The organism is Roseateles sp. GW821-FHT09H10, assembly GCF_059415865.1.
This window is the reverse complement of the sequence record NZ_JBWKOB010000007.1, coordinates 115,344-170,788: the sequence shown is the minus strand read 5'-3', so window position 1 is coordinate 170,788 and position 55,445 is coordinate 115,344. Positions and strand designations below refer to the sequence as shown.

Below are 55,445 nucleotides of genomic sequence, written 5' to 3'. Positions count from 1 at the left end.
CTGGAAGCTGCTGTCCCAGGTCACGGCCAAGGCCGAGAAGAAGAAGATCGTGCCGACCTTCCCGGCCGCCGTGCAGGCCCTGGACCGCAAGACGGTCAAGGTGCAGGGCTTCATGATGCCGCTGGAGGCGGGCGACAAGCAGCAGCACTTCCTGCTGTCGTCGGTGCCGACGACCTGCTCCTTCTGCGTGCCGGCCGGCCCGGAAGGCCTGGTCGAGGTGCGCACCAAGAAGCCCGTGCGCTACACGCTGGAGCCTGTCGTCGTCGAAGGCGTGCTGGCCGTGCTGAACGACGATCCCTACGGCCTGTACTACCGGGTGGAAGACGGCAACGCCGTCAACTGATCAAGGGATCAAGGCGCGAGGCGCTCGCGCACCCAGCGGTCGGCATCGCGCATGAACACCAGCCGGTCATGCAGGCGCGAACGGCGCCCCTGCCAGAACTCATAGCGGTCCGGCACCAGTCGGTAGCCGCCCCAATGCGGCGGCCTGTCCGGGTTCAGCCCATGCTGCACCGCCGCCTTGGCCGCATTGGCTACCAGCACGGCGCGCGAGCTGATGACCTGGCTCTGCGGCGAGGCCCAGGCGCCCAGGCGCGAATCCAGCGGCCGGGTCTTGTAGTAGTCATCCGATTCCTCGGCCGAGGTCTTCTCCACGCACCCTTCGACGCGCACCACGCGCTCCATCTCCACCCAGTGAAACTGCAGGGCCGCCCAAGGGTTGCCTGCTAACTCCTCACCTTTGCGGCTTTCGTAGTTGGTGAACCAGACCATGCCGCGGGCGTCGCAGCCCTTGAGCAGCACGACGCGGGTCGACGGCCGGTGGTTGGCGGCCACGGTGGCCACCGTCATCGCCGTCGGCTCGGACACGTCATGGGCGATGGCCTCGTCCATCCAGCGGTTGAAGAGGGCCAGCGGCCCATCGGCGGCCTGGGCCTCGTCCAGCTCTCCCAGTTCGTAACTCTTGCGGAACTCACTCAGCTTGCTCATGGGGCCGAAGTATGCAGACCTTCCCTTAAGTGAACCTCCCAGTTTCAAGAGCAAGGTCACTCGGCATGCTTGTGGCACCGCAGCAAAAGGCTTTGCACCCCGTTGCGGCAGCAGTTTTCCAAGGACGCCAACCGAATGATCAAACGACGCCCCGCCGTCGTCGTGCTGGCCGCAGGACGCGGCTCACGCTTTCGCGGCTCGGGCCACAAGCTTGAGCAGCACCTGGGCAGCACGCCCGGCGGAGACACCTTGCTGGCGCGCAGCCTGCGCGCCGCGATCGCCACGCAGTTGCCCGTCGTCGTCGTGACGACCCCCGCCCTGGCGCCGGCCGTGCACAGGCTGATCGCCGCGCGCGATGTCGTGACCCTGCCCGAGCGCGATGCCCAGGGCCGGCCCCAGCCCATCGGCATGGGGCATTCCATCGTGGCCGGCGTCAGCGCGACGGGCGACGCCGACGGCTGGCTCATCCTGCCGGCCGACATGCCCCTGGTGCAGCCCACCACCATCATGGCGGTGGCCGAAGGCCTGGAGCGCTATCCGGTCTGCTATGCCCAGTACCGCGGCATCCAGGGCCATCCGGTGGGCTTCGGTACCGAGCTCTATTCCGAGCTGATGGCCCTGCAGGGCGACGAGGGCGCACGGCGCATCGTGGCCCGCTATGCGGCCCAGCCCATCGCCGTCGACGACCCCGGCGTGCATGTGGACGTCGACACCGAGGAAGACCTCGCGCGTCTGCGCGGCTAGGTCAAAGTGGGGCGCAGAGCCCGTGCTGGGCGGCCAGATGGGCCTGGCGCTCCAGTTCCATGTCCCGGATGCCGTGCTCGCGCAAACCCTGAACGGTGCGCAGCAGATAGTCCAGCGTCGTGCCATAGCGGCCGCTGGCGTGCTGGAAGATGTGCAGCAATTCGGGCTCGTGCAGATGGCCGGTCCAGTTGGGGCTCTGGCGCGACAGCGTGAAGGCCAGCGCCCGCAGCCGGCCTTTCGGCGTGTCGCAGTTCAGCCAGCGCGGCTCGTAGACGCCATTGGGCATCTCACGCTCCCACAGCGGCAGCAGCACGGACTCGCCGATGGCGCGGGGAATGCGGTAGACCAGGCCGCGGCAGCTGCCGCCCGAGATCAGCGCCAGCACCAGGCCCGGCTCCTGCGGCGACCCGCGGTTCACCCGCGAGCGCATGCGCAGCACGCGGTGAAAGCCCAGCACCTTGGCCTGCAAGGCCTCGGCATACTCGAAGTCCGGGCGCCAGATCAGCGAGCCGTAGGCAAACAGCAGCAGGTCGTCGCCGCTGGCCCGCCATTCGGCGGTGGTTCTCTGCAGCAGATGGGCGCTGCGCGCCGGGCCGTGGGGAATGTTGATTGCCGGTGACACCATCACCCTCCATCTTGTCACGTCGGTACCCAGGTCGTAACCCGCAGCCCGCTGCGGAGAAGTAATATGGTTACCTAAATTCCCAACGGCCGGTTACGAGAGCCGCAGGAGACCCAAATGCACGCCACACTCGATCAAGTTACAGACCGCATCCGCGAACGCAGCGCCAAGCTGCGGGGCGACTACCTCGCCCGCATCGCCAGGCTCAGCGGCCGCCAGCGCGGCTTCGAGCGCATGGGCTGCGCCAACGTCGCCCATGCCGTCGCGGCCCTTCCATCCAGCGACAAGCTGCGCATCGTGGCCGAGAAGGCGCCCCATCTGGGCGTCGTCACGGCCTACAACGACATGCTGTCGGCCCACCAGCCCTACGAGGGCTACCCCGAGCAGATCCGCGCCGAGGCGCACCGCCTGGGCGCCACCGTGCAGGTGGCCGGCGGTGTGCCCGCGATGTGCGACGGCGTGACGCAGGGCTTGCCGGGCATGGAGCTCAGCCTGTTCTCGCGCGACACCATCGCGATGGGCACGGCCGTGGCCCTCACCCACGATGTCTTCGACGCGGCCCTGCTGCTGGGCATCTGCGACAAGATCGTGCCGGGCCTGCTGATCGGCGCCCTGCATTTCGGCCATCTGCCCTGCGTCTTCGTGCCGGCGGGGCCGATGAGCTCGGGCATCTCCAACAGCGACAAGGCCAAGGTCCGCGAGCTCTATGCCCAGGGCAAGGTCGGCCGCGATGAGCTGCTGAAGAGCGAGTCCGCCGCCTATCACGGCGCCGGCACCTGCACCTTCTACGGCACGGCCAACAGCAACCAGATGCTGCTCGAGGCCATGGGCCTGCACACCCCCGGCAGCGCCTTCGTGCACCCGCATGACGACCTGCGCGCGGCGCTGACCCGCGAGGCCGTCGCCACGGCCCTCAACATCAGCGGTCGCATCGAAGGCAAGGCCGCCAAGCCCATCGGCCATGTGGTCGACGAGCGCTGCATCGTCAACGCCATGGTGGCCCTGCTGGCCACCGGCGGCTCGACCAACCACCTCATCCACTGGGTCGCCGTCGCGCGCTCCGCCGGCATCCTGATCGACTGGACGGACTTCTCCGACCTGTCCGGCGTCGTGCCGCTGCTGGCCCGCGTCTATCCCAACGGCAGCGCCGATGTGAACCAGTTCCAGGCCGCCGGCGGCCCGGGCTTCGTCATCCGCGAGCTGCTGGATGCCGGCCTCATGCATGAGGACGTCATCAGCGTGGGTGGCGAGGGCCTGCGCCCCTACGGTTTCGTGCCGCGCGCGGTGGGGCAGGGCGGCGAGGTCGTCCGCGAGGCGCTGCCGGCCGCCAGCGGCGACGACGGCGTCGTGCGCACTGCCGCCGAGCCTTTCAGCGCCACCGGCGGCCTCAAGCTGCTGGACGGCAACATCGGCCGCGCCGTCATCAAGTCCTCGGCCGTGCCCGAGGACCGCCACACTATCGAAGCTCCCTGCCGCATCTTCACGACGCAGGAAGCCATGCTCACCGCCTTCAAGAACGGCGAGCTGGAGAAGGATGTCGTCGTCGTCGTGCGCTTCCAGGGCCCTCATGCCAACGGCATGCCCGAGCTGCACAAGCTGACGCCGCCGCTGGCCGTGCTGCAGGGCAAGGGCTTCCGCGTCGCCCTGGTCACCGATGGCCGCATGAGCGGTGCCTCGGGCAAGGTGCCCGCCGCCATCCACGTCAGCCCCGAGGCCCTGGCCGGCGGCCCGCTGGCCAGGCTGCGTGACGGCGACGTGGTGCGCGTCTGTGCCGTCAACGGCGTGCTCGCCGCCCTGGTCAGCGATGCCGAATGGGCGGCCCGCGAGGTCGCGACCCTGGACCCCGCCGAAGCCGACGTCAACGGCCATGGCCTGGGCCGCGAGCTGTTCGCCGGCATGCGCCGCAATGTCCTGAGCGCCGAGCAAGGCGCAGTTACTTGGTTGTGAGAGTGAGGCCCCTCGCCCAGCCTTGCGGCGCTGAACGCGCGCCAATCTGGTCGGTCTTGCAGACCGCGCTGCGGCATGAGCCGCAGCCCTTCGGCAGGCACATGCCGCCCACTGGGCGCCATGTGTCCGGCCTCAGCCCCCGAGGGGACGCCGAAGCTTCCGGCATGGAGCCGCAAGCTTCGCCAAGTGGGCCGGCTTGGGAGCGGCCCAGCGCTCGGCCCGAATACCCCGGTCTTATGGAGAACTGAAATGCTCGACACCCTGAGCCTGGCCAGCCATGGCCCCGTCATCCCCGTCATCGTCATCCAGCGCCTGGAAGACGCCGTACCCCTCGCCGAGGCCCTGGTGGCCGGCGGCGTTCGCGTGCTGGAAGTGACGCTGCGCACTCCCGTCGCCCTGCAGGCCATGGAAGCCATGGCCAAGGTGCCCGGTGCCATCGTCGGCGCCGGCACGCTGCGTACGCCGCAGGACGTGGTGAATGCGAAGAACGCCGGCTGCCAGTTCGGCGTCAGCCCCGGCTACACCGACGCGCTGGCCGCCGCCTGCAAGGCCGAGGGCCTGCCGCTGCTGCCGGGCGTGTCGACGGCCTCCGAGGTCATGCAGACCAACGCGGCCGGCTTCGGCTTCCTGAAGCTCTTCCCGGCCGTCGCCGTCGGCGGCGTCGCCCTGCTGAAGTCGCTGGCCGGCCCCTTCCCGGACGTCGCCTTCTGCCCGACCGGCGGCATCTCGCTGGAGACGGCGCCGCAGTTCCTGAAGCTGCCCAACGTCAAGGTCTGCGGCGGCTCCTGGCTGACGCCCCAGGACGCGGTCGACGCCAAGGACTGGGCCCGCATCACCAAGCTGGCCTCCGAAGCCGCGGCCCTGCGCGCATGACGGCCGCTGTCGTCGCTCAGGTCTGGTCCAGCGCGACGCACAGCTTCTCCAAGTTCGCTCAAGCTGAACTGCGCCTCATCGAAGGGCAGGGCGTCGAAGGCGACGCCCACTGCGGCGTGACGGTCAAGCACCGCTCGCGCGTGGCCGTCGACCCGACCCAGCCGAATCTGCGCCAGGTGCACCTGATCCCGGGCGAGCTCTTCGACGAACTCGCGGCTCAGGGCTTCGGCGTGCAGCCGGGCCAGATGGGTGAGAACCTCACGACGCGCGGCGTCGACCTGCTGGCCCTGCCGCGCGACACCGAACTGCGCATCGGCGCCGATGTCGTGCTGCGCGTGACCGGCCTGCGCAACCCCTGCCCGCAGATCGAGAACTTCGAGGCGGGCCTCTTGAAGGCCGTCGTCGGCCGCGATGCCGATGGCGAGCTTGTGCGCAAGGCCGGCGTCATGAGCATCGTGCTGGCCGGCGGCGCCGTGAAGCCGGGCGATGCCATCGCGGTGCGGCTGCCTGCGCCGCCCTTCATCAAGCTCGAACGCGTCTAGCCCGGGATATCGAACAGCAGGCAGGTCGTGCTCGCGTGAGCGTAGAGCTTGCCGTCATGGCCGACGAGTTCGGCCTCGGCCGTCGTCACCTGGCGGCCCCGGTGCACCACATGGCCGATGGCGCGCACCAGCGGCACCTTGTCGCTCAGGGCCCGCACGAGGTTGACCTTGAACTCCAGCGTCGTGTAGCCGCGCCCGATCGGCAGCGTGGTGTGCACGGAGCAGCCCAGGGCCGAGTCCAGCAGCGTCGCGAACCAGCCGCCGTGCACGCTGCCCAGCGGGTTGTAGTGCTTGAACTGCGGCCGGCCCTGGAAGGTGGCGCGGCCGTCCTCGACCGAGACCAGCAGGAAGTCCAGCGTCTCGCTGATCGGCGGCCGCGGGGCTTGGCCCTCGATCATGGCCTGCATCTGCTGCAGGCCCGTCTTGCCGGCCAGCATGACCCGTGAGGCCAGGCCGGCTTCGTGCTGCTGGCGCGCCCGGGCGGCGGCTTCTTCGGCCTGCCATTGGGCAAGGACGTCGTCGGGGAGGGAGCTCATGGTGGCGGTTTCAAGCGATGAAACCGCCGATTTTGCGCAAGCGCCCTGCCAGGCGCTGTCACCAGGGTTCAGGCGGCCAGCCGTGCCCCCGGGGTGGCGATGTGACGCGGGAGTTCGCAGGTCCTGAGCTTGTCCAGCACCGGCCCCTGCCAGGGCAGCAGATAGACCAGGGTCGCCAGCGTGGCGCGCCGGCGCGACGACAGCAGCGGCCGGCCGCGCTCGTCCAGCAGCAGCACGTTGGAGCGCACGTTCAGCGGATCGGCCTGCACGACGGCGGCTTCATTCATCTCGACCCAATCCCATTCCACCCAGGCGCAGCTGTCGGCATAGCGGCGCTCCCACCGCGTGGACCCGCTGACGCGGCTCTCGCCGCTGCGCGTTTTGTGCAGCTGGGTGTGGGCGTGGCGCACGTCCTGGGCTGCGCTGGACAGGGCCGCGACGGGCCAGCAGACGCTCCCTTCGGGCAGCCGGATCAGGGTTGACATGAAGCACCTCTCGGTCGTGCGTTTAGAACGAGCGCTCAGTCTCTGGTCACGGTTGAGGCGCAACAAGCTGGCAGACTTGGCAGGTATGGGCGTGCCCGAAATGAACTACCAGCAACTGATCGACGTCGGCTTGAGCGATGACCTCGCCAGCTTCGAGCGTCGCCTGATTGCGACCGCCGACGCCATGGGCTTCCCGATCATTTCGGGCATGCTGATGCGGGGTGTCCTGAAGGACTCCGACGTTCGCATCACCACTTTCGGCAACACGCCCGAAGGCCATGCGGAAGCCGCCAAGGATCACGGCGATGCATTGCGCGATCCGGTGATCGAGAGGCTGATGGATCAGCCCGTTCCCGTGGTCTACGACCAGCAGACCTATGTCTCCGCGGGCGTCGGCGAGCTGTGGGAGATGCAGGCGCCCTATGGCTACAAGACCGGCATCGCGGTCAAGCTGCATCTGCCGGGGGACAAGCACTTCCTGCTCGGCGTCGATCGCGAGGAGGCGCTGCCGCAAGCTGGTATCCAGTTGATGCAGATGGTTGCAGGGTTGCAACTGCTGGCCGCCCATGCGCTGACCGCGGCAGACCGCCTGCTGAGCGCCAAGCTCGTCAACACCGACCTGCCCAAGCTGACCAAGCGCGAACTGGACGTGCTGAGCTGGACGGCCCAGGGCAAGACGGCCTGGGAAGTCAGCGTCATCCTGGGCATGAGCGAGAAGACGGTGAACTTCCATCTCGGCAATGCCATGCGCAAGCTGGAGGTCACGTCCAAGCACCAGGCCGTCCTCAAATGCGTAACGGCGGGCGTGCTCTGACGTCGCACAACCTAGCAGACTTGCTAGGTTTCTAGGGGGGTGAAAACGGAGACAGTCCGGTCAAGCAATTTTTGACCGTATCCCTTCGGAGTCTCCATGGAAAGAATCATCGACCTGATCTGCGAAATCCTGGGGCTGCCCCGCTTCGGCGGCTGACAGCACAGGGCCGCTGGATGACCGAGGCGCATGCGGCGATGAAGTACCCGGGTGACCAGCTCCAGTCGACGAGCTCCGCATCCATGGTCCTCCTGAAGCCGCTGCGCCCGGCCCCATCCTCGATGCCCGCCAACCGCAACGGCCGCCTGTCCATCTCCGCTGAAACCTATGCCCGGCTGCTGAGCCTCGCCGACCAGGCGCCCCTCGACTGCCTGCCCCTGAGTTCCCGCACCCTGGGCTACGCCAAGACGCTGGGCTACAACCGGATCGGCCAGATCCGCGGCACCCCGCAGAGCCGTCTGCTGGCCGACCTGGGCGAGGAGCGTGCCGAGGAACTCCAGCGCGCCCTGCATGACTTCGGCATGCGTCCCACACCGCTCGGTTCTGCGAGCGACTGACGCGCATCAAGCCCCCCGTTCAACTCCTTCGAGCCCGGCAACCCCGGGCTTCTTTTTTGCACGGCACCCGCCGCGTGCGAGCATGCAGGTCTTGACCCGAGCCTGACATGCAAGACCGTGACATCCCCCTTGAGGCCTGGCCGCGCCGCGCCGCCCTCGAACATTTCCGCCGCATGGCCCAGCCGGCCTTCAGCGTCACCGTGCCGGTGGACGTGACCGGCCTGCGCGAGCGCGCCGCCGCCCAGGGCGCCACGCCCTGGCTGGCGTATCACCACGCCGCGCTGGAAGCAGCGAACGGCATCGATGCCATGCGCCAGACCATGAAGGCCGACGGCAGCGGCGTGCGCGAGTTCGCCGTCATCCATGCCAGCACGACGGTGCTGCGCGAGGACGGCAGCTTCGGCTTCGTCACCCTGCCGCGCGAGGCCGCGCTGGCGGCTTTCGCGGCGCGGGCCAAGCCCAATGTCGAACGCGTGCGCCAGGCCAGCGGCGACCTGTTCGCCGCCGATGAGCCGGGCGAGGTGCGCGAGGAGACCCTGGTGCACATGACGGCCTTGCCCTGGCTGGCCTTCACGGCCTTCACGCATGCCCGTGGCGTGGGTGACGACAGGCCCAAGGTCGCCTTCGGCCGTTTCAGGGAAGAGGGCGGGCGGCTGCTGATGCCGGTGGCCATCGACGTGCACCACGCCCTGTGCGACGGCGTGCATGTCGGCCGCTTCTTCGAGAGCTTCCAGGCCAGGCTGGACGCGATCTAGCCCCGTTCTAGCGATAGTCGGCCACGTCGACCTCGCCCTTTTCGCTGTCCAGCATGTGGCGCCAGGCGTCGGGCTGGCTGCCGTCGAGATCGGTGAAGCCATAGACGCGGGCCAGTTGGCCGCTGGACAGGGACTGGCCGCTCCAGCGGGCCACATCGGGATCGCCGGCCAGTGCGACGACGGCGCGGCCGACGTAGGCCGGACTCTCGGCGATCGCAAAGCCCGGCACGCGCTCGACGGCCTCGCGCCAGTTGTCCTCGCGCACGCCAAAGGCTTCCAGCATGGCCTCCGAGCGCAGCCAGCCCGGCGTCAGTGACAGCCCTGTCGCCCCGCGCGACTTCAGCTCATGGCCCAGCGCGAAGCCCATGCGCATCACCGCGGCCTTGCTGAGGTCGTAGAAGAAGGAGTTGCGGTAACGGCTGCCGTTGTAGGCCTCGGTGCCGTCATTGATCTCGATGACCAGGCCGCCGGGCGTCTTCAGCAGCAGCGGAATGGCGCAGTGGCTGGTGATGGCGTGGGTGTCGATGGCCAGGCGCAGGCTGTGCAGGCCGAATTCGAGGTCCGACTCCCAGACTGTCTTGCCCCACTCGATGCGGGTGGCGCCGAAGATGTCGTTGACGAGGAGGTGCAAGGCGCCCTGGTCGCTTTCGATGCGGGCCACCAGAGCACGCACCTCCTCCGGCACGAGGTGGTCGACGCGCACCGCGATGCCACGGCCGCCGGCGGCGTCGACCAGGGCTGCCGTCTCCTCGATGGTCTCGGGCCGGTCCATCTCGGAGCGCCGGCCTTCGGCGCTGCGCCCCGTGCAATAGACCGTCGCGCCGGCCTCGCCCAGGGCCACCGCGATGCCGCGGCCGGCGCCGCGCGTCGCACCGGCCACCAGGGCAACCTTGCCAGTCAATGTCTTGTTCATGGGAGTCTCCTGCTCAGCGGCGGACAAGGCGGCATGATTGTCGAAAACGGGCCGGCTCGTTCGTCGTCCCCATATCCATCACTTTGCAAGGATTCGACATGGCAAGCAGCACCGAGAAGGTCAAGGGCCCGGCCTCCTACTTCCCGTCCATCGAGAAGAACTACGGCCAGCCCATCGCGCACTGGGAGAAGGTCATCAACCAGGCCGGGCCGCTCAAGCACATGGAGCTGGTCAATCTGCTGAAGACCGAGCACGCGATGGGCCATGGCCACGCCAATGCGCTGGTGGCCTGGTGCCTGGCGAAGAAGAAATAGCGCGGCCTCCGCGTTTGTTGGGATGAAGGGGAGGCAGGACGGGGGGAGACTGCCGGTCATCTGGCTCAGTGCTCGAGGCTCCCCATGAACTCCCCGCGCCAACTGGTGCTGCTGTGCGATGGCACCAACAACAACCTCAGCGGCCGCCATGCCGACACCCATGTGGTGCTGCTGGCGGAGCTGCTGAGGCTTTTCCCCGACCCCTCCCGCCTCGTCTATTACGACCCTGGCGTCGGCAACCCCGGCCAGCTGCCGGGCACGACCTTCGCCGACAAGGTCGGCCGGGCGCGCGATCGCATCAACGGCCTGGCCTTTGGCCGCGGCCTGTATGACAACGTCGCCGAGGGCTACCGCTTCCTGATGGCCAACTGGCGGCCGGGCGACCAGATCTTCGTCTTCGGCTTCTCGCGCGGCGCCTTCACGGCGCGCTCCATCGCCGGCATGGTGAATGCCTTCGGCATCATCGACAGCCACCAGGACACCCTGGTCTCCAGCCTCGTCGCCACCTATTTTTCCAAACCCTCGCCGGCCCATGCCGCCATCCGCGAGCAGGCGGCGCGGCTGTTCGGCCAGGGCGGCGCGGGCCAGCCCTGGCCCGAGGTGCATTTCGTCGGCGTCTGGGACACCGTCGCCAGCGTCGGCCTGCCGCCCTTCGGCCTGAAGATCACCGCCCGGCCCACCTTGGACGGCAAGCATTTCCGCCATGTGCGCCAGGCCATGGCCCTGGACGAGCAGCGCGCCCAGTTCATGCCGCGCGCCTATGCGCAGAACAACGGCAGCTACGAGCTCGCCAACCACCAGCAGGGCGACATCAAGCAGTTCTGGTTCCGCGGCTCGCATTGCGATGTCGGCGGCGGCAATGTCTACCCCTACAGCGAGCTGTCCCGCGCGCCCTTCGCCTGGCTGGTGGCCGAGGCCTTGCAGTGCGGCCTCAAGCTGCCCGCCAACGCCGCGCATGCAACGCCCGCCAGCGAGGCCGAGGTCTTCGACCTGATGCCGGCCCTGGACCCGCATCCGCCGCAACGCCACGCCGTCCGCATCAACAGCGAGACCTGTGCCACGCCGCTGTGGGCGCTGACGGGGCTCAAGGTGCGCGACACGGCGCATGCCGAGATGGACGAAGGCGCCTGCATGCCGGTCAGGATGGAGGCGCATGCCTCGGTGCTGCAATGGGCGCATGCCTTTCCGGCCCGCACCGCCTGGTGTGAGCGCGGCAACGCCGCGTCGTGGGGCAAGCTGGCGGCTGGCCTGCTGCTGCTCATCGGCCTGATGGCCATGATGGGCTGGATGCATGCCAGCTCGGAAGGCCTGCTGCCGCCGCTGGCCCAGCTCTCGGCGGCCTTCGACGCCAATCTGGCCTTCCAGCGCTGGCAGCTCAGCCTCGCCTCCATGGGCGAATGGATGGGGCAGGCCCGCGGCTTTGCCCGGCCCGGCTGGGCCGTGGCGCTGGACTTCGCGCTGATTGCCACCTGGACCTGGCTGCTGGCGCCGTGGTTCTGCCGCGCCTTTGCCCGCCATGCCGGCCTCATCCAGGTCGGCATGACGCCGCCGGCCTGGCTGAACCGCGCCGGCTGGGCCCTGGCCGCCGCCGTGGGCGCCGACCTGGCGGAGGACCTGCTGTCCTTCGCGGCCTTGTTCGTGGCGGGCAGCGGCCTCGAGCCCATGCCGTCCTGGCCGCTGGCCGCTGCCGTGCGCCTGCTGCTCTTTGCGGCCAGCGCCGTCAAATGGGCGGGCCTCGTCGGCGTGGCCCTGCTGATCCTGAGCTCGCTGCTGCGCCGCCACACCCAGGTGGCGACGCCGCGGCCGGCGACGACCTAGCCGTCAATGGTCACGATGACCGGCGCATGGTCGCTGGGGCGCTCGTTCTTGCGCGGCAGCTTGTCGATCTCGCAGGCCGTCACGCGGCCCGTCAGCGCCGCGCTGACGAGGATGTGGTCGATGCGCAGGCCCTGGTTCTTGCGGAAGGCCAGGTTGCGGTAGTCCCACCAGCTCCAGCTCTTGGGCGGCTGCTCGAAGAGGCGGAAGGCATCGGTCAGGCCCAGGTTGATGAGCTGCTGGAAATGCTCGCGCTCTTCGGGCGTGCAGTGGATCTGGCCGGCCCAGGCGATGGGGTCGTAGACGTCGCGGTCCTCGGGAGCGATGTTGAAGTCACCCATCAGCACGAGGTTCTCGTGCGTCTTCAATTCCTCGATCAGCCAGCTGCGCAGGCCGGTCAGCCAGTTCATCTTGTAGGTGAACTTCTCGCTGTCCGGTGCCTGGCCGTTGGGGAAGTAGCCGCCGATGACGCGCACGCCGCCCACGGTGCCGGCAATGACGCGGGCCTGCTCGTCGGCAAAGCCGGTGATGTTCTTGACGACGTCGGTGGCCTTCTCGCGGCTGATCAGCGCGACGCCGTTGTAGGTCTTCTGGCCAAACCACTGCACCTGGTAGCCGGCCTCGCCGATTTCCATGGTCGGGAATTTGTCGTCGGTGAGCTTGGTCTCCTGCAGCACCAGCGCATCGACGGGATGGGCGGCCAGCCAGTCCAGCACCTGGGGCAGGCGGATGGACAGGGAGTTGACGTTCCAGGTGGCGAATTTCTTCATGCCGCCATCCTAGCCGCCGACCTCGGCCTCGGTGTCACAGTCCATGCAGTCCTCGATGGGCGGCGCAGGCAGGTGCTGGTCGCTGTGCAGCTGGCGCAGCGCGGTACGCAGGCCTTCCTCGACGACGGGGTGATAGAAAGGGCAATCGAGCATCTGCTGGATGGTGTCGCCGCGCTGCACGCTCCAGGCCAGCAGATGGCCGAGGTGCTCGGCGGCCGGGCCGATCATCTCGGCGCCCAGCAGCCGGCCCGTGCCGCGCTCGGCATAGACATGCAGGCCGCCACGGTTGACGAGCATGACGCGGCTGCGCCCCTGGTCGGCGAAGCTGACACGGCCGGTGTCGAACTCGCGGCCGCCGGCCACCAGCTCCGCATGGCTGGCGCCGGCAATGGCGATCTGCGGCTCGCTGAAGACGACGGCCAGCGGCGTGCGGCGCGGGCGGTGGTGCACATCGGGCCAGCGGGCCGCGTTGTCGCCGGCGATGCGGCCGGCGTCGGAGGCCTCATGCAGCAGCGGCCTGTCATTGGTCACATCGCCGGCGATGAAGACCGGCATGCCGCCCCACTGGCTGGTGTGGCGGTCGATCAGCGGACGGTCTTGGGCATCGCGCGGCAGGTTCAGGGTCTCCAGTCCCAGCCCGTCGAGATTGGGCTGGCGGCCGGCCGCGCACAGCACGGCCTCGAAGCGCTCCCCGGCCATGACGACATCGTCGCCATCCAGCACCGGGTCGAGGTCCTGGGCATTCAGCGTCAGCGGCAGATCCTGGGCAAACAGCTGCCGAGCCAGGGGCTGCAACTCGGGATCGGTCAGCGGGCCGACGCGATTGCCGCGCGCGAACAAGCGCACCCGCACCCCGAGCTTGTGCAGGGCCAGGGCCAGCTCCAGGCCGATGACGCCGGCACCGACGACGGCCAGCGACTTGGGCAGGTCGACCCAGTCGAAGACATCGTCGTTGATCAGCAGCCTGGCGCCCAGGCGCTCGCGCCAGCCGGGGGGCACGAAGGGCCGCGAGCCGGTGGCGATGACGACGGTCCTGGCCTTGATCTGCTGGCCCTCGACATCAAGGGTGCCAAGGCCGGTGAAGCGGGCGCGGCCGAACAGCCGCGTCGCCTCGGGCCAGCCGTGGATGGTCTCCAGCACGAATCCGACAAAGCGGTCGCGCTCATCCCGCACGCGCTGCATGACGGCGCGGCCGTCGATGCGCGGCGCCTCGGCCTGCACACCGAAGCGATGGGCCTCGCGCACGGCTTCAGCGGCCTCGGCCGCCGCGATCAGCAGCTTGCTGGGCATGCAGCCGACGCGGGCGCAGGTGGTGCCGTAGTGAGCCGCTTCGATGAGCAGCACCTTGTCGGTGTGCACACGGGCGGCGCGGTAGGCGGCCATGCCGGCGGTGCCGGCGCCGATGATGGCGACGTCGCAGGAGAGGGTCATGGGATGGTCCCGGTTGCCTGATCCGGGACAGGATAGCGGTCAGCCCGTGGGCAGGTGCCGCCGTGTGGCTTCCTCGCGCAGGCAATGCAGCATCAGCTCGGCACCCGGCGACAGCTGATGGCCGCGGCGGGTGACGATGCCATAGGCGTCCATGCGCAGGCCGAGGTCGAAGTCGAGCACCGTCAGGAGGCCGGTTTCCAGATAGGGCCGGACCAGTTCCTCGGGCAGGGCCGAGACCATGTCGGACTGGCCGAGCAGGCTGGTGACGACGGGCAGAGACAGGGTCTCGACTGTCTGCTGGGGCTGGTCCAGGCCGGCGCTGAGGAAAAGAGCCGTCAGGCGGTCGCGCAGGATGCTGCCGCCGGGCGGCAATATCCAGCTCTGGCGGGCCAGCTCGGGCAGGCTCAGGTCGCTGCGGCCCGCCAGCGGGTGGCCGGCGCGCACGATGAGGCTGTGGGGCTCGTCGGTGAGCGGCTCGAAGCTGAGCTGGGCGGCCGACTCGCTGTCCAGCACGCGGCCGATGACCAGATCCAGCTCGCCGTTCTGCAGGTGCTGGATGAGGAGCTTGCTGGTGTCCACCGAGATGGCCACATGCACCCGCGGCTGGCGCTGCTTGAGCAGCACGATGGCGGCGGGCAGCAGCGTCGTGGACGGCGTCAGCACGGCGCCGACGGCCACGCGGCCCGACAGACCTGACAGCAGTTCCATGACCTCCTGGTGGCCGGCGTCCAGCTCGGCCAGGGCCGCGCCGGCGCGGCGGATCATGACCTCGCCATACCAGGTCGGCGCCACGCCGCGCGGCAGGCGCTCGAAGAGCTTGACGCCCAGGGCATGCTCCAGGTCGGCCAGCAGCTTGGAGGCGGCCGGCTGGGTCAGGTTGGCCGCCTGGGCCGCATGCAGGATCGAACCATGCCGCCCCAGCTCCACCAGCAGCACGAGCTGGCGGGTCTTCAGGTGGGAGCGGACGAAGCGGTCCGAACGTGGGTCTGTCATTCGTGATAGAGCTGCGACCGGCCGCCGTCGATGAGGATGTCGGTCGCGTTGATGAAGCGGGCTTCGTCGCTGGCCAGGAAGAGGGCAGTGTAGGCAACCTCGATGGGCTCGCCGATGCGCTTGGGCGGCAGCAGCTCGACCTGACGCCTGGCATCTGCGGGCGAGTTGGCCAGCCATTCGACGACGCGCTCGGACAGGATCAGCCCCGGCGAGATCGAGTTGACGCGCACGTTCTGCGCGGCGTACTGGATGCCCAGGGCCTTGGTCATGCCGATCAGCGCATGCTTGGCGACCGGATAGGGGAAGGCATTGGGGATGATGCGGTGACCGTGCACCGAGGCGACATTGACGATGCTGCCGCCGCCACCGGCCAGCATGCCGGGCAGCACGGCGCGGCTGCAGTGCATGGCGCCGTCCAGGTCCACGGCGAAGCAGCGCTGCCACTGGGCCGTCGTCATGGCCAGCGGCTCGGTGAAGACATCCATGCCGGCGTTGTTGATCAGCACATTGATGGGGCCGAAGCGCGCAGCGCCGCGCGCGGCCATGGCCTGCACGGCGGCCTCGTCGGCGATGTCGGCGGCGATGAAGAGGGTGTTGTCTTCACCCAGTTCTCTCACCAGCGCTGCGCCCAGCTCCGCGTCGGCGGCCAGGCCGTTGAGGATGACCTTGGCGCCCTCGGCGACGAAGAGGCGGGCCACGGCCTTGCCTATGCCCTGGGTGGAGCCGGTCACCAGCGCGACCTTGCCTTGCAGACGGGAACTCATTGCGTGTAGCGCTTCCAGATGTCGAGCACGGGCAGGGCCCGGCCCTTGAAATCGAACAGGGTGGTGTTGGAGACGACGTTGGGCCCGGGCTCGCCCGAGCCTTCCTTCAGCGCCCAGCCGACCTGGCGGTTGGCGATCATGATCGGGTCCCAGTAGAGGACGCCGAGCACGCGCGGCTGGGCCTTGCAGGCGGCCAGCAGCTCGGCCATGAAGTCGCGCTGGCCCTCGGGGCTGCTCATGCTGGCCGGGTAGGGGCCGTTGTGCTCGAGCTGGCCGGGCCAGCCGTCGGGCTTGGTCGGCGCGAAGTTGAAGCCGGCCTCCATGACGAGAAGGTCGCTGTCGTAGCGGGCCGTGACGGCCTCGCAGAAGGCCATCAGCTGGCTGACGTTCTTCTTCGTCCAGAAGGGGTAGTAGGACGAACCGATGACGTCCCACTTCACGCCCTGGGCCTGGGCGTTGTCGAACCAGTCGCGGTATTTGGCCTCGTTGCCGCCATCGTCCAGATGCAGCACGACGCGCGACGCCGGGCTGACGGCCTTGACGGCCGCATGGCCTGCCTTCAGCAGGGCGCCCAGGCGCGTCCAGTCGCTGGTGCGGCCCCAGGGGTAGAGCAGGCCATGCTCGATCTCGTTGCCCAGGGACACGAACTCGGGCGCCGTGCCCTGATCCACCAGGGCCTGCATGACTTCCCTGGTGCGTGCTTCGACAAGAGCCAGCAGGCGCTCGAAGCGGGCCTTGTCGTCGGGCAGCCTGGCCAACTCGCGGCGCCAGGCATGAGGCGGGTCCTGGGTCTTGGAGTTGGTCCAGAAGTCGCTGTAGTGCAGCGTGAACTGGATCTGCAGGCCCTGTGCCTTGGCGCGGCGGGCGAGGGCCAGCACGTCGGGCAGGTCCATGGAGGCTTCGGGCCAGTACCAGCCGTCGGCACCCGTGCCCGAGCCGGTGTGGTCATAGAGGCGGATGCGCACGATGTTGTGGCCGTAGCGCTTCAGCAGGGCCAGGCAGTCGCCGGGCTGGCCCTCACGGTCCTTGTAGACGGCGCCGGAGCGCTCCATCCAGGTCAGGGCCGAGATGTCGCCGCCGGCCAGCAGCGGTGTGGAAGCCTGCGCCGGCAGGGCGACTGCCAGCGACGAGGCCAGCAGGGTTCGACGTTGGAGGGCCATTCAACAGCTCCCCGCGGGCCGAGCGCTGGGCCGCTCCCGAGCCGGCCCGCTCTGGCGATGTGCTTGCCGGTCAATCCGGCAAGCATCGCCGCCCCCTCGGGGGACCGACCAAGGTCTGCCTTGGGCACGGGGCTCCATCGTTTCAAGCACGACGCTCGCCTCGGGTCTTCAGTTGATCGAGGAGGACCGCAGCCAGCAGGATCAGGCCACGCACCAGGTACTGATAGAACGCATCCACGTTCAACAAATTCATCACGTTCTCGACCGTGCCCATGATGAGCACGCCGATGACGACGCCGAAGATGCGTGCCTTGCCGCCCGACAGCGACACGCCGCCCAGCACGCAGGCCGAGATGACGTCCAGCTCGAAGCCGGTGGCCGCATTGGGCTGGCCGCTGGTGATGCGGGCCGACAGGATCAGGCCGGCCAGCGCAGCCACCACCCCCTGCAGCAGGAAGATCCAAACGCGCAGGCGCTCGACCTTCACGCCGGCCAGGCGCGCGGCCTCGGGATTGCCACCGATGGCCAGCGTGTTGCGGCCGAAGACGGTGTGGTTGAGCAGCACGCCGAAGATGATGAAGCAGACCACCGTCATCCAGATCGGCAGCGGCAGGCCCAGCACCACGGTGTCGCCGAAGGCGAAGAAGCTCTCGTCAGCGATGCCAACCGCCTGGCCCTGGGACGCGATGAAGGCCAGGCCACGCACCATCAGCATGGTGGCCAGCGTGGCGATCAGCGCATTGACGCGCAGATAGGCGATCAGCACGCCGTTGCCGGCCCCGATCAGCGCGCCCGCAGCCAGGCCGCCGCCGATGGCGGCCGCCACGCTGCCGGTGCGCTCCAGCACCATGGCGCCCAGCACGCCGGCAAAGGCAATGGTTGATCCGACGGACAGGTCGAAGTCTCGCGAGGCCAGGCAGAGCATCATGGTGCAGGCCACCATGCCGATCTGGGCCACCGACAGCAGCAGGCCGACGATGTTGGCGCTGGAAAAGAAGTTCTCGACGCTGAAGGCCAGCACGACGAAGAGCAGGGCATAGCCCAGCGTCATGCTGTGTTCCTTGAGCAGGGCTCGGGCGGGAGACGTCATGGCGGGGCGTGGAGCAAGGGTGGTGGTGTTCATGATCAGTGCAGGGGCGCGGCAGGCGCTCCGTCGGGTAGGGCCAGGGCGAGTGCGGCGGTCTCGCTGGCTTGTTCGCGCGATAGTTCGCCGCTGATGCGGCCGTCGCGCATGACAATGAGGCGGTCGGAGATGCCCAGCACCTCGGGCAGCTCGCTGGAGATGACGATGACGCAGCAGCCCGTTGCGGCCACGTCGTGGATGATCTTGTAGATCTCGTTCTTGGCGCCCACGTCGATGCCGCGCGTCGGCTCGTCGAGGATGAGGACCTTCAGCCCCGGCTCGGCCAGCCAGCGCGCCAGGATGACCTTCTGCTGGTTGCCGCCCGACAGCAGGCGGATCTCCTGTTCGCGGCTGGGCGTCTTGACGCGCAGCTTCTGGATGAAGTCGTCGGCCCGCCGGGCCTCCTGGCGGTGGCGCAGGAAGACGCCGCCCGCCAGGCCGTGGCGGCGGCAGCTGATGTTGATGTTCTCGGCCACCGAGGAGTGGGCCAGGATGCCTTGCTCCTTGCGGTCCTCGGGGCAGAGCACGATGCCCGCTGCAATGGCCGTTGAAGGGCCTGATGCAGAGACGGTCTTGCCATCCAGGAGCACCTCGCCGCCCCGGCGCGCGTCGGCGCCGTAGAGCAGGCGCATCAGCTCGCTGCGGCCGGCGCCGACCAGGCCGAAGAAGCCCAGCACCTCGCCGCCGCGCATCGCGAAACTCAGCGGCTCGGGCAGGCGGGCACTGTGCAGGCCACGGGCCTCCAGGCGCACGGGACCGTGCTGGCGGGCGCGGTAGTCGTAGATATCCTGCAGCTCGCGGCCGACCATGTCGGCAATCAGCCGCTCGCGCGGCACCTCGGCCATCACGTCGTGCGTGACGATCTTGCGGCCGTCGCGGAAGATGGTGCAGGCGTCGCAGAGTTCGTACAGCTCTTCCAGCCGGTGCGAGATGTAGATCAGCGTGCGGCCCTCGGCGCGCAGGCGCTTCACCAGCCGGAACAGGATCTCGGTCTCGCGATGCGACAGGCTGCTGGTGGGCTCGTCGAAGGCGATGACCTTGGCGTCCTGCATGACGGCCTTGCAGATCTCCACCATCTGGCGCTGGGCGATGGACAGCTCGGACAGGCGCGCGGCCGGGTCCAGGTCGACGCCGATGGACGCGAGCTGCTCGGCCACCAGCCGGCGCGCGGCCTTGTGGTCGACGAAGCCGAAGCGTGTCGGCAGCCGGCCCAGCAGCACGTTCTCGGCCACGGTCAGCTCGGCCACGTATTGCAGCTCCTGGTGGATGATGGCCACGCCGGCGGCGATGGCATCGCCGGCGGACGTGAAGTGGCGCTCCTGGCCGTCGACGACCAGCCGGCCGCCGTCGGGCTTGTACTGGCCGCCCAGGATCTTCAGCAGCGTGCTCTTGCCCGCACCGTTCTCGCCGAGCAGGCCCATGACCTGGCCCGGCCGCGCCTCGAAGCTCACCCCGTTCAGCGCCTTGACGCCCGGGAAGACCTTGCTGATGTTGTCGAACTGCAGGGACGACATCACAGACCCATTTGCTTGCGCAGTTCCGCCTGGTTCTGGCGCGTCATCAGGATGCCGCTGGTCAGCGTGACCGGGGGGGGTGTCTTGCCGGCCGTGGCCCACTCGTAGACCGCCACGGCCGTCTCGTAGCCATGGCGCTTGGGGCTGATCAGCACCGTGCCGTAGAAGGCCGTCGGCGTGGGCTTGGTGAACTCGTTGAGCGCCGTCTGGCTGCCGCCGATGCCGATGGCCAGCATGGCGTCCTGCTTGATGCCGCGGCCCTCGGCAGCGCGCACGGCGCCCAGGGCCGCTTCGTCGTTCAGGCCAAAGGCTACCCAGCGCTTGAACTTGGCGTTCTTGGTGAAGGCAATGTTGGCGGCGTTGAAGGCGCTCTCCGTATCGGTCTTGGCCTGCGGTGCGTCAACCACATTGCCGGCCGGCACACCCGCGGCCTTCAGCGCGTCGACGGCGCCCAGGGTGCGGTCCTTGGCGGTGGGGAGTTGGTCGAAGGCCACGCGCAGCACGCCGACCTCGTCGAGCTTCCAGCCACGCGCCTTCATCTCGGCGAGCAAGCCCTGGCCGACCTGCTTGCCGATCTCGTAGCCCGAGATGCCCATGTGGGGGATGTCGGCGATGGGCTTGCCGGCGCCGTCGACGAGCTGGTCGTCCACCGACATGACCTTGAGGTTGTGGCGCTTGGCGGCGCGGTTGACGGCCACGCCGAGCTTGACGTCGGGCGCGCAGATGACGAAGCCGACGGCCTTCTGGGCCGCCAGGTTGTCGATGGCGGCCATCATCTTCTCGCCATTGGGGATGCCGATCTTCACGAGGGTGAAGCCCTTGTCCTTGGCGGCCTGTTCGGCAAAGCGCCACTCGTCCTGGAACCAGGGCTCCTCGGCCTGCTTGACGAGGAAGCCGACCTTGACCGGTTCGGCCGCCAGCGTCGCCAGCGGTGCGGCCAGCAGGGCCAGGGCGAGGGCGCGTCTTTGCATCTTCATGTCGTCGTCTCCTTAGTCTTCAAACAGGGCGTCCACCACCCCTAGCGCTTTGGGCAGGCGCAGGCCGAACAGGCTGCCGGACAGCGGCTGGGCGGCCAGGGCGTCACGGCTCAGCTCGGTGCGGGCGGTGGTGAGCATCAACTGGTCCATGCCCTCGCCGCCGATGGCGGGGCAACTGGTGTGGGCGGCCGGGGCGCTCAACATGCCCATCAGCCGGCCCTCGGGGTCATAGCGTGCCACACGGCCGGCGCCCCATTGCGCGTTCCACAGGCAGCCTTCGGCGTCGATGACGGAGCCGTCGGGCCAGGCGCCCTTGCTGTCCATCTGCGTGAACGGGCGGATGTTGTCGACCTGGGCGGTGTCGCTGTCGTAGTCGCACTGCTGGATGCGCTGGGTCAGCGTGTCGCAGAAGTACATGGTGCGGCCATCGAGGCTGAAGCAGATGCTGTTGGCGATGGCCACGGCCGGCAGGGCCAGGCGGCGCAGGCCATGGGCCATGGCGTATTGGTAGAAGCTGCCGATGGCGCGGCGCTCCTTGGCTTCGTTCAGCGTGCCGAAGACAAAGCGGCCGCTGCGGTCGGTGCGGCCGTCATTGACGCGGGTGCGCGGCTCGGCGGCGTCGACCGGCGCCAGCGTCTGCAACTGACCCAGCTCCAACCCATCGCCCACGGTCGCCAGCGCGACGCGCTTGGCCAGGCCGAGCAGCACGCGGCCGGAGCGGCAGTGCGCGAAGCTGCCCAGCCGGTCCGGCAGGCGGCAGGCCAGGGCCGCCGCATCGCCGGGCCGCCAGGCATTCAGCGTGGCACCCTCGATGTCCGTCCACCACCAGCGACCGTCACGCCACAGCAGGCCTTCGCCCAGCATGGCGGTCTGGGCCAGGGCGAGATCGAGGGTGCCGTTCAGTTGCATCACAGGTCCATGTGCAGGGACACGGCGTAGCGGCGGTCGTCGGCATAGGCGCCGCGGGCCATGTCGGCGATGCCGTAATAGCTCTTGCGCACCGTGCGGGTGAGGTTGTTGGCCTCGACGGCGAGCTTGAGCTGGGGCGTGACGGCCCAGCTGGCATAGGCGTCCAGCATGCCGTAGCCCTTCAGGAAGATGGGCGTCTGCGCAATGACCGTGCCGTTGCTGGGGTAGTAGTTGCTGGTGCCGGCCAGGTATTTGCTGCGCCAGTTGTAGGCCAGGCGCAGCGCGAGCTGCTCGTAGTCGTACATGCCGACGACGTTGAAGCTGTCGCGAGACAGGCCTTCCAGCTGCGTCTTCTGGCCATTGAGGGGGCCAGGGGCGGAGCTGTCGACGTAGGTGTAGTTGGCCTGGACACCGAGGCCGCGCAGCGCGCCGGGCAGGCTGGTGAAGAAGGCCTGGTAGCCCAGCTCCAGCCCCTTGATGCTGCCGTCTTCGCCATTGCCGGGCGTGGAGACGGTGTAGGTCGTGCCGCCGTAGACCAGGCTCTGCGTCTTGGTCTGCAGGAAGCCATCCACGCGCTTGTGGAAGGCGGCGGCGTAGACATGGTCGCTCTTGTTCAGGTAGAGCTCGAGCGACAGGTCCAGCTGGCGGGCATGCAGGGCGCCCAGGGCCGGGTTGCCGAGGTAGCCGGTGCGGTCGTTGGCGTTGAGGCTGAGCGAGGGCGTCAGCTGGTCGAAGTTGGGCTGGGTGACGACCTTGGAAGCGGCCAGGCGCGCCACCAGCTTGTCGCTGAGGTCCATGCGCAGGTTCAGGCTGGGCAGCCATTCGTTGGCGCTGCTGTCCAGCGCCGTCGGCGTGCCGCTGGCGGTCACATAGCGGCGCGATCCTTCAGTGCGCACATAGCGCAGGCCGACATTGCCGGACAACGGCAGGCCGGCCAGCTCGCTGTCGAAGTCGGCCACGCCATAAACGGCTTGCGTCTTCTCGCGGTAGTCGAAGGTCTGGGGCGCGTCGAAGCTGGGCACCGTCAGGCCCAGGGCCGCGCGGGCGGTGGCGGGATCGCGCAGCCAGCCCAGGTCGGTGACCGACAGCCACTGGCGCGGCGTGTTGCCCTCGCCGGCCGTCTTCAGCAGGTCGTCGTAGGCGATGACGCCGATCTTGCTGGCCAGCGCGGGAACGGCGCCACCGACGGTGCCGGTGCCGGCGCTGCTCCAGATGTTGTCGATGGTGTTGATCTCGGCGCTGGTCGCCTTGCGGTCCGACAGGCGCAGGCCGGTGCGCACGCGCGACAGCAGGCCCTCGAAGCGGCGCTCGCCGTCCAGGCGGAAGGTGGTTTCCTTGCCGGTGTTCTCCTGGCGGAAGTAGAGGGCCTTGTCGGCCCAGTACTGCGACGGCGTCGTCAGGTCGCTGGCGCCGCCGAGCACCGGGTAGGCGGAGGGCAGCTCGGTCGTCAGGTCGAAGCCGAACTGCGGGTTGTTGGTCCAGACCCCGAGGCGGGCTTCCTGGTAGAGCCGGCTGAAGTCGCTGCTGGTGTGGCCCAGCTCGGACTTGACGCTCCAGTCCGCCAGCTTCCACTTGCCGCTCAGCGCGGCCTGCGTCGTCTTGGTGTCGTTGTCGGCCACGAAGGCCGAAGTGCTCATGCTGGCGCCCCAGAACACGCCCTTGGCGAGATTGCCGTTGGCGTCCTGGGTCGGCGTGCCGTTCGGCCACAAGGCGCCAAGGTTGGTCGCGGCCGTCCAGTTGGCCCAGAAGGGCGAGCCGTAGAAGCCGTAGGTGTCGGTCTGGGTCTTGAGCCGCGTGTGGTGCACGTCCAGCGCGTACTCGGTGTCGCGGTTCGGGCGGTATTGCAGGGCCGCGGTCACGCCGGTGCGGTCGCGCGAGCCGAGCTCGTAGGAGTTCCACACGCCGGTGGGCGCATAGGGGCCGGAGCCGTCGGCCAGTTGGGCGGGCGCGCTCAGCTCCTGGGTGTCGGCGCGGTAGTCGCGCTTCTGCCTGGCGATGCTGATCAGCGCGCCGAATTGCTGGCCACCGCCGAGGTCCCAGCGGTTGCTGGCCAGCAGCGAGCCTTCGAGCTTGTTCTTACCTGCCAGGTCGGCATAGCTGCTCTTCAGCGTCGCGGCAATCTTGCTGCCGGTGAAGTCGAAGGGCTTGCGGGTGCGCAGGTCGATGAGGCCGGCAATGCCGCCTTCGACCTGGTCGGCCGTCGGCGTCTTGTAGACATCGGCGCCGGCCAGCAACTCGGCGGGCACGTCCTGGAAGGACAGGCCGCGCTCCTTGCCGGCGGTGAAGATGCTGCGGCCGTTCAGCAGCGTCTGCGTCTGGCTGAGGCCGCGCACCTGCACGCGGTCGCCTTCGCCACGGTTGCGCGAGATCTGCACGCCGGCGATGCGCTGCAGGGCTTCGGCGACATTGGCATCGGGCAGCTTGCCGATGTCGTCGGCGACGATGGAATCGACGATCTGGTCGGCGTTGCGCTTGAGGTCCTGGGCCTTGCTGAGGCTGGCCTTGATGCCGGTGACGACGACGGTCTCCAGCGACTCCTTGTTGGCCGGCTGCTGCGCCCAGGCGGGCAGGGCGCAGAGCAGCGCGGCGGCTCCCGCCAGATGGTGGCGACGAGGTTGAGTGGTTCGCATTTGTTCTCTCTCCGGGGGTCTTTGTTTTGTGTGGGCTCGATGGCCCTCCCGGTGCTGCTGCACCGGGGCCCCTAAGTTACGGATGGGTTTCATTCCGCACTAATCGAATATCACGTCTTAACTATCGAGACTTGGCATAGCTCACGGCGCGATGGCGACGCGGCGAACAGGCAGCAGTCGGGCCGCGCGCAGCTCGGCGATCTGGGTCTGGCCGGCGGCGAAGTTCGGGCGATGCGCAGCGTCGATGTAGATGGGCGCGTCGGCGCGCAGTGGCAGCACGCTGAGCTGCAGTTCTGCGCCGGGCTTGAGCGCGAACTGGCGCAGGCCGATCTGCCAGCGCTGGCCGTTGTAGTACCAGTCGTCCAGCATGCGCGGGCCGGAAAAGACGCGGCCGATGTCGCCGACGAAGTCCAGTTCCAGCAGCACGTCTTCGGCCTGGTGTGCCAGGTCTTGCGGCAGCTTCAGCGACCAGGTCGCCGCGCTGGCAAAGGCCTCCGGGATGGGCTGCAGGGCGGCTTTGGCCAGGCCGCCCTTGAGCACCGGGGGCGCATTGCGAGCGGCACGGGTGGCGGTGATCTGCAGTGCCGGCTCGCCGGCCTCGGCCTTGAACTCGAGATGCTGCAGGAGGCCGTCCTGGCGGACCTGCAGGCCGGGCGCCTTGGGCTTGGGCAGGGCAGGGAAGACGGCCACATGCAGGGCCTGCGTCGCCAGGCCGCGCAACTGCAGCTTGGCGTCGGCCACCCAGGCCTGCTGCTCGCTGAAGACGAGGCGGCGCTGGCCGGCGATGTCGAGGATCTGCAGCTGCTCGGCCTCCTGAGGGGACAGCAGCAAAGCACTGACCGCGCGGCCACCGGCCTTGCCGAGAGGCAGCATCTGGCCGCCTTGCGATGACGCTGTCTTGACGCCATCGGCCAGCGCGAACTCGGCCGGCACGCCAGGCGTGGGCGCGAAAACATGCACGATGCCCTGGGCGCCCGCATCCAGCCGCGCCACCGGTTGGGCCGTGGCGTAGCGCAGCTGCACGCCGTCGAGGTCGAGATTGAGCGGCCAGATGAAATAGGCGCCGGTCGGGATGTCGACCGGCCGGCTCGGCAGCGTCAGCACACCGCCCGGCAGCTGCACCTCGAAGCGCACGCCGGTCTGCGCCGGCATGGGGTACTGGCGCACATGGTTGTTGAAGAACAGGAAGCCGCTGTCGCCCTGGCTTCGCACCGCCCAGCGCGGCGTCTGCAGGTCGGCCGGGTTGGCGGGCGTGCGCTCGGGCTGGCGCACCGTCATCGTCGCGAGCCGGGCGCCGTAGTCGCGCAGGAAGTAGTGCAAGGGCCGCAGCTTGGAAAGCACCGGGCGCTGCTGGCCATCCGGCCCGAGAGGCGCCTGGAAGTCGTAGCTGATGCGCGGCGTGTCGTTGTAGCCGCCGCTCAGCGTGCTCTCCTCCAGCCCCGTGCCACCGATGCCGACCGGGTTGCGGCCGCCGTGGAACATGTAGTAGCCGAACAGGTTGACGCCGGAGCCGATCTGCACCGGCAGCATGGCGGCGATGTCATCGGGCGAGACCAGGGTGCGGCGGCGGTACATGGCGGGCAGGCCGGGCCCGTATTCGGCGCCGAAGAAGGGCACCTTGTCCTTGTCGGTCTCGGCCGTGCCGGGCGCATGGGACTGGGTCTGGGCACCGAGGTCGCCGCTGACGCGGGTGTCGAAGCGGAAGGCGTGGGTCTCCTTGGGCGCCAGCTCCTTGGTGCTGGTCGCCCAGGGTTCGTCGGGGTAGCCGCCGAAGACGGGCGAGACCTCGCCGGACGGATAGACCGCGCCGTCCCAGCCGGTCACGGTATACAGCGGCACATCCATGCCGGCCTTCAGCGCCAGCTTCTTCAGCGCGCTGATGTGCTCCTCGCCCCGGCCAGCGCCGCGCAGGTTGTATTCGTTCTCCAGCTGCACGCCAATGACGGGGCCGCCGTCCTTCCACAGCAGGCCCTTGAGCTGGGCGCCGATCTCGGCGTAGAGCTTCTCGACATGGCCCATGTATTCGGCGTCGTTGCCGCGCGTGGGCATCTTGTCGACGACCCAGTCTGGGATGCCGCCATAGCGCGCTTCGCCATGCGCCCAGGGGCCCAGCCGAACGACAACGTGCAAGCCGGCGGCCTGGGCCAGCTGCACGAAGCGGCGCAGGTCGTGGTTGCCCTTCCAGTTGAAGGCGCCGGGCTGCTCCTGGTGGTGGTTCCAGAACACATAGCTGGCGACGATGTCGAGGCCGGAGGCCTTCATCAGCCGCAGCTGGTCGGCCCACTGCGAGGCCGGCGCACGCGTGTAGTGGTACTCGCCCATGACGGGCAGCCAGGGCTTGCCATCCTTCAGCAGGTACTGGCTGTTGACGGCCAGGGTCTGGCCCTTGGGCGTGCGGGCGCTGCCGAGCTGCAGATGGCCGGTCGTCGGCGCCGGCGCGTCGGCACGGGCGTCGAGCTTGAGCAGCGTGTCGGCACTGACCGCCGGGCCGAGCGCGGCCAGCGCCAGCCCCGCGCACAGCGTGAGTATGCGGTTCATGAGGTCTCCGTTGTCTTTTTCTTGCGGCCGCGCTGCTGTCAGAACGCGTGCCAGGCCTGCACGAAGGCCTTGGCCCTTTGCGCCACTTCGGACGCATTCAGACCCGGTGCATAGAGGGCCGAGCCGAGGCCGAAGCCGCTGGCGCCGGCGCGCCGGTAGACGGCCATGGTCTCGGGCGTGATGCCGCCCACCGGAAGCAGGCGCAGCTCCTTGGGCAGCACGGCGCGCATGGCCTTGACGACCGGCGGCGTGACCAGTTCGGCCGGAAAGAGCTTGAGCGCATCGGCGCCCGCCTGCAGGGCCGCGAAGGCCTCGGTCGGCGTCGCCGCACCCGGCACGCAGGCCATGCCGCGCGCCTTGGCGACGCGGATGACGGCGACGTCGGCATGGGGCATGACGATGAGCTTGCCGCCGGCGATCTGCACGTCGCGCACGGCATCGGCGCTGAGCACGGTGCCAGCGCCGATCAGCGCATCGCCGGGCATGCGGCGCGCCAGCCGGGCGATGGAATCCAGGGCCTGGGGCGAGTTCAGCGGCACCTCGATGACGCGGAAGCCTTCGGTGTAGAGGCCGTCGGCAATGGCCTCGACCTCGTCGGGCTTGACGCCGCGCAGGATGGCGACGAGGGGGAGTTGTTGCAGTGCCTGATCCAGCATGTCAGAGCCCCAGGGTAAGCGCCAGCTGCCAGAGGCCGGCGGGCGCGGTGTTGTCGAGCTGCAGCGGCGCGGGGATGCCGAAGCGGCCCAGGGCCAGCGCATAGCGCTCGCACAGGGCCGGGTCGCCGATGAGGGCCAGGCGTGCGGGCGCGTTGGCCTTCAGTTCGTGGGCGATCTCGTGGCCGATCAGCAGGCCGGAGAGGTAGTCGGGCAGGTCCGCGGGTGGCAGGCGCTTGAACAGGCCCAGCGTGCGCACCGCAAAGAGTTGATGCCCCAGGGCGCCGTCCTCGCGCGCAGCGTCCACGCCGGCCAGGAAGGCCTGAGGGGAGGGCGGGGCGCTGCCATCGGCCGGCATCAGGCGGGACAGCACGGAATGCTGGCGCAGCAGCGCGTACAGCTCGCCCGTCATGTGGGTGGCGAAACCCGTCACCCGGCCGGCCTCGACACGGGCCCATTTGGAGTGCGTGCCGGGCAGCACCAGGCAGGATTGAGCAGCCAGTTCGGGACGCAAGGCGAGGGCGCCGACGATCTGGGTCTCCTCGCCGCGCATGACGTCGGGTTGGGCGCCGTCGTGCATCAGGCCGGGCAGGATCCAGAGCTTGTCGCTGACCTGCAGGGCCGCACCGGCGAGCGCGGTGGCATCGGCCGGGCAGGGCGCGTACGCCGCCTCGCGCCAGCCATGCTGGCTGCCGACCATGCCGCAGGCCAGCAGAGGCAGGGCGGGCCAGCCTTCCACGATGGCTGCGAGCGCCTGAACAAAAGCAGGTTCACCCGACAAGGTCGAGGCGCCCTGCTCCGATTGCCGCGTTTGCAGCACGGCACCGTCGGCCCCGAGCAGGAAGGCGCGCAGCCGCGTGCTGCCCCAGTCCAGCGCGATGAGTCTTGCGTTCATCACCATTCCGCGACGCTGCCGTCGGCATGGCGCCAGAGCGGGTTGCGCCAGTCGGGCGCGACCTTGCTGGCCGCGATGACCTTCTCTTCGTCGACCACCACGCCCAGGCCCGGCTTGGTCAGCGGCTTCATATAGCCGTCCTCGATGTGGAAGTCTTCCTTGTTCACCACATAGTCGAGCAGCTCGCCGCCCTGGTTGTAGTGGATGCCCATGCTCTGTTCCTGCAGCACGGCGTTGTGCGAGACGAAGTCGACATGCAAGCAGGCCGCCAGCGCGATCGGGCCCAGCGGGCAATGCGGCGCCAGGGCCACGTCATAGGCCTCGGCCATGGAGGCGATCTTCATGCACTCGGTGATGCCGCCAGCATGCGAGAGGTCGGGCTGCACGATGGACAGGCCGCCGGCCTGGAAGACGCGCTTGAACTCGAAGCGCGAATACATGCGCTCGCCGGCCGCCAGCGGGATGGCCGTGTGCTCGGCCAGGCGGGCATAGGTCTCGTCCTGCTCGGCCAGCACCGGCTCCTCGACGAACAGCGGGCGGTAGGGCTCCAGCGCCTTCAGCATCACCTTGGCCATGGGCGCGCCGATGCGGCCGTGGAAGTCGATGCCGAACTCGATGTCGTGACCGAAGGCCGCGCGGATCTCGGCGATGCGGGCCACGGCCTCATCCACCTTGCGGGCGCTGTCGATGAGGCCCATCTCCTCGGAGCCGTTCATCTTGAAGGTGTCGAAGCCGCCTTCGCGCAGCCGCTTGATGTCGCGGATGACGTCGGCCGGCCGGTCGCCGCCGACCCAGGAATAGACCTTGATCTTGTCGCGCACCAGGCCGCCCAGCAGCTCGTGGACGGGGGCGTTCAGTACCTTACCCTTGATGTCCCACAGCGCCTGGTCAATGCCGGCAATGGCACTCATCAGGATGGCGCCGCCGCGGTAGAAGCCGCCGCGGTACATGACCTGCCAGAGGTCGTTGATGCGAGACGGGTCCTGGCCGATCAGATAGGGCTCGAACTCGTGGACGGCGGCTTCGACGCTGCGGGCCTTGCCCTCGATGACGGGCTCGCCCCAGCCGCTGATGCCGGCGTCGGTGTCGATCTTCAGGAACATCCACCGCGGCGCGAGGCGGTAGGTCGTCAGCTTGGTGATTCGCATGGGCCGTGTCTGCTACAGGAACGGCCGTCAGCTTAGGAGGGGCTGCTAGTTCTGAAATATCGATTCTTTGCCATGAGCTATATGACTTTCATATGCATCAATGGCGGCGCCAAAAAACAAAAGGGCTGCAAAGCAGCCCCCTCGGTCGGTGTGTTGCGCTCAGCCGCGCTTGGAGGTGACGTCAGCCAGTTGAGCGATGACGGCCACGGTGGACAGCGTCAGGATCACGATCAGCAGTTCCATTTCTTTCCCTTTCTTCGTTGTTGACGGCTCGAATCTTAGGGTTTTTACCAGGAGTTGCAAGGGTTAACCCTATGCATTGCTGGCATGGAACGATGCGGTACCGGCGCGAACGAGGCACTGCGATTCATTGCGATGGGATTTTTCCACGGTCGGTGTCACCGTCACTGCTGGCGGACGCCAGATGGTGGGGCTCATCTCGTGACTGTGTGCGGGGTCGCACCGACGGCAGCACTGCTCTGGCTGAGGATCCAGGCCAACCTCCCCACTCAATGGTGTCAAGCATGCACTTCGAACACGATCTCGCTTCTCTCCAGCAACGCATTGCCAAGGCTGAAAGGTCACGGGATGCGTGGCGCGCCGCAGGCGTGATGGGCGAAGAGCACTATCTGGAGGCGTGCACCACCATCAGTGCGCTGACGCTGCAAATGGACCAGCTCTACGAAACCCAGCCCGGCATCGCCGTTCGCCTGCCCAGCCCCAGCGCCGGGTACCGCTGAGCAGCGAGTCTTGCGCTGTGGGCTGCTGACAGGCCATTGCTGAATAGACCCCAAGAAACTGTCGGACCCCGCTCGTTGAACCGCTTGTGCCCTCTGCTGCTGAAGGCTCGGTAGCGGCCGCACGCGACCTGGGCTTCGCAACACCGACTGGCTGCTCGCTCTGTCCATGGTGCCGACCATGCTTGGAGCGTGGATCGGGGTGTCGACCGGCCTGATGAACGGGATGGGCGCGGGCATGAGCGCCATCGTCTTCCTCGTGGGCGCCTTCGGCCTCGTGTTCGCCGTCGAGAAGACAAGGAACTCTGCGGCCGGCGTGCCGGTGCTGTTGGCGTTCACCGTCTTTATGGAACTCCAACTGCAGCAAGCGTGCAATGGGTTGGGTTGCGATTGCCGTGGGCCGCCTGCCCAGACCTGCTCGATGTGCGCTGCCGGACAGACAGCATGAGCCCGCGACCTCAGAGTCAGTTGCACAGCGCGCTGGGCGGGGATCCCGCCAGGGCACTGGGTCGCCGGCTTGGCCGGCGTTGCCGCAACAGCGGCCTACCCGAGGAGCCCACATGAACCCGACTCGTTCTCACCATGCCATCCCCGCCGCCCGCGGCCCCCTGACCGGGATGATTGCTGCGCTGTCAGTTGCCCTGATTCTCGTGGCATGTGCTTCGACGCCTAAAGCGCCGCCTCAGCTTGCCTTGGCTGTGTCAGCCGTCCAACGTGCCAGCACGCCCAGCACGGTTGCAGATGCGCCAGCGCAGTTGCGCGTTGCCACCGACAAGCTCATCGCAGCACAGGCTGCCGTTGCCGCAGGCGACACGGACCGTGCGCGCATGCTGTCCGAGCAGGCTGAGATCGACGCTCGTGTCGCTGAACTGCATGCCGAAGGAGTGCGCTCAGGCAGGGCGGCCAAGGAGTCGCAAGACGCCGGCCGCGCGCTTGCCGAAGAGATCCAACGCAAGACCGTGCGTTGAAAGCACCTCCACCTACCCAGAAAGACACACCATGAACATCCGAATCCATTCATTGCCCGCCCGAACGCTGCTCACCTCAGCGATCGCCTCTGGTCTGGCGCTGCTGGTGGCCTGCTCGTCCACGCCGATCCACAACAGCCAGTTGGAACAGGCGCGCGCCCGGTTGAACGCTGCGCAAGGGCAACCCACGACCGTGGCGATGGCCGTGGATGAACTGGCGCGAGCGCGCGAATCGCTTCGCCGCGCCGATGCAGCCCTCGTCAACGGTGAACCCGTTGGCCAGGTCAACCACCTGTCCTACATGGCGCTCCAGCAAGTGGTCATTGCCGAAGAAACGGCGCTCAGCCGAAACGCCCAGTTGGTGGTCGCCGGCGCTGGTGCGGAGCGTGACCGCATGCGCCTGGAGCTTCGCACCCGCGAAGCGGACATGGCGCAAGCTCAGAAGACCGTGGCCGAGCAGGCAAGCGCTGCGAAGTCCGCGCAGCTGGTTCAGGCTGAGGCCAACACGCTGGCGGAGCGAGAACGTGTCGCGCGGCGCGACTCCAAGGTGAGCGATCTGCAGTCGCAGCTGCGCGAGATGAATGCGCGACAGACGGACCGCGGCATGGTGGTCACCTTGGGTGATCTGCTGTTCGACACGGGTGAGTCGCGGCTTCGCCCCGCAGGCCAGCGCAATATGAACCAGCTCGCCGAGTTCATGATGCGCAACCCCGAGCGCCATGCCTCCATCGAAGGCTACACGGACAGCGTCGGCAGCGCGGATTCCAACCAGGCGCTGTCGAACCGCCGGGCGCATTCCGTGATGGCGGCACTGGTCCGTCTGGGCGTGTCCGGCGAGCAGCTCAGCACCCAAGCCTTCGGCGAGGAAAGCCCTGTGGCGAGCAACGACACACAAGCAGGGCGGCAAATGAACCGACGCGTTGAAGTCGTGTTCGCCCGGCAAAACGGCGATCTTGTCCGGAAGTAGGGCACGTCTGCAGGGGTCGACCCTGGGCATCGTCCGGATCGATCTCCACCTGCCTTGCGTGAAATCACAGGCAGGGCGTGTCTTGACACCGGTCAAGTCCCTGCAGGGAGGCCTGCGGCGCCGCAGCACGAGATCAGCGTGGAAGGCAACACGGCCACGCTGCGCGGCATTGCACGTGAACTGACACGTTGCTGCCGCAGCTCGCCGACTGACTGGTCTTCCCGAACCAAGTTTCAGAGATCGTGCAGCAGCGCGACCAGGTTGACCAGCTGTAGCAAGGTCGCTGGTGGAGCGTCGAGTTGGGCCAGGCCAGAGATGTAGTCGGAGCTTGCGCTGGCTACCAGCGCCGGACGCCGCTGGATCTGAGCCGGCCTGAGTGCCGCCACCTCGGACACGGCATCAACGACCAGGCCGACCGTGCGGCCAGCGACGTTCACGATCACTGTCACGGTGTTGTGATCGCGCCCGTCCGCAAGTCCCAGGCGACGACGCAGATCCACGACCGGCATGATGACGCCGCGCAGGTTCAGAACGCCCAGAAGATGGTTGGCGGACTGAGCGATCCGGGTCGGCTCCTCGAAATGTCGGATTTCCTGCACCGCCAGGATGTCAATGCCATAGTGTTCCGGGCCGAGGCGAAAGGTCAGGACCTGGTTCGCCACGGCGTCGGCTGAGCCGACGGCGGCCTGTTCTGGGATAGAAAGAGCTGTCATGGGACGTCCTTGGTGACGGGGCGACTGGCTGCCTTCACGCGGCTTCGCCAGGCAACTTGAAGCGCGCGACCTCGGCGGCAAGATCCTTGGCCTGGTCCCTGAGCGCCGACGCTGCTGCCGCGGTCTGCTCCACCATGGCTGCGTTCTGCTGGGTGGCCCGGTCGAGTTCCTGGACCGCGCTGCCAACCTGGCCGATGCCCTGATTCTGTTCATCCGACCCCACGGAAATCTGCGCAAGCAGCGTGTTGATGTGGTCGGCGGACTTCACGATGTCCGAGATCGCCGATCCGGCCTCGCGCACGATGCCCGTGCCGCTTTCGACCTTCTCGACGCTGGTCGAGATGAGGGTTTTGATCTCACGGGCGGCGCCGGCCGAGCGCTGGGCCAGGGCCCGCACCTCGGACGCCACGACGGCGAAGCCGCGTCCCTGCTCGCCGGCACGGGCGGCCTCAACGGCCGCGTTGAGGGCCAGGATGTTGGTCTGGAAGGCGATGCCGTCGATGACGCTGATGATGTCGCTGATCCTCTTGGAGGATGCCTGGATGTCCTCCATGGTCAGGACCATCGACTGGATCACCTCGCCGCCACGGCCTGCAATGCTGGCGTTGTGCGAGGCGATGCGCGTGGCCTCCTGGGTGTGATCGGTCGTCTGCCTCACGGTGGCGCCGATCTCTTCCATGGCTGCGGCCGACTGCTGCAGGTTGGCGGCGGTTTGCTCGGTGCGGGCGGAGAGGTCGTTGGAGCCGTCCGCGATTTCGGTGCTGGCGTCGACGATGCCGTCGGACGCGGCGCGCACCTTGAGGACCATCTGGCGCAGGCTGTGCTGCATGTTGGCGAGCAACAGCATGAGGTCTGCCGCTTCATCGCGTCCCCAGGGGCGGGGCGAGGTCGTCAGGTCGCCGTCGGTCATGGCGGTGAGATGGCGGCTGACTTCCTGCAGGCCGCCATTCATGACCAGGAAGAAGGCGTAGAAGAGGTAGCCGGCGATCAGAAGCGATGCCGCCGTGGTGATCAGGACGATGTTGCGCGTCGAGACAGTGCCGTCGATCCGGGCTTGGACCAGTTCGCCGAGCATCTTGTTCGAACGAGCGCCCAAGGAGCGCAGTGAGTCCACGGCGGCCTGACCAGGCTTGGACAGTTCTTGGACGTCGGCCTTGAACTCGTCGCCGAACCAGGATTGGGCCGAAGCTTCGTAGAAGCTGCGTGCGGCGGTTGCTGCTTCCTCGGCGTGAAGTTGACGGCGCACGTCGGCATTGGCTTCGCCAGCCCGTTGGGCTGCCTGGGTGATGGCCACGATCCTCTCCTTGCCGGCATACCACACGCCATAGAGCTCGTGCAGCTGCGCAGGGGCGGTCGTGCCGCGACGGGCCGCCGACCCGGCCATGGCGCGAGAGCGGGAGACCGACTCGATGACATCTGTGATGGCATCCGTCGACATGCTCATCAGGTAGTAGGTGTCCTGATCCGGGTCAAGGGTCAGGTTGGAACGGTCCAGCACCACGGTCCTGAAGTCCTCCAAGGCGTCTATGTAGGCCTGCAGCGGCACTTCCAAGGCGTCAATGCCGTTCTGCGTTGACACCGACCTCAAGGCCTGCTGCTGCTGCTCAAGCTTGGCCATTTCGGCGCGGACGTCCAGACCATGCGGAAGGCTGTCCACGATCACCCGTACCTCCGACTGCTGCTTGGCAATGGCCTCCCAGTCGATCGCTGCGGCGGCGCCGGACAGCAGCAGGCGGCGCTGCTTTTGTGCCTCGATCAACCAGGGCTCCACCTTGGCAACGACCGCCACGCCAGCCAGTTCGTGGCGGGCGAAGTCGATGGCTGCCTGGCCATCGCGCAGGAACACCCCGGCAAGGATGACCAGCGGTACCAGGAACGCCAGCGAAATCAGGCCGGCCTTGGATGCGAACTTGAGTCTGCGGAACAACCGCACGCCGACGGCCCAAGGACCGTGGTGGACGAAGTAGCCGCGGCGGGGCGACGCCTTCCCCCTCAGGCCTTGGCGAGGTGAATCAGCATCGAGGTCGAGGGTGTGCATGGGGAAGGTCCTTCGGGGTATATCCGCCGGTCGCAGCGGCGACGGCGTCTTCATTACAGGGGCCCGCTGAGGCGTCTCATTTGCGAAAGATCAAGCGGGGCAGGTCAGTCTTGGAGGCGGAATTCATCCGGAAGGCGCGCTGTGATTTGCATCACAGTGCGCCCATCCGCGTGCTGGCCGTCATCAAGAATTGAAATCGATGGTAATTGATACAAATGATATTTGTAACTTGAGACCTTGGGCGCCGTGACTTTTCAACGGTGCTGGCAACTCGCCGACCGAACGGAAATCGGCTCGAACGCCTTGCGCCACGACGCCTACCAGAGGGAACGCCCATCCATATTGATCTGGATCAATGAACGCCTGTCTGCGACCTGTCGTCCTGTGCGCCACTGCCGGCGGCTTTCCGGGGCGGATTGGTGGTCGGGCGAGAAGTTGTTCCGGATGTCGACGGAAGCGGATGCCTCAGGCATAGACGGTAAATTTGATACATATGACACTTGCGTCATTGCAATCGAAATCCAACTGCCATGAAGAAGATCCTGATCGTCGAAGACCACGCGGACATCCGCCGCCTGATCCGCATGACGCTGGAGTTCGAGGACTACGACATCCGCGAGGCGCCCAACGGCGAAGTCGCACTGGCAATGGCCGAGGAGCTGCAACCCGACCTGATCCTGCTGGACGTGATGATGCCGGGCGCCCTCAGCGGGCTGGACGTCTGCCGCCGGCTGCGCGGCGATGCAAAGGCCGGCCATGGCGCCCGCATCATCATGTTGAGCGCACGAGGCCAGGCCAGCGATCGCGAGGCCGGCCTGCAGGCCGGGGCGGACACCTATCTGGTCAAGCCCTTCAGCCCACTGCAGTTGATCGACTGCATCGCCCAGCTCTGGGTCTGCGCCTGAGGAGGCTTCATGTTGACCCCGACCGACACCCCCTGCGCCGACCGCAGCTTCGACGATGCCGCCGCCGCGCAGATGGAGCGCATCGTGGTGGACCTGCGCCGCATGTACCTGGAGCGCAACGAGGCGCTGCGCGAAGTCACACGCGCTCATCACGAGGCCTTGCTCCGCTTGGCGCTGGCGGCAGACTTCCGCGACGACGACACCGGCGTGCACATGGTGCGCATCGGCTATCTGGCCGAGTCCCTGGCCCTGGCCCTCGGACAGCCCGCAGCGTTTGCGCGCACGCTGCGTCGAGCCGCACCCATGCACGATGTCGGCAAGATCGGCATTCCCGACATCATCCTGAAGAAGCCCGGCGGCTTCACGCCTGACGAAAGGCTCTCGATGAACCGGCACGCCGAGATCGGTGCCGACATCCTGGGCCGCTCGCGCGTGCCCCTCTTCCAGCTGGCGGCCGAAGTGGCGCTGACGCACCATGAGCGCTGGGACGGGGGCGGCTACCCGCGCGGCCTGGCCGGCGAGGCCATTCCGTTGTCGGGCCGCATCGTCGCGGTCGTGGACTTCTTCGACGCGTTGACGATGGATCGCTGCTATCGCAAGGCCTTCACGGACGACGTGGCGCTGGACATGCTCATCAAGCAGCGCGGCGCCGCCTTCGACCCGTGGGTGGTCGATGCCTTCCTGGACGATGCCGCTGTTCTCATCGAGCTGCGCGAGACCATCAATCGCCAGCCGCCCAGCTTCGAGGAACTGGCCGAGCAGGACTGACGGCCCCATCCAGCAAGAACCGCCATGACCATGCTCCTCAAATTGACCATTGCCCTGGCCGGGTTGGTACTCGCCGCGGCACCGGCGCAGGCCCAGACCCTCGAGCGCCTGCGCGCCAGCGGCAAGCTGCATGTGTGCATCTGGCCCGACTACTACGGCGTGACCTACCGCAACCCGCGCACCCGCCAGCTCGGCGGGATCGACATCGACCTGTCCGCCGAGCTGGCCCGTGAGCTGGGCGTCGGCATCGAGTACGTCGAATCCTCCTTCCCCCAGCTGGCGGCTGACGTCAACGCCGGCCGCTGCGATGTGGCGATGTTCGCCGTCGGCATCCTGCCCAGCCGCAAGGAGCAACTGGCCTTCACCGAGCCCTATCTGCAAAGCGACATCTACGGCGTCACCACCCGGTCCAGCCGCACCGTGCGCAGCTGGGCCGACATCGACCAGCCCGGCGTCGTCGTCGCGGTGCAGGCCGGGACCTTCATGGAGCCTGTCATGCGCGACGCGCTCAAGCAGGCCCGCATGACCGTCGTCCGCCCGCCCGCCACGCGCGAGCAGGAGCTCGAGGCCGGCCGTGTCGATGTCTTCATGACTGACTACCCCTACAGCCGTCGCCTGCTGGACAACGCCGACTGGGCCCGCCTCGTCGCGCCGCCCAAGCCCTTCTTCGTGCTGCCCTATGGCTACGCCGTGAAGCGGGGCGATGCGCGCTGGCTGGCCCGGCTGGACGAATTCGTCGTCGCCATCAAGCGCGACGGCCGGCTGCTCGCCGCCGCCAAGCGCTATGGGCTGGCGGACATCGTCGTGGCGCGCTAGCGCATGCCGCGCCACCCAAGGACATCGCCGCCGAGTGGGGGCTACCCCATGCTTGGCCGCGCGCGCATCCTTGCCAAGGTACTGGCCGCCATGCTGGCCCTGGCCGTTGTCGCGGCGCTGTCGGCACTGGCGGAGTACGAGCGCCGCGAGACCTTGAACAATGCCCAGGACCGCGCCGAGCTGATCGCGCGCACGCTGGAGGACCACGTCACTCGCACGGTGGAGTCGGCGTCGCTGATCCTGCAGACGCTTGCAGAGGGCATCGCCCAGCAACCCTCCGCGCAGCCGCAGCGACTGCAACCTTTGCTGGGCCAGAGCCTGCTCAGCAGCCTGCCCTTCCTGCGCGGCGCCGCGGTGCTGGACGAAGACGGGGTGGTGCTGGCGAGTTCCGCCGTCGCCGAGCAGGGGCTGCGCATCGACTTGGGCAGGCTCGGCCCGCTGCCTCAGGACGGCAAGGATGCCTTGCTGGCGCTGCGGCCTGGCCGCAGCCTGGCCGACCTCGCGACGGGCGCCAAGGCGCCGCGGGCGGCCGGCGTGGGCATGCTGCCGCTGCTGCGCGCGCTGCGTGGCCCTGGCGGGCGACGCCTGCTGCTGGTTGCGCTGATCAACCCGGGCGCGCTGGCCAATTTCCAGCAGGTGGCCCTGTCGGATGAGGGCGGCGTGGCGCTGCTCAGCAATTGGGATGGCCGGCTGGTGGCGGCCAACGACGAGCTGGCGCTGGAGCCGGGCGGTCAGATCCAGGGGCACCCGGTGTTCCAGAGCTGGCTGCCCGCCCGCGAGCATGGCGAGTACATCGGCAGCGGTGCGCAACCTGGGCCGCAGGTCGTGGCCTACCGTGCTTCGCGCTCACGCCCCTTGGTCGTCGTCGTCGAGCTGGCGCAACAGATGGTGCTGCGGACCTGGCGCGAACGCGTGCGCTGGCTCGGAGCGGTCGGCCTGCTGGCCCTGCTCGCCATTGCAGGTGGTGGCTGGGCGCTGCTGCGCGAGATGAATGCCCGCGAGAAGGCCCGCACGGCGCTGGACGGGGCGCATGGCCAGGTGGCGCTGCGCGAGCGCGAGCTCAGCGTGCTGCTCAAGAGCGTTCAGGAACTGATCTTCCGCACCGATGCCAGCGGCGCCATCAGTTTCGTCAACGCGCGCTGGGCGGCGATCAGCGACGAGAGCGTCGATCAGGCCAAGGGCAAGCGGCTGCAGGACCTGGTCGCTGCGGCGGATCAGCGGCGTACGGCGGATCTTTTCCAGCTGGACGACCGCAGCGGGGTGCGCCAGGCACAGGTCTGCATTCCCGCCCGGGATGGCAAGCCCCGCCATTTCCTGCTCGCGGTCGTGCCGCTGTACGGCGAGGGTCGCATCGTGGGCTTTGCCGGCAGCGCCATGGACGTCAGCGAGCGCGTCGCGTCCGACCAGCAGTTGCAACATCAACTCGCCTTCACGGCCCTGCTGCTGGAGCTCAGCCCGTTGCCGGTGTCGATGTTCGATGCCTCGGGCTGCTACGTCATGGTGAATCAGGCTTGGGAAGACTTTCTTGGCAGAACACGGGCAGAGGTTGTCGGGAGCCCGGTCGGGGCCAATCTGCCTTCCGAAGAGGCGGAGCTGCATGCCCAGCAGGATGCAAGGCTGCTCGCCTACGGCGGCAAGGTGCGCTACGAGACGCGTGTGCAGCACCGCGACGGTTCGCACCGCGACATGGTGGTCACCAAGGTGCTGGTGCCTGGGGATGCGACAGGCCCCGCGGGCATCCTGTGCACCTTGATGGACGTCAGCGAATTCCGTGACGCCGAGCGCGCCACCCGCGAGGCGAGCGATGCGGCCGAAGAGGCCTCACGCGCCAAGTCGGAGTTCGTCGCCAACATCAGCCACGAGTTGCGCACGCCCCTGCAGGCCATCCTCGGCTTCTCGGAGCTGGGCTTCACGCGCGGCCGCGACACGCCCAAGCTGGCCGGCATGTTCTCCGACATCCACAGCTCCGGCCAGCGCATGCTGGCCCTGGTGAACGACCTGCTGGACGTCTCCAAGATCGAGAGCGCCGTGGGCACCTTCCATCTGGAGCGTTGCGACCTGCGGGGGCTGGTGCAATCGGTGCTGCGCGAGCTGGATCCGCTGCTGGGCAAACGGCGTTTGCGCCTGTCTATGCGCATGGCCGAAGAGCCCATGGTGGGCAAGGTCGACCCGTCGCGCATCCACCAGGCCATCCGCAACGTCGTCGCCAATGCGATCAAGTTCTCGCCCGACGGAGCGGAGCTGCGCATCGAGTGCGCCGGCACGCCCCAGGACGAAGTGATGATTGCGGTCGCAGACCGTGGGCCTGGCATCCCGCCAGCCGAACTGGAATCCATCTTCGAGGCCTTCGTGCAATCGAGCCATACCAAGGACGGTTCCGGCGGCACGGGCCTGGGCCTGGCCATCTGCCGCAAGATCGTCGAGATCCACGGCGGCCGCATCACGGCCGAGAATCGCGCCGGTGGAGGGGCGCTGTTCCGCATCTTCCTGCCCCAGCGCCTGCCTGGAGACTCGCAACTGCATACCTCCTACTGAAGCCGTCGCACTCAGGCTTGCCGCATGCTTGCATGCTGATTCGCCCGGCACTGAATAGGTGCAAGAATGCCCTCATCAACATAACGCTTCAGCCGTGCCGACGCTGTGATCAACCAGCACGTTGCCGTCGTCGATGACGAATCGGCCATCACCGAGTTGCTCGCCAATTACCTGGCCGGCCACGGCTTTCGCACGACGCAACTGCGCTCCGGCCGGGAACTCATGGAGCTGATGGCCAGCGACCCGCCGCTGCTGGTGCTGCTCGACCTGGGCCTTCCTGGAGAAGACGGCTTCGCGATCGCACGGCAGCTGCGCGAGCGTTGGCGTTGCGGCCTGGTCATCATCACTGGGCGCGGGGACTCCGTCGACAAGATCGTCGGCCTGGAGATCGGCGCGGACGACTACGTCACCAAACCTTTCGACCTGCGCGAGCTGGTGGCGCGGATGAAGGCGGTGCTGCGGCGCATCGAGCCCGTCGTTGCTGCTGCCGCGAGCGCGCCGGCAGGCAGCGCCGGCCTGGGCTTTCTCGGCTGGCGGCTCGACCTGGCGGCCCGCCGCCTGGATGACCCGCGCGGCATGGAGGTGAGGCTCACCACCGGCGAGTTCGAGCTGCTGGCGACCCTGATCCAGCATGCCGGCCGCGTGCTGTCGCGCGACTTCCTGCTGGAGCAGACCCGGGGCCGCGACGCCGCGCCCTTCGATCGCACCATCGACGTGCAGGTCGGGCGGCTGCGCAAGAAGCTGGAGGTCGACGCCGAGAACCCCCAGATCATCAAGTCGGTGCGGGGGGCGGGCTACATCTTCGTGCCACCGGTGGAACCGGTCCGCTAGATGGACGCCGCCCCGACCAGCCCGGCGCGGGCCGTCGACGACCTCACGGTCTACCGCTCGCTGTTCTCGGCCTATCCCGACGCGCTCTTGCTCGTGGATGCGGCCGGCAGCATCGTGCTGGCCAATCCTGCCGCGACCGCGCTGCTGGGCTATGCCACGGAAGAGCTGGTCGGCCTGAGCGTGGACGAGCTGGTGCCCGACAGCATCCGGCCGCGGCACGCGTCCTATCGCCACGCCTATGCCCACGCACCGCGTTCGCGGCCCATGGGCACGCAAATGGAGCTGGTGGCCAAGCGCCGCGACGGCAGCGAGGTCATGGTGGAGATCGCCCTCAGCCCCCTGCAGGACCATGGGCTGCCGTTCGTGGTGGCGGCCATCCGCGACATTGGCGGCTATCCGCGCGTCAAGCAGGCCTTGCAGCGGGCGCGCTACAGCGAGCATCTGGCGCAGCTGGGGCGTCTGGCCGCGGACGGGCGCGATCCGCAACTGCTGCTGCAGCAGGTGCCCACCATCGCCGCCGAGGCGCTGGAGGTCGAGATGGCCCTCGTGCTGCTGCTGGAGCGCAACCGGCTCGAGTTGCGAGTCGCCGGCGGGGTGGGGCTGATCGCCGGCGAGGCGGTCGGTGCCATCGTGCCCAATCGTGGCGACACGCCGCTGGGCTTCGTGCTGGCCCAGGGGCAATCGGTCGTGGTCGAGGACTTTCGCGATGAACGGCGCTTTGCGGTGCCGCCGGCCTATCTCGAAGCCGGCTTGGTCAGCGCGCTGGCGGTGCCGCTGCTGGACCGCGGGCGCGTCATTGGCGCGCTGAAGGTGCGTTCCCGCCAGTCGAAGCGGTTCGGCGACGATGAGCAGCGCTTCCTGCAGGCGCTGGCCAGCCTGCTGGCCACCTGCCTGCAGCGCGCCCAGAGCGAGGAGGCCCTCAACCACGCCCAGCGCCTGGAGAGCGTGGGGCAGCTCACGGGGGGCATTGCCCACGACTTCAACAACCTGCTCACCGTCATCCAGGGCAATCTGCAGGTGCTGGAGGAGCTGCCGTTGCTGTCGGGCGAGGAATACGCCCAGCAGCTCGTCGGCGCGGCCACACGCGCCTCCAAGCGCGGCGCGGAGCTGACGAGCAAGCTGCTGGCGTTCTCGCGCCGCCAGGTGCTGCAGCCCGACGCCGTCGACGTGGGGGCCATGCTGCTGTCGCTGGCGGACATGCTGCGCCGCACGCTCGACCAGCGCATCGCCATCGAGGTCGACATCGCTCAGGGCTGCCCGAGCGTGCTGGCCGACCCGGGGCAGCTGGAGTCGGCCCTGCTGAACATCGCCATCAACGCGCGTGATGCCATGCCCGACGGCGGCTCGCTGCGCTTCAGTGCAGGCCTGGCGGGCAGCCTGCCAGCCGACGTGCGGCGCGAGATCGACGACGTCAGCGCCCAGGACGAGCGCTTTGTGCGCATCGCCATCTCGGACAACGGGTCCGGCATGCCCGAAGAAGTCAAGGAGAGGGCCTTCGAACCCTTCTTCACGACCAAGCAGGCCGGACGCGGCACGGGCCTGGGCCTGAGCACCGTCTACGGTTTCGTCAAGCAGTCGCGCGGCGCGGTGTCCATCGACTCGGCGCCCGGCGTCGGCACGACGATCTCGCTCTACCTGCCGCGGCCCTGGGGCGATCAGCCGGCAGGCGATGCAGTGGCGCAGGCCGCGGACACCGTGCCTGCGGGCCTGAAAGTCCTGATGGTCGAGGACGATGCCGAGGTGCGCTCGGTGGCACGGCGTTTCCTCGATACCCTGGGCTGCGAGGTCACGGTCTGTGCCAGCGCCGAGCAGGCCCTGCTGCTGCTGACGCCCGATTCGCGCTTCGAACTGCTGTTGACCGACATTGCGCTGGGCCCCGGCATGCGCGGTACCGAACTGGCGCGGCTGGCGCAGCAGAGGCTGCCGCAGCTGGCCATCCTGCTGATGTCGGGCTTCTCGGCTGAACTGCTGGACGCCGATCGCGATTCGCCGCCGAGCTGGGAGCTGCTGCCCAAGCCCTACTCACGGTCCGAGCTGGCACAGGCGATTGCGCGCGCCCTGGCCGCTTAGGCCGCGGCCAGCCGGGCGGCACGCCTCAGGCCGACCGCGTCGGGTTGGATGCGTGCGGCGGAACTGCGCTCCAGCCGGAAGACGCGCAAGGCGGCACTCACCTCCTCGCACTGGGCCAGCACCTGCTGCGCAGAGCCGGCGAGCTCTTCCACCAGGCCCGCGTTCTGCTGGGTGAAGCCGTCCATCTGCTGGATGACCTCATGCATCTGCGAGATGCCCAGCAACTGCTCCTGGGCGCCACGGTCGATGTCGCCGATCAGGGTGGTGAAGCTCTCCACCGCCTTCAGCGTCGTGTCGATGCTCGATCGCGCGCTGTCCGTCTGTCGTTCGGCGGCCTGCACCTGCTCGGTGGAAGCCAGGATGAGCTGCTTGATCTCGCGGGCCGCGGTGGAGCTGCGCTGGGCCAGGGCGCGCACTTCGCTGGCCACGACCGCGAAACCGCGGCCATGCTCGCCCGCGCGGGCCGATTCGACGGCCGCATTGAGGGCCAGGATGTTGGTCTGGAAGGCGATGCTGTCGATGACCTGGATGATGTCCGCGATCTTCTGAGAGGAGTTCGCAATGCCGCTCATGGTCTCGGTGACCGAGTGCACCACCTGAGCGCTCGCGCGGGAAACGCCGCTGAGCTCCGTGGCCACGCCATTGGCCAGGTGAGTGGTGTCGGTGCTCTGGCGCACAGTCGCCGTGATCTGCTCCATGCTGGCCGCAGCCTCCTCCAGGCTGGCGGCCTGCGATTCGGTGCGCTGGGCCAGATCGCGGTTGCCCTGGGCGATCTCGCGGCTGACGCGGTTCATCTGGTCCAACTCGGCGCGCGTGTCGGAGACCAGCGAGCGGATGTTGACCGCCAGTTGAGCCAGGGCCTGCTCGAGCCCACGGCTCTGGCGGTCGCCGCTGGGCGCCAGGGTGTGGCTGAGGTCACCGGCGGCGAGCTGGTTGGCATAGCGCTCGACATGCATGAGGCCACGGCTGAGCTTCTGTTGAGTCATGGCCGCCGCAACGGATGCGGCCAGGACGACGCCGCAGGCCGCCACCCAGGTCCCCTGGCTCGCCAGCAGCAAGCCCAGCGCGCCCACGGCGCCATAGCTCGGCGCCAGGCCCAGCCAGGGCTGAGAGGCGAGGGCACGGCCCAGACGCCCGCGCCAGCCGCGGCGCTGCACCTGGCCACGGTGCAGGCTGTGGACCAGCCGGCCCGCCTGCTGTTCGTCGCGCATCTGCGCATAGAGCCGCTCGGCCGCGTCGATCTGGGCTCGGCTGGGTGCCGAGCGCACCGACAGGAAGGCGATGGGCTGGCCGTTCTCCACCAGCGGCGTGACATTGGCCAGCACCCAGTAGTGGTCGCCATCCTTGCGGCGGTTCTTCACCAGCCCGGACCAGGGCTGGCCGGCGGAGATCGTGGCCCACAGGTCGCGAAACGCCTCCGGCGGCATGTCGGGGTGCCGGATCATGTTGTGGGGCTGGCCGAGCAACTCGTCGCGCGAATAGCCGCTGGCGTCCACGAAGGCCGCGTTGCAATGCAGGATGCGGCCCTTCAGGTCGGTGGTCGAGACGAGGTTGCGGTCGGCCGGAACCGGGTATTCGCGATCAGTGACTGGCAGATTGGTGCGCATGGAAGTCTCCCTGCCGCAACGGCGGCGATGCTGGTGAAAGAGGGGTTGATGAAAGGCCGGGGTGGTCAGCAAACGGGTGCCAGGTCCGCTTCGGCGGCCAGCCTTCGCTGCAGCGCCTCGGGCGTGTCCGGCCGGCCGAAGTGGTAGCCCTGCATCTCGTCGCAGCCCTGGCGCCGCAGGTGCTCGCGCTGGGCGGCGGTCTCCACGCCCTCGGCCACGACCCGCAGCCGCAGGCGGTGGGCCAGGCCGATGACGGCGTCGACGAGGGCCTCGCCGTCGGGCTGTTCGCCGATGCGGCACACAAAGGACTGGTCGATCTTCAGCGCGTCGATCGGGAACTGCTGCAGATAGGCCAGGCTGGAATAGCCGGTGCCGAAGTCGTCCAGCGACACCTTGACGCCCAGGTCACGCAGCCGCTGCAGCATCAGCGTTCCCGCCTGTGGGTTGCTGATGAGCATCCCCTCGGTCAGCTCCAGCTCGAGGCAGCGGGCCGGCACGCCGTGCTGTTCCAGGGCCTGGGCCACGACGGCGTCGAGGTCGCCCGCGGCGAACTGCCGCGCGGCCACGTTGACGGCGATGGGCACCACCGGCAGGCCGGCATCCATCCAGGTCCGGATCTGCCGGCAGGCGGTGTCGATGACCCAGGCGCCGATGGCGAGGATGAGGCTGCTGTGCTCGGCCAGCGGAATGAAATCGCCGGGAGACACCAGGCCGACCCCGGTCCGGTTCCAGCGCAGCAGGGCTTCGGCGGCGACGGTCTCGCCGCTGTGGGCGTCCACCTTGGGCTGGTAGTGCAGCAGCAGCTCGTCGCGCTCGACGGCGCGGCTCAGCGCGGCTTCCAGGTCGAGCTTGGCCATGGCCTTGCCGTTCATGTCGTCGGTGTAGAAGCAGCAGCGGTTCCGGCCCAAGTCCTTGGCGCGGTACAGCGCGGTGTCGGCGTCGCGCAGCAATTCCACGGCCGAAGCGCTGCCGTCGTCCGGGAAGGTGCTGATGCCGATGCTGGCCGTCAGATAGGCGTCCTGGCCGCAGGACAGGGCGATGGGCGCTGCGACCGTGGCCAGCAGGTCGCCGGCCAGGGTGGCGATGCGGTCGGCGCCCGACCCGCCGTCGAGGATGACGAGGAACTCGTCGCCGCCGAGCCGACCCAGGAAATCGGTGTGGCGCAGGCGCTTCTTCAGCCGCTCGGCGACGCAGACCAGCAGTTCATCGCCGGCCGGATGGCCCAGGCTGTCGTTGACGGTCTTGAAGCCGTCGAGGTCGAGCACCATGACGACCGCCCGGCTCTCGTGGCGGCTGGCCTTGAGCAAGACCTGCTCGAGATGGCTCTGCAGCAGCATGCGGTTGGGCAGGCGCGTCAGCGGGTCGTGGTGGGCCAGCCAGTCGGCCTGGGCCTCGCTGTCCCGGAGGCGGCTGATGTCGGTGAACACGCCCACGTAGTGCGTGACGCCGCCGTCGTCCTCGCGCACGGCGCTGATGGTGAGCCATTCGAGGTAGATCTCGCCGGACTTGCGGCGGTTCCAGATCTCGCCTTGCCAATGGCCGGTCTGGGTCATCGACGCCCACATCTCCTCGTAGAAGGCCTTGTCGTGCCGGCCGGAGTGCAGCAACTGCATGCTGGCGCCGACCGCCTCGGTGCTGGCGTAGCCGGTGATGGTGGTGAATGCCCGGTTGACCAACTGGATATGGCCCAGCGGGTCGGTGATGACGACGCCGTCGCGGATGTCCTCGAAGACCGTCGACCACTGGCGCATGCGTTGCTGCAGGTCGCGCCGCTCCGTGATGTCGCTGGAGATGCCGTAGACGCCGATGGTGCGACCCTCAGCGTCCACGAGCCGACCCTTGTTGCAGGCGTAGACCCGCTCGCGGCCGGCCATGGTCAACCGAGTCTCGACGCAGACGGGCCTGTCCGAGCGCAGCACGGCGGTGTCGTCTTCGAGCAGACGTCGCACCTGGTCAGCCGGGAAGAGGCCGGCCAAGTCTGCGCCGATCAGTTGCTCCGGGGTGCGGCCCAGCGCCTTGCACAGCTCGCGGTTCACGAACAGGTAGCGGCCCTGCAGGTCCTTGGCAAAGATGGCATCGGTCGAACTGTTGGCGATCGCTTCGGCGATCTTCCAGGCCCGCTCCTTGTCCTGATGGGCTGCCGCCATGCGCGAGGCCGCCTGCAGTTCGCGGCGCTGCATGGCGCCGTAGATGACCGCCCCGGCCGCCAGCACGGCCAGGATGTTGACGATGGCCAGGGTGGCGGCGCCGGACATGGCGTCGCCCTGCAGCAGGCTGGGAGGCGCCTGCATGGCGACATACCAGGCCGAGCCACGGACCGGAGCGGCCACGGCGGCCTGGGCCTCGTTGCCACCGCCCAGGCCGTCCAGCACCGTGCCGGCCAGGGAAGGGGTGCTGGCCAAGACGGCCAGCGAGGTGGCCGCGGGGTCTCGTGGCCCGGCGAGAGGCACGCTCGAACCGTCCGCGCCAATCGCCAGCAGGCCTTGGCTGGCAGGGCGGAAGAACAGGGTTGCCGGGGTGTCGATGGCGGAGCCCGCCTGCAATTGGGGGAGCAAGGTGCGGTGCGGCGCTGTGCGCAACAGCAGCACGGTCTCGGGCCGGCCATCGGTGCCGGGCAGCGGCACGTACAGGTCGAACTGCAGGCTGTCAGGCTCGCCCGCCTGGGCGTGGAAGTCGCTGCTGGACACCAGGCCGCGCTGCATCGCCTCGCGGGCGCCCGCCGACGTCGCCGAGTCCAGCATCCGTGCGCGGCCGTCCGGCGCCAGCAGCACCTGGCCCCGTTCGTCCAGCAGCAGCGTGTCGGCATAGCGCGAGGAGGCGAGCAGCAGGAGCAGCTGCCGGCGCATATCGGCGGTCAGCGCTTCGTCCGGATTGCGACGCCAGCGCTGCACGCCGGCGCGCAGCTGCGGGTCGGTGGTGAGCTGCCGGGCTTCGTCGGTGCGCCTTTCGACCCAGCCTTGCACCATGTCCGCCTTGAGGCCGGCCTCGCGGCGCAGATGCTCCACCTGCTGCTCGTAGGATTTGTGGGTCGAGCTGGCGTAGCTGACCAGGCTGGCGAGTACCACCGTCGCCGACAGCAGGGCGAACACCCAGAGCAGGTTGCCCGAGCCGCTGGGGTGCGCCGCGGCGGTGCGGGTCTGGCGGCCGCGCGCCGCCGCGAAGTAGATCAGCCCGCTGGTCGCCAGCACGAAGGCCAGGCCCTTGCCCTGGCTGACGGCCGTCAGCGTCGCGACGTCGGAGGCCACGGCCTGCAGCAGCTTGTCCGACAGGATGATCCATGTCAGGCTGAAGGCCGCGTAGGCGGCCGCGAGTCCCTGTGGGGTTTGCGGCACAAGGCGGCGCAGTGAAGTCGCCTGGTGGCTGGCGTATTGGCCTTCGGGCGCCGGGTTCAGTGAAGTTGCGCTTGGATCTTGATGCTGTGCATTCATGGCTTCTCCCTGGATCGCTGCGTCGCCTTCGATGGGCGCTCTGCTCAGTGCAGGCCGGCTGCTGCGGGGCGGCCGCTGAAGCTGCCCAGGGCATGGAAGTCGGGGATGCAGATATCGCGGCGGCTCTTCTCGTTGAAGGCGATCAGGCGGGCCCGGGCCAGCCTCGACAGCACCCGGCTGACCGTCTCCAGCGTCAGGCCGAGGTAGTTGCCGATCTCGGCGCGGGTCAGGCGCAGGCTGATCTGGTCGGTGCGCAGGCCGCGCATGGCCAGGGAGCCGGCCCAGTCGTGCAGGAAGGTCGCGACCCGCGCATCCGCCGGCAGTGTGCAAAGCGCCGTCTTGGCCTCGCGGTCGCGCATGATTTCGCTGCTCATGGCTTCGTGCAACAGGGCCATCAGGCGCGGCTGCTCGGCGCAGGCCCGCAGCAGTGCGTCATAGCGCAGGGTCCAGACTTCGGCCGTGTCCATGGCGATCGCGTCACAGGCATAGCTGCCCTTGGCGATGCCGCCGAAGCCCAGCCAGTCGCCACGGAACTTCAGTCCGACGATCTGCTCGTCGCCGCTCTCGGACACGCTGAGCAGCTTGAAGCAACCGGAGTTCAGCACGTGCAGATGCTCGAAGCGCTCGCCATTGCGGTACAGCAGGTCGCCAGCGTGCACGATGCGGCGCGTGGGGCTCAGCGCGTCCTGCAGCAGCTTCAGTCCATCGGCGATGCGCTGGACCTGCGAGGGCGCTGCGCTGGACCCGTCGGGCGTGCGCGGCGCCGTGATGTCGGCGCGTTGGAAGGCAGGGTGTGAAGTCGTGTGCATCTCGGGCTCCGGTGAAGCTGGCTTGATGCAAACGATGCTAGGCAGCGCCGGCCAACCCGATGCCAACGGCAGGCGCCAGTCGGTCGCACTGCGTAACACTCGGTAAACGGGCCGTGACGGCGCTTCACAACACCAAGCCAGATCCGGCGGGGTTGACCTGGGTCAATGTCGGCGCATGACGCGTCGATACGCTTGCGCTCAATGTGTTCAAAAGCCCGTCAAGGCGCCACAAGCGCCGAGTTTTCCAGCCCTGAGGACGCAGCCGCGCTGGTCCGGCAGGCACAGACGCTCTCCAAGCTCGGCGACAGTGCACTCAAGCTGTTGCAGGGCAAGAAGTTCGCGTTCGTGTCGCCGCGCGGGGGCGCGGAGGGCGAGGGCGAGTTCCTGCGTGCCGCCACCACGCTGGGAGCGCATGTGTCCCGTGTCCAGCTGGGGCTCGACGAGAACAGCAGTGCGCAGCAGATCGCCGCCACGGCCCGGATGCTGGCCAGGCTTTACGACGCCGTCGAATGCCAGCATCTCCCGGCCACGCTGGTGGGCCAGATCGCGAAGAGCAGCACCATTCCCGTCTTCGCCGGCCTGGCGACCGAGGATCATCCGACGGCGGCGCTGGTCGATGTCCTTGGCGTCGACGCGCCGCCCGCCGTGCGGCGCCGCGCCATCCTTCAGGCGGCCCTGCTGCTCAGCGTTCGCTGAAGCGGCAGGCATCTGCGCGAAGGTCTTGATCCATCGCAAGGCCAGGGGGCGAGCGCCGAGCTAGGGTGGCACCATGACCTCTCAAAAGCGCCATGTCCTGTTGATCCTCGGCCATCCCGACGCGGACGGCGGCCACCTCTGCCACGCGCTGGCCGATGCCTATGCGCAAGGGGCGCGCCAGGCCGGCCACGAGGTTCGGCGCGTGGATGTCGCCCAGCTTGACTTTCCGCTGCTGCGCAGCAAGCAGGACTGGGAGCAGGGCGCGGTGCCGCCAGCGCTGCGGCCTGCCCAGGAGGACATCCAGTGGGCCGATCACGTCGCGCTGTTCTTCCCGCTGTGGCTGGGCGACATGCCGGCCCTGCTCAAGGCCTTCCTCGAACAGGTGGCGCGCCCCGGCTTCGCGGTCGGCAAGGCCGGCCCCGATTCGATGGGCGTCAAGTTGCTGAAGGGCCGTTCGGCCCGGGTTGTCGTGACCATGGGCATGCCGGCCCTGGTCTATCGCTGGTACTTCCGGGCGCACAGCGTCAAATCGCTGGAGCGCAACATCCTCGGATTCGTCGGCTTCGCGCCCGTGCGAGAGACCCTGGTCGGCATGGTGGAGGGATTGAAGGATGCCGATGCCGCCCAATGGCTGGCGCGCATGCGCCGCGCCGGCGAGCGCGCCGACTGAGCCGCAGGTCAACGCGCCACCGCGCGGCTCGCGACGAGGGTTTCCGAGGGCTGCATGCCATCGGGCCGGATGTCGAAGCCCATGGGCTTGAGCAGGTTCAGCATGGCGCTGTTCTCGCGCAGGACATAGCCGACCAGGCGCTCGGTGCCGCGCGACGCGGCGTAGTCCAGCAAGGCCTGCATCAGCAGTCGCCCGATACCCTGCCCCTTGAGGTCGCTGCGCACGAGCAGGGCGAACTCCGCATTGATGTTGTCGGGGTCGCGCACCAGGCGGGCCACGCCCAGCGTGGCCGGGCTGCCCGGGGCCTGCTCGTCGACGATGAGCAGGGCCATCTCACGCTCGTAGTCGATCTGCGTCATGCGGGCCAGATCGTCGTGCGTCAGCGCGTGTGGCGCCTGGAAGAAGCGCATGCGCAGGTCTTCAGGGGTGCAGGCCTCCAGGAATTCGCGGTGCAGCGCCTCGTCTTCGGGGCGGATCGGTCGCATGACCAAGGTATTGCCTCGCCAGTACAGGGGGCGAATCAGTTCGGCCGGGTAGGGGCGCACCGCAAACCGCGCCATCCCCGAGGGGGCGGTGGAGGACAGGCGGACGCGCGCATCCAGCGCGACGACGCCACGCTCGTCGGCCAGCAGCGGGTTGATGTCCAGTTCGGCCATTTCCGGCAGGTCGGCCAGCATCTGCGCGACGGCGATCAGCGTGTCGCACAGCGCATCGAGATGGGCCGGCGGGCGGCCGCGGTAGCCCGCCAGCAATCGGGCCACCCGGGTGCGCTCCACCAGCTCGCGTGCCAGCGTGCGATTCAGCGGCGGCAGTGCCACCGCCCGGTCGCCCAGCACTTCCGTCGCAATGCCGCCCTGGCCGAACAACAGCACCGGGCCGAAGATGGCGTCGACATGGGCGCCCAGGATCAGTTCCTGGGCATGGGGACGCCGCACCATGGCCTGCACGCTGAAACCCTCGACCGGGGCCTCGGGGCGCGTGAGCTGCAGGTGGGCCAGCATGTCTTGCGCCGCGGCCAGCACGGCATCCTCGTCCCGCAGGTCCAGGCGCACGCCGCCGGCATCCGACTTGTGCAGGATGGCGCTGGACACCACCTTCAGCACCACCGGTCCGTCGATGCGGCGAGCCGCCTGCGCGGCAGCCTGGGGCGACGCGGCGGCTCGGAATGTGGGCACCACGGGAATGCCATAGGTGGCCAGCAAGGCCTTGGCCTGGACCTCATCCAGCCATTCCTTGCCCGCCGCGATCGCAGCTTCGATGATGCCGCGCGCCTTGGTGCGGTCCGGCTCAGCCTGCTTGCTGGCGCTCGGGGTCTGGCGCAGCGTGGCCTGGTTGCGCCGGTAGGTCTGCATCAGCGAGAAGGCCCGCACCGCATCCTCGGGCGTCTCGTAGCCGGCGATGCCAGCCGCCTCGAAGATGCGACGCGCCGCCGCGACGCTGTGGCCGCCCATCCAGCAGCTCAGCACGCGGCCGCTGTGCTCGTCCATCAACGGGGCGCAGGCGCGGGCGATGGTCTCGCTGGGCACGATGGCTGTGGGCGCATGCACGAACAGCACGGCGCCGGCCTCAGGCGCTTCGAACAAGGCCTTGAGCGTGTCCACATAGCGCTGCGCTGGCGCATCGCCGATGATGTCGATGGGGTTGCCATGCGACCAGCTGGCCGGCAGCACGGCGTTGAGCCGCTGCATCAGGGCCGGACCCGGCCGCGCCAGCGCGACGCCCAGCGAGGAAGCCGCATCGGCCACCATCACGCCGGCTCCGCCGCCATTGGTCATCACGATCAGCTCGCGGCTGGGGTTGTCGCGAAAGCGCGCCAGCGTTTGCGCGGCAATGAAGAGATCTTGCAGCGTGTCCACGCGCAGCATGCCGGCCCGGCGTATGGCTGCGTCGAAGACGAAGTCTTCGCCCGCCAGCGCCCCGGTATGCGAGGCGGCTGCCTGCATGCCTGCCGGTGCGCGGCCGGCCTTGACGACGATGACCGGTTTGGTGCGCGCGGCGGCGCGCGCGGCCGACATGAACTTGCGCGGCGAGTTGATGGACTCGATATAGAGCAGGATGGCGCGCGTGCGTCGGTCCGCCGCCAGGTGGTCCAGCAGGTCGCCGAAGTCGACGTCCATGTGCTCGCCCAGGGAGATCAGGTGGGAGAAGCCGATCTGTTCGGCGTTCGCCCAGTCCAGCACGGCCGTCAGCAGGGCGCCCGACTGCGACACCAGCGCCAGCTCGCCAGGCAGGGCGCTGGCCTGGGTGAAGCTGGCGTTCAGGCCCAGGTGGGGGCTGAGCAGGCCGATGCAGTTGGGCCCCAGCAGCCGCAGCGTGTGTGGCCGCGCGGCGTCCAGCGCAGCCTGTTTCTGCTGCGTCGTGAGGCCGGCGGTCACGACGATGGCCGCCCGCGTGCCGAAAGCGCCGAGCTGCTCGACCAGGGGTGCGATGGTGTCTGCTGGCGTGCACAGCACGGCCAGTTCCGGCACGAAGGGCAATTCGGCGACTTCGGCGAAGCATCGCGCGCCGTCGAGCTCCTTGAGCCTCGGGTTCACGGGGGCGAGGGCGCCCTTGAAACCGGCACCGAGCAGATTGCGCCAGACGGTGGTGCCGACCCGGCCGGGCCGGTCCGACGCACCGAAGACGGCGACGGACTCGGGCGCGAGCAGGCGTTCGAGATGGCGTTGCGTCATGGGGTGTCTTGTTCAGTGGGACATCAGCACCGGCGCGGTCATGGACGCCAGCAGCGTGCGCGAGACGCCGCCAAACAGGCGCTCGGTCCAGCGCGCGTGCCCATAGGCGCCCAGGACGATGAGATCCGCGCCGGTATCGGACGCGGCATTGAGCAGCGCATCGCCGATGGCCAGCGCCGTGACCTCGGCGCGCACCTCGGCATCGACGCCCTGGAAGGCCAGCCATTGCCGCAGGCCGGCCAGGCGCGCGAAGGGCGCCGTGCCCTGCGCTTCCCGGCGCCAGTGCATCACGGTGACCTGCGCAGCACAGCGCAGCAGGGGCAGGGCGTCGGTCATGGCGCGCACGGATTCAGGGCTGCCGTCCCAGGCCACCAGCACCCGCTGGGTGCGAACCGGCTCGCGGTGGGTATAGGGGACCAGCAGCACGGGCCTGGCGCATGAAAGCAGCACCTGCTCGAGTTCGGCCGCCTGCTGACGATGGCCGGGGAGCGAAGGATCGGCCTGGCTCATGATCAACAGGTCGGCGCACTGGGCGTGCAGCACCAGCGAAGTCGATGCGGGGGAGGGGTCGGCCAGCGCCTCAAAGGATGGCAGGGCTTCCGAGGCGCAGCGCTTGCGGAATGCGTGCGCGATGGCCATGGCCTCGTCCAGCAGGCGTTCACTGGCGGCGGCCGCGGCGTCTGCCATGGCGGCTGCGGTCTGCAACGCCTGGGCTTCCAGGGCGGCCGTCGGCGCCAGCCCGACCAGATGGGCATCGAACTGACGGGCGAGCGCGATGGCGATGGCGGTGCGGGCACCGTTGGCGGGCGTCGCGTCGACGGCGACGAGGATGCTGCGGTAGGTCATTGCGAAGTTCCGTGATGGGGCGTCATGGGGTCAGGCAAAGCTGAGGACCGCGCGCCCGTCGATGCGACCCAGCCGCAGGTCGTCGAAGATGCGGTTGATGTCGTCCAGGCGGTGCGTGGTGGTGCTGGCATGCACCACGCCTTCGGCGGCGAACTGCAGCGCTTCATTCAGGTCCTGGCGCGTGCCGACGATGGAGCCACGCACGGTCTTGGCGTTGAGGACGACGTCGAAGATGGGCAGTGCGAAGTCGCCGGGCGGCAGGCCGACCATGGACATGGTGCCGCGCTTGTGCAGCATGCCCAGCGACTGGCCAAAGGACTCGCGGGACACGGCGGTCACGAGGGCGCCGTGCACGCCCCGCAGTTCGCGCTGCAGCACCGCGACGGGGTCCTCCTCCGCCGAGTTCACGCAGAGTTCGGCCCCCAGCTGCTTGGCCAGCCGCAGTCGGGCCGTGTCGATGTCGACGGCCACGACGTGAAAGCCCATGGCACGGGCGTACTGCACGGCCAGGTGGCCCAGGCCGCCAACGCCGACGATGGCCACCCATTGGCCCGGCCGCGCGTCCAGCACCTTGAGCCCTTTGTAGACCGTCACGCCGGCGCACAGGATGGGTGCCAGCGATTCAAAGGACAGACCATCGGGCAGGTGGCCCACATAGCCGGGGTCGGCCAACACGTATTCGGCGAAGCCGCCGTTGACGGTGTAGCCCGTCATCTGCTGGTGATCGCAGAGGGTCTCCCAGCCCGTCATGCAGTGTTCGCAATGGCCGCAGGCCGTGTGCAGCCAGGGCACGCCCACGCGGTCGCCCTCGCGGATGCCCTTGACGCCCGCGCCCACGGCGGCGACATGGCCGACGCCCTCGTGGCCGGGAATGAAGGGCAGCGGCGGCTTGACGGGCCAGTCGCCGTCGGCGGCGTGCAGATCGGTGTGACAGACGCCGCAGGCGGCGACCTTGACGAGGATCTGCCCGGCCGGCACATCCGGCACCGGCACTTCCTCCAGGCTGAGCGGTTCGCGATAGGCGCGGACGACGGCGGCTTTCATCAGGGTCATGGCAGCTCCTGGGTGGTGTCGAGGTAGTCGGGGACGGAGGCCGGCCAGCCCAGGCGCTCCTCGATGGCCTGGCGCAGGGCATCTGCGGCCTGCGGCTCGCCGTGGGTCACGTAGACATGGCGCGGGGCGCGCGGCAGCGTGCCCAGCCAGGCCAGCAGCTGGGCCTGGTCGGCATGCGAGGACATGCCTTCGATGGCGGCCACCTCGGCGCGAACGGGCACCCACTTGCCATGCAGGCGGATGCTGTCGGCGCCTGCCAGCAGCGTGGCGCCGCGCGTGCCGGCGGCCTGGTAGCCGGCGAAGGCGATGGTGTTGCGAGGGTCGGGCGCGAGCGCCTCCAGGTGATGCAACACGCGGCCGCCCGTGGCCATGCCGCTGGCCGCGACGATGACGCTCGGATAGGACGGATGGTTGAGGGCCCGGGATTCGTCTTCGGTGCGCACATAGCGGACCTTCTCGACCAGATCTCGGCGTTCGGGTTCGCTCAGCCGGTGCTCGTCGGCATGGGCATGCACGAGACGGGTGACCTGAGTCGCCATCGGGCTGTTCAGATAGATCGGCAGGTCCGGAATGCGGCCGGCCGCCTTGAGGCGCAGGATGGCGTTCAGGATGGCCTGCGCGCGGCCGACGGCGAAGGCCGGGATCAGCGTCGTGCCGCCGCGCGCCGCCGTGCGGGCGATGACGTCACAGAGGGCGTCGGCGCTGGGAGCGTCGCTGTGGCGGCGGTCGCCATAGGTGGATTCGACGACGACGATGTCGGCGCCGGGCGCCGCAGCCGGTGGCTGCATGACGGGGTCGTCATCGCGGCCGAGGTCGCCGGAGAAGGTGATGGATCCTTCGGGCGAGTGGAGGTGGACGCTGGCGGCGCCGATGATGTGGCCCGCGTGGCTGAAGGTCGCCTCCAGGCCGG

At 68.6% G+C, this 55,445-nt stretch carries 50 protein-coding genes and 1 pseudogene (2 of these 51 cut by a window edge); 22 read left to right on the top strand and 29 right to left on the bottom strand.

Going from position 1 to position 55,445, the window contains the following annotated elements; translation table 11 throughout:
- Nucleotides 1-343, top strand: partial view of a DUF3299 domain-containing protein gene (locus AC07OY_RS26800; RefSeq protein WP_495045653.1) — the 3' portion only. It extends 149 nt beyond the left edge of the window; 343 of the gene's 492 nt are visible here — the last part of the coding sequence; its start codon lies beyond the left edge, outside the window; it ends in the stop codon at nt 341-343.
- Nucleotides 344-351: 8 nt separating this feature from the next.
- Here the strand turns inward: AC07OY_RS26800 and pdxH are convergent, their stop codons facing one another.
- Nucleotides 352-987, bottom strand: a complete 636-nt coding sequence (gene pdxH, locus AC07OY_RS26795; protein WP_495045652.1) for a pyridoxamine 5'-phosphate oxidase — start codon at nt 985-987, stop codon at nt 352-354.
- A gap of 135 nt (nt 988-1,122) precedes the next feature.
- Between pdxH and AC07OY_RS26790 the strand changes: the two genes are divergently transcribed.
- Nucleotides 1,123-1,731: a nucleotidyltransferase family protein gene (locus AC07OY_RS26790; RefSeq protein WP_495045651.1), complete on the top strand. Its 609-nt coding sequence runs from the start codon at nt 1,123-1,125 to the stop codon at nt 1,729-1,731.
- A gap of 1 nt (nt 1,732) precedes the next feature.
- On the opposite strand, the gene AC07OY_RS26785 is transcribed toward AC07OY_RS26790, so the two are convergent.
- The gene (locus AC07OY_RS26785; protein ID WP_495045650.1) at nt 1,733-2,356 is read right to left on the bottom strand and encodes a gamma-glutamylcyclotransferase; all 624 of its coding nucleotides are present in this window, start codon (nt 2,354-2,356) and stop codon (nt 1,733-1,735) included.
- 114 nt (nt 2,357-2,470) lie between these two features.
- Between AC07OY_RS26785 and edd the strand changes: the two genes are divergently transcribed.
- From edd to AC07OY_RS26770, 3 genes are all read left to right on the top strand, one after another.
- A complete protein-coding gene (gene edd, locus AC07OY_RS26780) occupies nt 2,471-4,300 on the top strand; it encodes a phosphogluconate dehydratase (protein ID WP_495045649.1) in 1,830 nt (609 codons plus the stop codon).
- 249 nt (nt 4,301-4,549) lie between these two features.
- On the top strand, nt 4,550-5,173 hold the full coding sequence (gene eda, locus AC07OY_RS26775) for a bifunctional 4-hydroxy-2-oxoglutarate aldolase/2-dehydro-3-deoxy-phosphogluconate aldolase (protein ID WP_495045648.1): 624 nt from the start codon (nt 4,550-4,552) through the stop codon (nt 5,171-5,173).
- A complete protein-coding gene (locus AC07OY_RS26770) occupies nt 5,170-5,715 on the top strand; it encodes an MOSC domain-containing protein (RefSeq protein ID WP_495045647.1) in 546 nt (181 codons plus the stop codon). Before eda ends, AC07OY_RS26770 begins: the two co-directional genes overlap by 4 nt.
- Here the strand turns inward: AC07OY_RS26770 and AC07OY_RS26765 are convergent.
- Nucleotides 5,712-6,251 carry a PaaI family thioesterase gene (locus AC07OY_RS26765; protein ID WP_495045646.1) on the bottom strand — a complete coding sequence of 180 codons (540 nt, stop codon included), beginning with the start codon at nt 6,249-6,251 and terminating at the stop codon, nt 5,712-5,714. The genes AC07OY_RS26770 and AC07OY_RS26765 overlap by 4 nt on opposite strands.
- Before the next feature lie 68 nt (nt 6,252-6,319).
- Nucleotides 6,320-6,736: a DUF4902 domain-containing protein gene (locus AC07OY_RS26760; protein ID WP_495045645.1), complete on the bottom strand. Its 417-nt coding sequence runs from the start codon at nt 6,734-6,736 to the stop codon at nt 6,320-6,322.
- A gap of 85 nt (nt 6,737-6,821) precedes the next feature.
- Between AC07OY_RS26760 and AC07OY_RS26755 the strand changes: the two genes are divergently transcribed.
- The 3 genes from AC07OY_RS26755 (at nt 6,822) to AC07OY_RS26745 (ending at nt 8,859) form a co-directional block, all read left to right on the top strand.
- On the top strand, nt 6,822-7,550 hold the full coding sequence (locus tag AC07OY_RS26755; protein WP_495045644.1) for a helix-turn-helix transcriptional regulator: 729 nt from the start codon (nt 6,822-6,824) through the stop codon (nt 7,548-7,550).
- Between the two features lie 239 nt (nt 7,551-7,789).
- Nucleotides 7,790-8,104: a hypothetical protein gene (locus AC07OY_RS26750; protein WP_495045643.1), complete on the top strand. Its 315-nt coding sequence runs from the start codon at nt 7,790-7,792 to the stop codon at nt 8,102-8,104.
- A 107-nt stretch (nt 8,105-8,211) separates the two neighbouring features.
- Nucleotides 8,212-8,859 carry a CatA-like O-acetyltransferase gene (locus AC07OY_RS26745; RefSeq protein ID WP_495045642.1) on the top strand — a complete coding sequence of 216 codons (648 nt, stop codon included), beginning with the start codon at nt 8,212-8,214 and terminating at the stop codon, nt 8,857-8,859.
- Between the two features lie 7 nt (nt 8,860-8,866).
- Here the strand turns inward: AC07OY_RS26745 and AC07OY_RS26740 are convergent, their stop codons facing one another.
- Nucleotides 8,867-9,772 carry an SDR family oxidoreductase gene (locus tag AC07OY_RS26740; RefSeq protein WP_495045641.1) on the bottom strand — a complete coding sequence of 302 codons (906 nt, stop codon included), beginning with the start codon at nt 9,770-9,772 and terminating at the stop codon, nt 8,867-8,869.
- 98 nt (nt 9,773-9,870) lie between these two features.
- Here AC07OY_RS26740 and AC07OY_RS26735 point away from each other — a divergent pair, with 98 nt between their 5' ends.
- Nucleotides 9,871-10,086 carry a DUF4287 domain-containing protein gene (locus tag AC07OY_RS26735; protein WP_495045640.1) on the top strand — a complete coding sequence of 72 codons (216 nt, stop codon included), beginning with the start codon at nt 9,871-9,873 and terminating at the stop codon, nt 10,084-10,086.
- A gap of 84 nt (nt 10,087-10,170) precedes the next feature.
- Nucleotides 10,171-11,904, top strand: a complete 1,734-nt coding sequence (locus tag AC07OY_RS26730; RefSeq protein WP_495045639.1) for a T6SS phospholipase effector Tle1-like catalytic domain-containing protein — start codon at nt 10,171-10,173, stop codon at nt 11,902-11,904.
- On the opposite strand, the gene xth is transcribed toward AC07OY_RS26730, so the two are convergent.
- From xth to AC07OY_RS26655, 15 genes are all read right to left on the bottom strand, one after another.
- Nucleotides 11,901-12,671, bottom strand: coding sequence for an exodeoxyribonuclease III (gene xth, locus AC07OY_RS26725; protein ID WP_495045638.1), 771 nt, complete (start codon nt 12,669-12,671; stop codon nt 11,901-11,903). The genes AC07OY_RS26730 and xth overlap by 4 nt on opposite strands.
- Nucleotides 12,672-12,680: 9 nt before the next feature.
- Entirely contained in the window at nt 12,681-14,102 is a 1,422-nt protein-coding gene (locus AC07OY_RS26720; RefSeq protein ID WP_495045637.1) for a dihydrolipoyl dehydrogenase, read from the bottom strand.
- A 39-nt stretch (nt 14,103-14,141) separates the two neighbouring features.
- Nucleotides 14,142-15,095 carry a LysR family transcriptional regulator gene (locus AC07OY_RS26715; RefSeq protein WP_495045636.1) on the bottom strand — a complete coding sequence of 318 codons (954 nt, stop codon included), beginning with the start codon at nt 15,093-15,095 and terminating at the stop codon, nt 14,142-14,144.
- A complete protein-coding gene (locus AC07OY_RS26710) occupies nt 15,092-15,859 on the bottom strand; it encodes an SDR family oxidoreductase (RefSeq protein WP_495045635.1) in 768 nt (255 codons plus the stop codon). The genes AC07OY_RS26715 and AC07OY_RS26710 overlap by 4 nt, the downstream gene beginning before the upstream one ends.
- On the bottom strand, nt 15,856-17,019 hold the full coding sequence (locus AC07OY_RS26705; RefSeq protein ID WP_495045634.1) for a glycoside hydrolase family 53 protein: 1,164 nt from the start codon (nt 17,017-17,019) through the stop codon (nt 15,856-15,858). The genes AC07OY_RS26710 and AC07OY_RS26705 overlap by 4 nt, the downstream gene beginning before the upstream one ends.
- A 142-nt stretch (nt 17,020-17,161) precedes the next feature.
- Nucleotides 17,162-18,109 carry an L-arabinose ABC transporter permease AraH gene (araH, locus tag AC07OY_RS26700; protein WP_495045633.1) on the bottom strand — a complete coding sequence of 316 codons (948 nt, stop codon included), beginning with the start codon at nt 18,107-18,109 and terminating at the stop codon, nt 17,162-17,164.
- Between the two features lie 35 nt (nt 18,110-18,144).
- A complete protein-coding gene (gene araG / locus AC07OY_RS26695; RefSeq protein WP_495045632.1) occupies nt 18,145-19,659 on the bottom strand; it encodes an L-arabinose ABC transporter ATP-binding protein AraG in 1,515 nt (504 codons plus the stop codon).
- Entirely contained in the window at nt 19,656-20,627 is a 972-nt protein-coding gene (locus AC07OY_RS26690; protein ID WP_495045775.1) for an arabinose ABC transporter substrate-binding protein, read from the bottom strand. The genes araG and AC07OY_RS26690 overlap by 4 nt, the downstream gene beginning before the upstream one ends.
- 18 nt (nt 20,628-20,645) lie before the next feature.
- Nucleotides 20,646-21,542 carry an SMP-30/gluconolactonase/LRE family protein gene (locus tag AC07OY_RS26685; RefSeq protein ID WP_495045631.1) on the bottom strand — a complete coding sequence of 299 codons (897 nt, stop codon included), beginning with the start codon at nt 21,540-21,542 and terminating at the stop codon, nt 20,646-20,648.
- A complete protein-coding gene (locus AC07OY_RS26680) occupies nt 21,542-24,172 on the bottom strand; it encodes a TonB-dependent receptor (RefSeq protein ID WP_495045629.1) in 2,631 nt (876 codons plus the stop codon). Before AC07OY_RS26680 ends, AC07OY_RS26685 begins: the two co-directional genes overlap by 1 nt.
- 141 nt (nt 24,173-24,313) lie before the next feature.
- A complete protein-coding gene (locus AC07OY_RS26675; protein WP_495045628.1) occupies nt 24,314-26,710 on the bottom strand; it encodes a beta-galactosidase in 2,397 nt (798 codons plus the stop codon).
- A gap of 38 nt (nt 26,711-26,748) precedes the next feature.
- On the bottom strand, nt 26,749-27,366 hold the full coding sequence (locus AC07OY_RS26670) for a 2-dehydro-3-deoxy-6-phosphogalactonate aldolase (protein WP_495045627.1): 618 nt from the start codon (nt 27,364-27,366) through the stop codon (nt 26,749-26,751).
- A gap of 1 nt (nt 27,367) precedes the next feature.
- Nucleotides 27,368-28,258: a 2-dehydro-3-deoxygalactonokinase gene (locus AC07OY_RS26665; protein ID WP_495045626.1), complete on the bottom strand. Its 891-nt coding sequence runs from the start codon at nt 28,256-28,258 to the stop codon at nt 27,368-27,370.
- Nucleotides 28,258-29,406 carry a galactonate dehydratase gene (gene dgoD, locus AC07OY_RS26660; protein WP_495045625.1) on the bottom strand — a complete coding sequence of 383 codons (1,149 nt, stop codon included), beginning with the start codon at nt 29,404-29,406 and terminating at the stop codon, nt 28,258-28,260. Before dgoD ends, AC07OY_RS26665 begins: the two co-directional genes overlap by 1 nt.
- 159 nt (nt 29,407-29,565) lie before the next feature.
- Entirely contained in the window at nt 29,566-29,709 is a 144-nt protein-coding gene (locus tag AC07OY_RS26655) for a hypothetical protein (RefSeq protein ID WP_495045624.1), read from the bottom strand.
- 221 nt (nt 29,710-29,930) lie between these two features.
- Here AC07OY_RS26655 and AC07OY_RS26650 point away from each other — a divergent pair, with 221 nt between their 5' ends.
- From AC07OY_RS26650 to AC07OY_RS26635, 4 genes and pseudogenes are all read left to right on the top strand, one after another.
- Nucleotides 29,931-30,146, top strand: a complete 216-nt coding sequence (locus AC07OY_RS26650) for a hypothetical protein (RefSeq protein ID WP_495045623.1) — start codon at nt 29,931-29,933, stop codon at nt 30,144-30,146.
- A gap of 133 nt (nt 30,147-30,279) precedes the next feature.
- A pseudogene (locus AC07OY_RS26645) lies at nt 30,280-30,510 on the top strand (Bax inhibitor-1 family protein); the annotation flags it as partial.
- A 193-nt stretch (nt 30,511-30,703) separates the two neighbouring features.
- Nucleotides 30,704-31,111: a DUF4398 domain-containing protein gene (locus tag AC07OY_RS26640; protein WP_495045622.1), complete on the top strand. Its 408-nt coding sequence runs from the start codon at nt 30,704-30,706 to the stop codon at nt 31,109-31,111.
- A 31-nt stretch (nt 31,112-31,142) separates the two neighbouring features.
- Nucleotides 31,143-32,078, top strand: a complete 936-nt coding sequence (locus AC07OY_RS26635) for an OmpA family protein (RefSeq protein ID WP_495045621.1) — start codon at nt 31,143-31,145, stop codon at nt 32,076-32,078.
- Nucleotides 32,079-32,311: 233 nt separating this feature from the next.
- Here the strand turns inward: AC07OY_RS26635 and AC07OY_RS26630 are convergent, their stop codons facing one another.
- Together AC07OY_RS26630 and AC07OY_RS26625 are read right to left on the bottom strand one after the other, a co-directional pair.
- Nucleotides 32,312-32,791, bottom strand: coding sequence for a chemotaxis protein CheW (locus AC07OY_RS26630; RefSeq protein WP_495045620.1), 480 nt, complete (start codon nt 32,789-32,791; stop codon nt 32,312-32,314).
- A 34-nt stretch (nt 32,792-32,825) separates the two neighbouring features.
- The gene (locus AC07OY_RS26625) at nt 32,826-34,829 is read right to left on the bottom strand and encodes a methyl-accepting chemotaxis protein (protein ID WP_495045619.1); all 2,004 of its coding nucleotides are present in this window, start codon (nt 34,827-34,829) and stop codon (nt 32,826-32,828) included.
- 530 nt (nt 34,830-35,359) lie between these two features.
- Here AC07OY_RS26625 and AC07OY_RS26620 point away from each other — a divergent pair.
- From AC07OY_RS26620 to AC07OY_RS26595, 6 genes are all read left to right on the top strand, one after another.
- Nucleotides 35,360-35,734 carry a response regulator transcription factor gene (locus AC07OY_RS26620; RefSeq protein WP_495045618.1) on the top strand — a complete coding sequence of 125 codons (375 nt, stop codon included), beginning with the start codon at nt 35,360-35,362 and terminating at the stop codon, nt 35,732-35,734.
- A 9-nt stretch (nt 35,735-35,743) separates the two neighbouring features.
- Nucleotides 35,744-36,502, top strand: a complete 759-nt coding sequence (locus AC07OY_RS26615) for an HD-GYP domain-containing protein (RefSeq protein ID WP_495045617.1) — start codon at nt 35,744-35,746, stop codon at nt 36,500-36,502.
- Nucleotides 36,503-36,526: 24 nt separating this feature from the next.
- Entirely contained in the window at nt 36,527-37,318 is a 792-nt protein-coding gene (locus tag AC07OY_RS26610; protein ID WP_495045616.1) for a substrate-binding periplasmic protein, read from the top strand.
- 48 nt (nt 37,319-37,366) lie between these two features.
- A complete protein-coding gene (locus tag AC07OY_RS26605; protein WP_495045615.1) occupies nt 37,367-39,853 on the top strand; it encodes a sensor histidine kinase in 2,487 nt (828 codons plus the stop codon).
- 105 nt (nt 39,854-39,958) lie between these two features.
- The gene (locus AC07OY_RS26600; protein WP_495045614.1) at nt 39,959-40,684 is read left to right on the top strand and encodes a winged helix-turn-helix domain-containing protein; all 726 of its coding nucleotides are present in this window, start codon (nt 39,959-39,961) and stop codon (nt 40,682-40,684) included.
- Complete coding sequence (locus AC07OY_RS26595; RefSeq protein WP_495045613.1) at nt 40,685-42,754, top strand: PAS domain S-box protein; 2,070 nt, start codon at nt 40,685-40,687, stop codon at nt 42,752-42,754. It abuts the gene before it with no gap.
- Here the strand turns inward: AC07OY_RS26595 and AC07OY_RS26590 are convergent.
- The 3 genes from AC07OY_RS26590 to AC07OY_RS26580 all read right to left on the bottom strand — a co-directional run bounded on the left by AC07OY_RS26590 (nt 42,751) and on the right by AC07OY_RS26580 (nt 48,598).
- Nucleotides 42,751-44,361, bottom strand: coding sequence for a methyl-accepting chemotaxis protein (locus AC07OY_RS26590; protein WP_495045612.1), 1,611 nt, complete (start codon nt 44,359-44,361; stop codon nt 42,751-42,753). The two genes, AC07OY_RS26595 and AC07OY_RS26590, sit on opposite strands and share 4 nt — an antisense overlap.
- Nucleotides 44,362-44,426: 65 nt before the next feature.
- A complete protein-coding gene (locus AC07OY_RS26585; protein WP_495045611.1) occupies nt 44,427-47,789 on the bottom strand; it encodes a putative bifunctional diguanylate cyclase/phosphodiesterase in 3,363 nt (1,120 codons plus the stop codon).
- Between the two features lie 44 nt (nt 47,790-47,833).
- Nucleotides 47,834-48,598: a Crp/Fnr family transcriptional regulator gene (locus tag AC07OY_RS26580; protein ID WP_495045610.1), complete on the bottom strand. Its 765-nt coding sequence runs from the start codon at nt 48,596-48,598 to the stop codon at nt 47,834-47,836.
- 201 nt (nt 48,599-48,799) lie between these two features.
- On the opposite strand from AC07OY_RS26580, the gene AC07OY_RS26575 reads away from it, so the two are divergent.
- Complete coding sequence (locus AC07OY_RS26575; RefSeq protein WP_495045609.1) at nt 48,800-49,294, top strand: ornithine carbamoyltransferase; 495 nt, start codon at nt 48,800-48,802, stop codon at nt 49,292-49,294.
- A 73-nt stretch (nt 49,295-49,367) separates the two neighbouring features.
- On the top strand, nt 49,368-49,964 hold the full coding sequence (locus AC07OY_RS26570) for an NAD(P)H-dependent oxidoreductase (RefSeq protein WP_495045608.1): 597 nt from the start codon (nt 49,368-49,370) through the stop codon (nt 49,962-49,964).
- A gap of 8 nt (nt 49,965-49,972) precedes the next feature.
- Here the strand turns inward: AC07OY_RS26570 and AC07OY_RS26565 are convergent, their stop codons facing one another.
- The 4 genes in view from AC07OY_RS26565 to AC07OY_RS26550 are tightly spaced (at most 30 nt apart) and all read right to left on the bottom strand, a layout consistent with a single transcriptional unit that may run on beyond the window.
- Nucleotides 49,973-52,636: a bifunctional acetate--CoA ligase family protein/GNAT family N-acetyltransferase gene (locus AC07OY_RS26565; protein ID WP_495045607.1), complete on the bottom strand. Its 2,664-nt coding sequence runs from the start codon at nt 52,634-52,636 to the stop codon at nt 49,973-49,975.
- A gap of 12 nt (nt 52,637-52,648) precedes the next feature.
- Nucleotides 52,649-53,482, bottom strand: a complete 834-nt coding sequence (locus tag AC07OY_RS26560; protein WP_495045606.1) for a universal stress protein — start codon at nt 53,480-53,482, stop codon at nt 52,649-52,651.
- 30 nt (nt 53,483-53,512) lie between these two features.
- On the bottom strand, nt 53,513-54,526 hold the full coding sequence (adhP, locus tag AC07OY_RS26555; protein ID WP_495045774.1) for an alcohol dehydrogenase AdhP: 1,014 nt from the start codon (nt 54,524-54,526) through the stop codon (nt 53,513-53,515).
- Between the two features lie 5 nt (nt 54,527-54,531).
- Nucleotides 54,532-55,445, bottom strand: partial view of an MBL fold metallo-hydrolase RNA specificity domain-containing protein gene (locus tag AC07OY_RS26550; RefSeq protein ID WP_495045605.1) — the 3' portion only. 490 nt of this gene lie beyond the right edge of the window; only the last 914 of its 1,404 coding nucleotides appear in the window; its start codon lies off the right edge, out of view; its stop codon occupies nt 54,532-54,534.

Bases quoted from the DNA above. Each gene is read 5' to 3' on its own strand.
- xth (WP_495045638.1), bottom strand. From the start codon at position 12,671: ATGAAGAAATTCGCCACCTGGAACGTCAACTCCCTGTCCATCCGCCTG.
- AC07OY_RS26705 (WP_495045634.1), bottom strand. From the start codon at position 17,019: ATGGCCCTCCAACGTCGAACCCTGCTGGCCTCGTCGCTGGCAGTCGCC.
- AC07OY_RS26605 (WP_495045615.1), top strand. From the start codon at position 37,367: ATGCTTGGCCGCGCGCGCATCCTTGCCAAGGTACTGGCCGCCATGCTG.
- AC07OY_RS26595 (WP_495045613.1), top strand. From the start codon at position 40,685: ATGGACGCCGCCCCGACCAGCCCGGCGCGGGCCGTCGACGACCTCACG.
- AC07OY_RS26635 (WP_495045621.1), top strand. From the start codon at position 31,143: ATGAACATCCGAATCCATTCATTGCCCGCCCGAACGCTGCTCACCTCA.
- AC07OY_RS26710 (WP_495045635.1), bottom strand. From the start codon at position 15,859: ATGAGTTCCCGTCTGCAAGGCAAGGTCGCGCTGGTGACCGGCTCCACC.
- AC07OY_RS26745 (WP_495045642.1), top strand. From the start codon at position 8,212: ATGCAAGACCGTGACATCCCCCTTGAGGCCTGGCCGCGCCGCGCCGCC.
- AC07OY_RS26735 (WP_495045640.1), top strand. From the start codon at position 9,871: ATGGCAAGCAGCACCGAGAAGGTCAAGGGCCCGGCCTCCTACTTCCCG.
- AC07OY_RS26750 (WP_495045643.1), top strand. From the start codon at position 7,790: ATGGTCCTCCTGAAGCCGCTGCGCCCGGCCCCATCCTCGATGCCCGCC.
- AC07OY_RS26610 (WP_495045616.1), top strand. From the start codon at position 36,527: ATGACCATGCTCCTCAAATTGACCATTGCCCTGGCCGGGTTGGTACTC.
- AC07OY_RS26570 (WP_495045608.1), top strand. From the start codon at position 49,368: ATGACCTCTCAAAAGCGCCATGTCCTGTTGATCCTCGGCCATCCCGAC.
- AC07OY_RS26740 (WP_495045641.1), bottom strand. From the start codon at position 9,772: ATGAACAAGACATTGACTGGCAAGGTTGCCCTGGTGGCCGGTGCGACG.
- AC07OY_RS26585 (WP_495045611.1), bottom strand. From the start codon at position 47,789: ATGAATGCACAGCATCAAGATCCAAGCGCAACTTCACTGAACCCGGCG.
- AC07OY_RS26715 (WP_495045636.1), bottom strand. From the start codon at position 15,095: ATGACAGACCCACGTTCGGACCGCTTCGTCCGCTCCCACCTGAAGACC.
- AC07OY_RS26560 (WP_495045606.1), bottom strand. From the start codon at position 53,482: ATGACCTACCGCAGCATCCTCGTCGCCGTCGACGCGACGCCCGCCAAC.
- eda (WP_495045648.1), top strand. From the start codon at position 4,550: ATGCTCGACACCCTGAGCCTGGCCAGCCATGGCCCCGTCATCCCCGTC.
- AC07OY_RS26755 (WP_495045644.1), top strand. From the start codon at position 6,822: ATGGGCGTGCCCGAAATGAACTACCAGCAACTGATCGACGTCGGCTTG.
- AC07OY_RS26730 (WP_495045639.1), top strand. From the start codon at position 10,171: ATGAACTCCCCGCGCCAACTGGTGCTGCTGTGCGATGGCACCAACAAC.
- AC07OY_RS26675 (WP_495045628.1), bottom strand. From the start codon at position 26,710: ATGAACCGCATACTCACGCTGTGCGCGGGGCTGGCGCTGGCCGCGCTC.
- AC07OY_RS26615 (WP_495045617.1), top strand. From the start codon at position 35,744: ATGTTGACCCCGACCGACACCCCCTGCGCCGACCGCAGCTTCGACGAT.
- AC07OY_RS26760 (WP_495045645.1), bottom strand. From the start codon at position 6,736: ATGTCAACCCTGATCCGGCTGCCCGAAGGGAGCGTCTGCTGGCCCGTC.
- pdxH (WP_495045652.1), bottom strand. From the start codon at position 987: ATGAGCAAGCTGAGTGAGTTCCGCAAGAGTTACGAACTGGGAGAGCTG.
- AC07OY_RS26785 (WP_495045650.1), bottom strand. From the start codon at position 2,356: ATGGTGTCACCGGCAATCAACATTCCCCACGGCCCGGCGCGCAGCGCC.
- AC07OY_RS26680 (WP_495045629.1), bottom strand. From the start codon at position 24,172: ATGCGAACCACTCAACCTCGTCGCCACCATCTGGCGGGAGCCGCCGCG.
- AC07OY_RS26575 (WP_495045609.1), top strand. From the start codon at position 48,800: ATGTGTTCAAAAGCCCGTCAAGGCGCCACAAGCGCCGAGTTTTCCAGC.
- AC07OY_RS26625 (WP_495045619.1), bottom strand. From the start codon at position 34,829: ATGCACACCCTCGACCTCGATGCTGATTCACCTCGCCAAGGCCTGAGG.
- AC07OY_RS26670 (WP_495045627.1), bottom strand. From the start codon at position 27,366: ATGCTGGATCAGGCACTGCAACAACTCCCCCTCGTCGCCATCCTGCGC.
- AC07OY_RS26685 (WP_495045631.1), bottom strand. From the start codon at position 21,542: ATGCAACTGAACGGCACCCTCGATCTCGCCCTGGCCCAGACCGCCATG.
- AC07OY_RS26690 (WP_495045775.1), bottom strand. From the start codon at position 20,627: ATGCAAAGACGCGCCCTCGCCCTGGCCCTGCTGGCCGCACCGCTGGCG.
- AC07OY_RS26620 (WP_495045618.1), top strand. From the start codon at position 35,360: ATGAAGAAGATCCTGATCGTCGAAGACCACGCGGACATCCGCCGCCTG.
- AC07OY_RS26565 (WP_495045607.1), bottom strand. From the start codon at position 52,636: ATGACGCAACGCCATCTCGAACGCCTGCTCGCGCCCGAGTCCGTCGCC.
- AC07OY_RS26590 (WP_495045612.1), bottom strand. From the start codon at position 44,361: ATGCGCACCAATCTGCCAGTCACTGATCGCGAATACCCGGTTCCGGCC.
- AC07OY_RS26650 (WP_495045623.1), top strand. From the start codon at position 29,931: ATGCACTTCGAACACGATCTCGCTTCTCTCCAGCAACGCATTGCCAAG.
- AC07OY_RS26720 (WP_495045637.1), bottom strand. From the start codon at position 14,102: ATGACCCTCTCCTGCGACGTCGCCATCATCGGCGCCGGCACCGCCGGC.
- AC07OY_RS26640 (WP_495045622.1), top strand. From the start codon at position 30,704: ATGAACCCGACTCGTTCTCACCATGCCATCCCCGCCGCCCGCGGCCCC.
- araH (WP_495045633.1), bottom strand. From the start codon at position 18,109: ATGACGTCTCCCGCCCGAGCCCTGCTCAAGGAACACAGCATGACGCTG.
- AC07OY_RS26790 (WP_495045651.1), top strand. From the start codon at position 1,123: ATGATCAAACGACGCCCCGCCGTCGTCGTGCTGGCCGCAGGACGCGGC.
- adhP (WP_495045774.1), bottom strand. From the start codon at position 54,526: ATGAAAGCCGCCGTCGTCCGCGCCTATCGCGAACCGCTCAGCCTGGAG.
- edd (WP_495045649.1), top strand. From the start codon at position 2,471: ATGCACGCCACACTCGATCAAGTTACAGACCGCATCCGCGAACGCAGC.
- AC07OY_RS26630 (WP_495045620.1), bottom strand. From the start codon at position 32,791: ATGACAGCTCTTTCTATCCCAGAACAGGCCGCCGTCGGCTCAGCCGAC.
- AC07OY_RS26580 (WP_495045610.1), bottom strand. From the start codon at position 48,598: ATGCACACGACTTCACACCCTGCCTTCCAACGCGCCGACATCACGGCG.
- AC07OY_RS26765 (WP_495045646.1), bottom strand. From the start codon at position 6,251: ATGAGCTCCCTCCCCGACGACGTCCTTGCCCAATGGCAGGCCGAAGAA.
- AC07OY_RS26665 (WP_495045626.1), bottom strand. From the start codon at position 28,258: ATGAACGCAAGACTCATCGCGCTGGACTGGGGCAGCACGCGGCTGCGC.
- dgoD (WP_495045625.1), bottom strand. From the start codon at position 29,406: ATGCGAATCACCAAGCTGACGACCTACCGCCTCGCGCCGCGGTGGATG.
- AC07OY_RS26770 (WP_495045647.1), top strand. From the start codon at position 5,170: ATGACGGCCGCTGTCGTCGCTCAGGTCTGGTCCAGCGCGACGCACAGC.